Source organism: Mesorhizobium sp. B2-8-3, from assembly GCF_006440815.1.
GTDB lineage: Bacteria > Pseudomonadota > Alphaproteobacteria > Rhizobiales > Rhizobiaceae > Mesorhizobium.
Map to the genome: position 1 here is coordinate 1 of NZ_VFTW01000027.1, position 56,353 is coordinate 56,353.

Genomic DNA, 56,353 nt, shown 5'->3' on the forward strand with positions numbered 1-56,353 from the left:
GCAGGAAATGGCAGTCGCTCCTTCGCTCAACTGCCTCTCCAAAGAATCCTTTCTCAGCCTAAACTCAACCCCAAAAACGCCATATGCGATTCCCCTGCCCTCCGAAGGGGGAAGAGGTGCCGCCGCGAAGCGGCGACGGAGTGGGGGAAGCCCTCCGTGAAACGCGAAGCCGTCGCAAAACCGGCACGATGAAGCGAGCGAGAAAAAGCGGACCAGAAATCCTGATGCCGAATCTCAGGACCGGGCCAGCGAAAAGTGGCGATCGGTTTTCTCACAGGATCATGCTCGGGCAAGAAATCAGGCAATGACCAAGAAACCCGAAAAGCCAGGATCTGCCGGCATTCGCGTCCTCAAGACCAGGATCAAGAAGAAGAGCGGCTTGAAGGAATCTTCGCGCCGCTGGCTCGAGCGCCACATGAACGATCCTTATGTGCAGCGCTCCAAGGCCGATGGCTACCGCTCCCGCGCCGCCTACAAGCTGATCGAGATCGACGACAAGCATCGTCTGCTGAAGCCCGGCATGAAAGTGATCGACCTGGGCGCCGCGCCCGGCGGCTGGTGCCAGGTGGCGGCGGCGCGGACGAAGTCCACGGCGGACAATCCGCATGTCGTCGGCATCGACTATCTCGAAATGGACGCGGTCCCGGGCGCCATCATCCTGCGGATGGATTTCCTCGATCCCGACGCGCCGCAAAAACTTGCCGAGGCCCTGGGCGGCCAGCCGGATGTGGTGCTGTCCGATATGGCGGCACCCACGACCGGGCACCGCCGCACCGATCATCTGCGAACCATGCATCTGTGCGAAGTCGCGGCCGATTTCGCCCTGCACGTGCTCAAGCCCGGCGGGCATTTCCTCGCCAAGACATTTCAAGGCGGCGCCGAGAACGAGCTTTTGTCACTGCTGAAGCAAAATTTCCGCTCGGTCCATCACGTCAAGCCACCGGCCTCGCGGGACGAGTCGGTGGAGCTTTATCTGCTGGCGAAGGAGTTCAAAGGTCCTGGAGCTTCGTCATTCTAGGGCGGAGCGAAGCGTAGACCCTAGAATCCTGTGTGTTGGTTCTGGCATGGATTCCAGGGTCTGCGCGCGTCGCTTCGCTCCTTGCTCCGCCCTGGAATGACGAAGTCACGCAGGGCGGCGCCGTGAGCTACTTCCCCGCTGTCCCCACCGTTTCCAGCGTCTTTGGCGTGGTCAGGTGGCCGTGGCCCGAGACGGCGTTGCCGGCGTCCGGCGCCAGCCGCATGAAGGTGATCGATGCCGCCGCCGAAACGGCCGCCACGATGAAGAAGGCGATGTGGAAGTCGCTGAGCGTCAGCGGCCCGCCATGGATGGACGTCGATACTTCGAGGATGCCGCCCGCAAGCGCAACGCCGAGCGCGATCGACAATTGCTGGAAAACCGCCGTGATCGGCGTCGCCTTGCTGGTGTCGGCGGGCGCGATCTCGGCATAGGAGAGCGCATTGACGCCGGTGAAGAACATCGAGCGGATGAAGCCGCCGACCAGAAGTATCGCCAGCATCAGCGCATAAGGCGTCTGCGGCGTGAACAAGCCGTAGATCGCGATCGAGGCGGCCGCGACAAGCGAGCCCCAGATCAGCACCCGACGGAAGCCGGCGAGGCGGAAAAGCAGTGCCGTGACGAATTTCATGCCGATGGCGCCGATCGCCGAGACGAAAGTGATCATGCCCGACTGGAAGGGCGTGAGCCCGAAGCCAATCTGGAACATCAGCGGCAAAAGGAACGGCACCGCGCCGATGCCGATGCGAAACAGCGAGCCGCCGAGCACGGAGGATCGGAACACCTGGTTGCGGAACAGCTCCAGCGCCAAGAGCGGGTTCCTGGCGCGCCGGGCATGGAGGAGATAGAGCACCCCCGAGACCACGCCGACGGCAACAGTGATGAAGCCCGCCATCGGCGGCAGCGCCGGCAGGCTGACGACGGAAAGGCCGAACACGACGCCGGAAGCCGCAAGCCCCGAGAGCACGAAGCCGGGGAAATCGAGCGGCGGCGTCTGGGCAGGCTCCGTTTCCGGCAGATAGCGCGTGGCGAGCCACATGCCGATCAGGCCGATCGGCACATTGATGAGAAAGATCCAGTGCCAGGTGAAATAGGTGGTGATGAAACCGCCGATCGGTGGGCCGACCAGCGGGCCGACCAGCGCCGGCACGGTCAGCCAGGACATTGCCGCGACGAGCTCGTTCTTCGGCGTGGCGCGCACCAGCACCAGCCGGCCGACCGGCGTCATCATCGCGCCGCCCATGCCTTGCAGGAAGCGCGACACAACGAAAGCCGGCAGCGAATTGGCAAACGCGCAGGCGACCGAGCCGGCGATGAAGACGCCGATCGCGGCGCGAAACACGTTCTTGGCGCCGAACCGGTCCGCCATCCAGCCGCTGATCGGAATGAAGATCGCCAGCGACACCAGATAGGCGGTCAGCGCCAGCTTCAGCGCAATCGGGCTGGTGTGGATGTCGACGGCGATCGCCGGCAGCGACGTCGCGATCACGGTCGAATCCATGTTCTCCATGAAAAGTGCGACCGCCAGGATGAGCGGAATGATGCGGTTCAAGGGAAACGCCCTGATTTGTCTTCGCGATTCTAGGCCCGGCTTGGGGGCGAACCGGTGCGACCGGGCGGTTATCACGCCTCGGCCCCGATGTCGCATTAAATTGCTGTCACTTTTGCGGGATCGCAACCACTGGTAGGGCAATTTTTCGGCGGAATGTCGTTCTACCGGGCGTATTGTCACACTACCGATCTGCATGGAGTGCTGACATGGACGACATCGTCTCCATCGCTGACGTCGAACGCAAACTCTCCTTCATCCTGCGTGGAGCCAGTGAAGGACAGAACTATGTCGTGGTCAGCAATGGGCGGCCTGTGGCGCGGATCGTTCCCGCCGACACGCAGGAACTATAGCTCCACTCGCGCGCAGCGTTGTTGTCGCGGCTCGAGCAACAGCCAGTCGTCGCTGTCGAAAACTGGACACGCGACGATACTTACGAACGCTAGCGATGAACGCTTTGGCTCGAAACGGGTGCCGTCACCTCGCGCAACGATCGGCTTTTCAACCGCGACAGGACGTGTTACCAGCCAGCGCCAATCCTGAAAGGGAAGATGAGAGTCGGCGCTGGCCAATCGGCCCAGCGCCTTTTCCGCATTCAAAAGGACTGGCCATGGCAAAAATCATCGAAACGTCCACCGGCGCGCTGGCGCTGACCTTCGACGACGTGCTCTTGCAGCCCGGCCATTCCGAAGTCATGCCGGGCGAGACCGACATCCGCACCCGTATTGCCGGCGACATCGATCTCAACGTGCCGATCCTGTCGGCGGCGATGGACACCGTCACCGAGGCGCGGCTGGCGATCGCCATGGCGCAGGCCGGCGGCATCGGCGTCATCCACCGCAATTTCTCGCCGGCCGAGCAGGCCGAGCAGGTCAGGCAGGTGAAGAAATTCGAGTCCGGCATGGTGGTGAACCCGGTCACCATCGGCCCCGACGCCACGCTGGCCGACGCGCTGGCGCTGATGCGCACCTATTCGATTTCCGGCATTCCAGTGGTCGAGAATGGCGGCACCGGCGGCCACACGGTCGGCCGGCTCGTCGGCATCCTCACCAACCGCGACGTGCGCTTCGCTTCCGATCCGGCGCAGAAGGTCTACGAGCTGATGACGCGTGAGAACCTGATCACGGTCAAGGAGAATGTCGACCAGGACGAAGCCAAGCGCCTGCTCCACAAACACCGCATCGAGAAGCTGGTGGTGGTCGACAGGAATGGCAATTGCGTCGGCCTGATCACCGTCAAGGACATCGAGAAGTCGCAGCTCAACCCGCACGCCACCAAGGACGCCCAAGGACGCCTGCGCGCGGCGGCCGCCACAAGTGTCGGCGACGACGGCTTTGAGCGCGCCGAACGCCTGATCGGCGCCGGCGTCGACTTGCTCGTCATCGACACCGCGCATGGCCACTCGCAGCGCGTGCTGGACGCGGTGGCGCGGGCGAAGAAGCTCTCCAATTCCGTGCGCATCCTGGCTGGCAATGTCGCCACCGCCGACGGCACGCAGGCGCTGATCGACGCCGGCGCCGACGCGGTCAAGGTCGGCATCGGTCCGGGCTCGATCTGCACGACCAGAATCGTGGCCGGCGTCGGCGTGCCGCAGCTTTCGGCGATCATGTCGGCGGTGGAGACGGCGCATAAGTCTGGCGTGAGCGTCATTGCCGACGGCGGCATCAAATATTCGGGCGATCTGGCCAAGGCGCTTGCCGCGGGCGCAAGCGCAGCAATGATCGGCTCGCTGCTGGCCGGCACCGACGAGAGCCCGGGCGAGGTCTATCTGCACCAGGGCCGCTCCTTCAAGGCTTACCGCGGCATGGGCTCGGTCGGCGCCATGGCGCGCGGCTCGGCCGATCGCTACTTCCAGGCTGAGGTCCGCGATACGCTGAAACTGGTTCCGGAAGGCATTGAAGGGCAGGTTCCCTACAAAGGACCTGTGGCTGGCGTGCTGCACCAGCTTGCAGGCGGCCTGAAAGCCGCTATGGGTTATGTGGGTGGACGTGACCTTGCAGATTTCCGCGAGCGCGCCACTTTTGTGCGCATATCCAATGCCGGACTTCGTGAAAGCCACGCCCATGACGTCACGATCACCCGCGAAAGCCCCAATTACCCGGGCGGACTTTGATCGAGAAGCCGATCGGCCCGACCGCCAGGGGCTGTGGCGCGGCTTGAGCGTGGCGGTGCTGCGGCTGTCGCGGCACGCGCCGGCCCTGTCCATTGCCTCGATCGCGCTTTTCCTCGTCATGACAGCGCTGGAGTTTCTTTATTTCCAGCGCTTGAGCGGCGGCTTGGCCGCGCTCGATATGCGCGTCGCCGGCTTCACGCCCGACGAAGGCATGGCGTGGCTCACAGCACTCGGCCGTCGCGGCGGCGAGATCATCATCGTCTGGCACTATTTGACCTTCGACCTTTTGTTCCCGGCGCTGCTGTCGCTGACACTGGTCAGCCTCATCCTTGCCTTCGGGCGGCGGCTCAGCACCTTCCGCGCCATGCCGGCGCAGCTGCAGTCCCTGTTCGCGCTGGTGCTGGTGCTGCCCTATACGGTCGCCGACTATGCTCAGAATTTTGCCCTGGCGCGGCTGCTCTCCGATTTCCAGCTGGCCAACCCCGATTCGCTGGCCTTCGCCTCTTTGCTGACCGTCACCAAATTCGCGCTGCTGGCCATTCCATTCTTTGTCGTCGCATTCTTCGCGCTGGCCGGGCAGCGGCGGCGCTGACGGGAGAGAGAGGGCGGACAAATGCACCAGACCGCCATCTTCTGGCCGATGCTGGCGCATGTGCTCCTGGTCTACATCGTCTATCTGGTGATGCTGAAGCGGCGCTATCTCGCCGTGAAGTCCGGCGAAGCGAAGGTCGGCCAGTACAAGGTCCGCTCCACCGAGCCGGCCTCGAGCGTCACAGTCGCCAACAATCTGATCAACCAGTTCGAGCTGCCGGTTCTCTTCCACGTGCTCTGCCTGGCGCTGTTCGTCACCAATGGCGTGAACTACCTGACGCTGGCGTTGATGTGGCTGTTCATAGTCACGCGCTATGTGCACGCCTGGGTGCATCTCGACAGAAACTATGTGCTGCACCGCAGCCGCGCCTTCTTCCTTGGCGCGGGTATACTTCTTATCGCCTGGTTCTGGTTCGCGCTGCACCTGCTCGCGGTGGTGTGACGCTAGAGCGTTTCACCGTTTCACGGAAACGGTCTATCTCTTTGTTTTTACGCACTTTTCCTGGAATTGCTCTAAAGGTCGAACACCGCGATGCGGCGCTTGTCGAACTTGATGCCGATCTCGCCGCGCACCAGCCTCAGCGCCTGCTCGCCGAAAACGGCGCGCCGCCAGCCCTGCAGCGCCGCCACGTCGGCTTCGTCGCCCTCGGCGGCTATGCGGTCGATATCGTCGCTGGAGGCAAGCACCTTGGTGGCGACGCCTTCCTTCTCCGCGACGATCCTGAGCAGCACCTTGAGCAGCTCCGACGCCGCGCTCGATCCTTCCTGCGGCTGGACGCTTTTCGGCAGTTTCGGCATCGCATCCTTGGGCAGGGAAAGGGCGGTATTGACCGCGCCAAGCAGCGCGGTTGCCGTCGCGGAGCGCTCCCAGCCTTTCGGCGTGGTGCGCAGCTTGCCGAGCGCCGCCGCGTCGCGCGGCGCCTGCTGCGCGATCTCGTAGATCGCATCATCCTTGAGCACGCGGCCGCGCGGCACGTCGCGCTCGCGCGCCTCCCGCTCGCGCCAGGCGGCCACCGCCTGCACGATCGCCAGCTCCTGCGGCTTGCGAAGCCGCATCTTCAGCCGCTTCCAGGCATCCTCGGGATGCGGATCGTAGGTCTCGCGCGAGGTGAGGACATCCATCTCCTCGTTCAGCCAATGGGCGCGGTCCTCGCGCCTCAGCTCGGCGCTGAGATGCTGGTAGACCTTGATCAGATGGGTGACGTCGGCGAGCGCGTATTCGAGCTGCTTGTCGGAGAGCGGCCGGTGCCGCCAATCGGTGAAGCGCGAGGATTTGTCGAGCCGGGCTCCGGTGACCTTCTGGACAAGCTGGTCATAGGAAACGCTGTCGCCGAAGCCGCAGACCATCGCCGCCACCTGCGTGTCGAACACTGGATGCGGCACCAGATTGCCGAGATGGACGATGATTTCGATGTCCTGCCGCGCCGCGTGGAAGACCTTCAGCACCGCTTCGTTGGCCATGAGCCGGAAAAACGGTTTCAGGTCGATGCCGGGCGACAACGGATCGATAAGCGCCTCAATCCCAGGCGCGGCGATCTGGATCAGGCAGAGGATCGGCCAGAAGGTCGTCTCGCGGATGAATTCGGTATCGACGGTAACGAATTCCGACTTTTCGAACGCCGCGACAACGCTCTCGAGTTCTTCTTGTGTGGTGATGACCTGCATCAAATCGCTTTTGGCACAATATTAGGCCTCTTTCAATTTCAGCCGCGCGCCCTTTCGTCAAGCCGCCGCAGCGTAAGCGGTGGCCCGATCGCCGGGTTCTCCCATGCGAAATCGCGCCGCGTGCCGGCGCGCCAACCCGCGATGTCCCTCAAGCCGTCGCGGTCCGCTCCACGGCGCTTTCAGAATCGGCAGCGTGCCGCCCCAGTGGAGGCTGGCATGCGGGCGACATCCAGCCCTGCATCATGTCGGTTCGGTCACGCTGCGCCAGACGTCGGACAACGGTGCCGCGATCGTGATCGACTTGACGATGGGCGAGCGGTTCATGCCTCGTAGGCCCGCGCCGGTACTCTCTCTCCCGTCGTGTCGGATCCTGTTCCGTCCGTTACGGCGCTCGGCGACGGTCGCCGGCCAAGCGCGCCCGCTGCCGCTAGGCTGAGCACGATGAACGGTATGCCGATGCCATAGGCCGAGCGGATGCCCCAGTGGTCCGAGACGAAGCCGAGCAGCGGCGGACCGAGCAGGAAGGCGACGAAGGAGATCTGCGACAATGCGGCAACGTTGATCGCGGCGGAGCGGTCCGTCATCTGGGCGGCCGCCGAAATCGCCAGCGGAAAGATCGCGCTGCAGCCGATGCCCATGAGCGCGAAGCCCAGCATCGAGACGAAGGGCAAGGGCGAGAAGAAGACGATGAACACGCCGGCAGCCATCGTTGCCAACAACACGCGCGCCACGCCGCTCGGCGAGTGGCGGTCGACGATGCTGTCGGCGAAGAAGCGTGTCGTCGCCTGCGAGAAGGCGAACAGCGCCACGGTGATCCCGGCAACGAAGGGCCCTGAGTCGAACACAGTGCGCATATAGATCGCCGACCAGTCCATGCTGGCGCCTTCCATCAGCATTGCCGACAGCGTCACCGCGACGAGGATGAGGATCGGCAGCGTCGGCCGGGCGAACATCGGCGCTTTGTCGCCTGACGTGACGAAGCGGGCGGGCGCCGGTTGGAAGCCGCCGAGCAACAGCGCCACCGCAACCGCCACCATCGGCACCACCAGCACCAGATGCAGTTGCGGCGACAGGCCGAGATGCGCCAGCGCGCCGCCGAACAGCCCGGCGCCGAAGAAGCCGATGCTCCAGAACGAATGCGCCCGGTTCATGATGCGGCGCTTGAGCAGGAACTCGGTCCTGTCGGCCTCGACATTCAAGATGATCTCGATGCTGCCGATCATCAGTCCGACCGGGAGCAGCATCAGGAACAACGCGGCCGGGCCCGGCGCGTGCACCGCGACGGAATAGGCAAGCGCCAGCAGCGGCACCAGCCACAGCAGCGCGCGGCGAAAGCCGACGCGCTCCAGGATCGGCGTCGCCAGCGTCAGCGCGATCAGCGTGCCGATCGGCGTCCCGATCAGGGCGAGTCCCAGCGTGCCGTCCTCGATCTGCATGGCATGCTTGATGTCGGGCAGGCGCGGAAAGATGTTGCCCATAGCGAAGGAATAGATCGCGAAGCCGGCATAGACGCGGTGCTGCGGAGCGAGTTTCAGGCCAAGGGTCATCACGGGCAATCCAACAAGGAGATTTTGGCGCGCGACCTCTTCGCGGTCCGCCGGCGACTCTGTTTCTTGCATGAACAGGCAAAACATGCAATAACGTGCACAAATAAATAGGATCGTGCATGCTCACCGAAGAACGCCACCAACTCATTCGCGACCGGCTTGCGGCGGACGGAAAGGTGCTGGCCGGAGAGCTCGCCAGCCGCTTCGGCGTGTCGGAAGACACGGTGCGCCGCGATCTCAGGGAATTGGCGAAGGCCGGGCAACTGCGCCGCGTCTATGGCGGCGCGGTCGCTTCCGCGCCCTTTGCCGCCGCGACGCTCAGCCAGCGCAGCCGTCATGCGGTCGAGGAAAAAACGCGGCTCGCCAGGGCGGCGGTCGGGCTGCTGAGCGCGGGGCAGTCGCTGTTCATCGACGGCGGCACGACCAATGAGGCTATCGCCAGGGCGATCCCGCGCGGCATCCAACTGACCGTCGCCACCAATTCGCTGGGCGTCGCCTCGGCTCTGGCGAACCTTCCCCTGGTCGAGCTGATCGTGCTCGGCGGCCGCTATGTGCCCGATCTTGGCACCTGCGTCGGCGCCGACACGCTCGCCGCCGTCGCGCAACTCGGCGCCGATCTGTTCTTTCTGGGCTCCTGCGGGCTGGATGTCGCGCGCGGCGTCACCGCCGTCGATTCGGCCGAAGCCGAGGTGAAGCGCGCCATGGCAAAAAACAGCGCTGGTATCGTCATTGCCGTCACCAACGACAAGCTTGCCACCGCCGCGCCCTATCGCGTGGCGAAGGCGGATGCGATCCGCCATCTCGTGGTGGAAAAGAGCGCGCCTCCCGCCACGCTCGCCGCTTTCCAAAGCCAGGGCGCGCAGATCCACTTTGCTTGAGCGGCTGCGGCAGCGCGCCTGTGTGACCGCTTGCCTTGACAAAGCCGGCCTCTCATGCGCTTTTCGCGCCAATTTTCGAGCCGGGCCGACGCCCGCAATTTCCGGACTTTACCCATGACCACGCATCGTTACCGCAGCCACACTTGTGCCCAGTTGAGAAAGAGCGACGTCGGCAATTCCGTCCGCCTGTCGGGCTGGGTGCATCGCGTGCGCGACCATGGCGGCCTGCTTTTCATCGACCTGCGCGACCATTACGGCCTGACCCAGATCGTCGCCGATCCGGATTCGCCGGCCTTCAAGGTGGCCGAGACACTGCGCGGCGAATGGGTGATCCGCGTCGACGGCGAGGTCAAGGCGCGCATGCCGGAAACCGTCAATCCAAACCTGCCGACCGGCGAGATCGAGATTTTCGCGCGCGAGATCGAAGTGCTGTCGGCCGCCAAGGAGCTGCCGCTGCCGGTGTTCGGCGAACCTGAATATCCCGAAGACATCCGCCTGAAATACCGCTTCCTCGACCTGCGCCGCGAGACGCTGCACCGGAATATCTTGGCGCGCACGAAGATCATCGCCGAGATGCGCAAGCGAATGGGGGAGGTCGGTTTCACCGAATTTTCGACGCCGATCCTCACCGCCTCGTCGCCGGAAGGCGCGCGCGACTTCCTGGTGCCCTCGCGCATCCATCCCGGCACCTTCTACGCGCTGCCGCAGGCGCCGCAGCAGTACAAGCAGCTGATCATGGTCTCCGGCTTTGACCGCTATTTCCAGATCGCGCCCTGCTTCCGCGACGAGGATCCGCGCGCCGACCGACTGCCGGGCGAGTTCTACCAGCTCGACCTCGAAATGAGCTTCGTCGAGCAGGACGACGTCCTCAGCACTATGGAGCCTGTCCTCCGCGCGGTCTTCGAGACGTTCGCCGCCGGCAAGCCGGTGACGCAGAAATTCCGCCGCATTCCCTATGACGAGGCGATGCGCACCTATGGCACCGACAAGCCGGACCTGCGCAATCCGATCGAGATGCAGGCCGTCTCGGATCATTTTCGCGACTCCGGCTTCAAGGTGTTCGCCAACATCCTCGCCAACGATCCGAAGGCCGAGGTGTGGGCCATTCCGGCCAAGACCGGCGGCAGCCGCGCCTTCTGTGACCGCATGAATTCCTGGGCGCAGGGCGAGGGCCAGCCGGGGCTCGGCTACATCTTCTGGCGCAAGGAAGGTGAAAAACTCGAAGGCGCCGGCCCGATCGCCAAGAACATCGGCGAGGAGCGCACCGAGGCGATCCGCCAGCAGCTCGGCCTCGCCGATGGCGATGCCGCTTTCTTCGTCGCCGGCGACCCGAAGAAGTTCGTCACTTTCGCGGGCGCGGCGCGTACGCGCGCCGGCGAGGAGCTGAACCTGGTCGACCGCGAGCGCTTCGAACTTTGCTGGATCGTCGACTTCCCGTTCTTCGAATGGAACGAGGACGAGAAGAAGATCGACTTCGCGCACAATCCGTTCTCCATGCCGCAAGGGGGCATCGACGCGCTGAATGGTGAGCAGCCGCTCGGCATCAAGGCGTTCCAGTACGACATGGTCTGCAACGGCTTCGAGATCGCGTCGGGCGGCATCCGCAACCACCTGCCGGAAACCATGGTCAAGGCTTTCGAGATGGTCGGCCTGGACCGCGCGACGGTGGAGGAGCGCTTCGGCGGCCTCTACCGCGCCTTCCAGTATGGCGCGCCGCCGCATGGCGGCATGGCGGCGGGCGTCGACCGCATCGTCATGCTGCTCGTCGGCGCCAAGAACCTGCGCGAGATCACCATGTTCCCGATGAACCAGCAGGCCTATGACCTGCTGATGAGCGCGCCTTCCGAAGCCACCCCGCAACAGCTGCGCGAGCTGTCGCTGCGCGTCGCGGTGACGAAGAAGGACTGACGGCAGCCTAGCAACTGCCATTTCTCCCCGTCACTATACGGGGAGAAATGTCCGGCAGGACAATGAGGGGCAGCGCGGGTGCTGGCGATTTGCACGCGGTCGTAACAGCTGAGGCCTTCTGACAGGCAGTCGGTTCAGCACCGAATTACATATTCGCAAGCGTCGGCGCTGCCCCTCATCCGCCTGCCGGCACCTTCTCCCCGTATAGTGACGGGGAGAAGGCAGCTAATTCGATCAGTCCTGGTTCGCCTTGACCTTGACGCCCAGCGTCTTCGGCAAGTCGAGCGGGTTGGACATGGCGCCGGCCATGATCAGCGCGAACGGCACCGACGACGGCGGCTCGGCCGAGATTTCCAGGCTCTTCGGGTCGTCGAGGAAGGTGTTGACGGCAGCCGACACCTCGGCCGTCAGCTCGGGATTGTTGAGCTGCGCCATGCCGAACGGCACGATCGCCTTGGCCTGGTTGGCGACGTCCTTGGCCGACATGCCCTGCTGCTTGCCGACATAGTCGAGCACCTTGCCGGTGAGCGAATCGTCCTCGAAGCGCACCGAGGCGCCATTGAAGGAAAGCTGCTGCATCAGGCCGAGCATGGCCATCCCTTGCGCGGAATTGTCGGCGCCTTCCGGCTGGGCGGCGAGCCTCTTCTGCATCTCCTGCATCGACTTGATGAAGTCGACCGTGTAGCCGCCGAGGTCGAAGGTCATGCCGAGCGTGCCGGCATTCTCGACCGAGACGTCATATTTCGACAGCTCCATCTTGCCGTCGCTCGGCTGCCAGGTGCCGGCCATCGCGATGTTGCCCGAGATGTTCTGGTAGCCCAGCGCCTCGATGGCTTCCTTCGACTTCGGATCGTCGACCAACGACAGGTCGGCGGTGAATTTTTCGGTGTTGGCGGTGAAGTCCATCGCCTTGCCGTCGGCCGGCGGGGTGATCTGGACGGCAAGCCCGTCCATCGCGAACGCCGTCTTGTCGCCGACCTTGACCGTCATGTTGGAGAGTTCCGCCGACTTGTACATCATCAGCGAGCCGAGCGGATCGGTGCCGCCTTCGGCGGGAACCTTCATGTCGTGGATGACCACCGGGCTGAGGTTGAGCGTCACGCCATCCTTGCTGTGCTCGAAAGGCGAGGTCGAGACGGTGGCGATCTCATAGCCGCCATTGGCTTCGCTGACCCCTTCCAGCTTCACGTCGCCGATCGGCAGCGCTTCCTTCTCGGCCGCCGGCTTGATGGAAACACCCTGCAGCACGGCGTTCGAATCGTCGCCGGAGACGCCCGTCCAGGAAATGTCGACACCCTGGGCGGCAAGGGCTGCCTTGATGCGCTCGGCCACCGCCGGATCGGCGGCGAAGGCCGCATTGAGCGGCAGCGTCAGCAGAAAGGTCGAAAAAGCCAGTTTCTTGAGCGTTGAGCGTTGGATTGTCATGGCGAGTTCCCTGTCCTGATTGGCTATGTGAAATTGTTTTGAAATCTGCTCCATCACCATTCCGTGACGAACGGGACGGGAAAAAGGCATTTCCGGCCCCATTTGTCGAAAACGGCGATGAAAAGCAAACGCCGGTCGGCAGCCATTGCGCGATGCGGTGAATTTGTCATGAAGACCGCGGCTTTCCTTCGCCAGCGCGTTGCATTGCCAGATAGCGGCCGCATGTAACGGATTGATGTTGGCCGGGGTCGTGTTGCCGACTAAGCCTGTTGCAGATCGGCGGCAAATTGCAGCCGCCGCGGCGCCGCTTCCGTGAAATCCTTCACACCGCCGGCTGCGTGTCCATAGCCGCGGCGAATGCGCCGACGTTCACGCGGCGCTTGCCGCGAATCACCCGCTCGGCTAGTCCAAATCCATGGGAAAAAGGCTTTTGCCGCCTGATGACAATGGCGGCGGCGATAAAATCGAACCGGTCGATCTGAAGGAAGCGCTCGAGCGGCGCTATCTGGCTTACGCGCTGTCGACCATCATGCACCGGGCGCTGCCGGATGTGCGCGACGGTCTGAAGCCGGTCCATCGCCGCATCATGCACGCCATGCGGCTGCTCCGGCTCAATCCCGATCAGGGCTTTGCCAAATGCGCCCGCATCGTCGGCGACGTGATGGGCAAGTTCCATCCGCATGGCGACCAGTCGATCTACGACGCCCTGGTGCGCCTCGCGCAGGATTTCTCGATGCGCTACCCGCTGGTCGACGGGCAGGGCAATTTCGGCAACATCGACGGCGATAACGCCGCCGCCATGCGTTACACCGAAGCGCGCATGACAGAGGTGGCGAGCGAGCTGCTTGCCGGCATCACCGAGGACGCAGTCGATTTCCGGCCGACCTACAATGAAGAGGACGAGGAGCCGTCCGTCCTGCCGGGCGCCTTCCCGAACCTGCTCGCCAACGGTTCCTCCGGCATTGCCGTCGGCATGGCCACCTCGATCCCGCCGCATAACGCCGCTGAGCTTTGCGACGCAGCGCTTCACCTGATCGAGCATCCGGACGCGCCGGTGGCGAAACTGATGGATTTCGTCCAGGGGCCGGATTTCCCGACCGGTGGCATCATCGTCGACAGCCGCGCCTCGATCCTCGAAGCCTATGAAACGGGCCGTGGCGGTTTTCGCGTGCGCTCGAAATGGGGTCAGGAAGACCAGGGCAGAGGCACCTGGAGCATCGTCGTCACCGAAATCCCCTACGGCGTCCAGAAGGCCAGGCTGATCGAGAAGATCGCCGAGCTTTTGATGGCGCGCAAGCTGCCGCTGCTCGAGGACATCCGCGACGAGAGTGCGGAAGACATCCGCGTCGTCCTGGTGCCGAAGAGCCGCACCGTCGATCCCGGCCTCCTGATGGAATCGCTGTTCAAGCTCACCGAGCTCGAAAGCCGCTTCCCGCTCAACATGAACGTTTTGTCGCGCGGCAAGGTGCCGAACGTCCTGTCGCTGAAGGGCGTGCTGAAGGAGTGGCTCGACCACCGCCGCGAGGTTTTGATCCGCCGCTCGAAATACCGGCTCGGCGAGATCGAGAGACGGCTGGAAATCCTTGCCGGCTACCTGATCGCCTATCTCAACATCGACGAGGTGATCAAGATCATCCGCGAGGAGGATGAGCCCAAGCAGGTGATGATGGCCCGCTGGTCGCTCACCGATAATCAGGCCGAAGCCATCCTCAACATGCGATTGCGGGCTCTGCGCAAGCTGGAAGAGATCGAGATCCGCAAGGAATTCGACGGCCTCACCGCCGAGAAGAAGCAGATCGAGGCGCTGCTGGCCTCCGACGCCAAACAGTGGGCGACGATCAAATGGGAAGTCACCAAGGTCCGCGACAAATTCGGCCCGGAGACCGAACTCGGTAGGCGCCGCACCCAGTTCGCTGACGCGCCCGAGCATGACCTGACCGACATCGCGCACGCCATGATCGAGCGCGAGCCGGTCACCGTCGTTGTGTCGGAAAAGGGCTGGCTGCGCGCCATGAAGGGCCACCTGACCGACCATTCGCAGCTCGCCTTCAAGGAAGGCGACAGCCTGAAGCTCGCCTTCCATGCCCAGACCACGGACAAGATCCTGGTCTTCACCACCGGCGGCAAGTTCTACACCATCGGCGCCGACCGGCTGCCGGGCGGACGCGGCCATGGCGAGCCGATCCGCATCATCGTCGACATGGAGAACGATCAGGACATCGTCACCGCCTTTGTCCATGATCCCAAACGCAAGCTGCTGCTCGTCTCCTATGATGCCAACGGTTTCGTCGTTGCGGAGGAAGAGGTCGTCGCCAACACCCGCAAGGGCAAGCAGGTGATGAACGTCAAGGCGCCGGACGAGGCCAAGCGCTGCATCCCGGTGTCGGGCGACCATCTCGCCATTGTCGGCGAGAACCGCAAGATGCTGGTCTTCCCGCTGGCCGAAATCCCGGAAATGGCGCGCGGCAAGGGTGTGCGCCTGCAGAAATACAAGGATGGCGGCGTGCTGGACCTGAAGACCTTCACCCTCGAGACGGGGCTCTCCTGGCAGGATTCGGCCGATCGCACCTTCACCAAGTCGCGCGAGGAGCTTGCCGAGTGGATCGGAGCGCGTGCCGCTGCCGGCCGCATGGTGCCGAAGGGTTTCCCCAGGACGGGCAAGTTCGGGTAGCGAGGCTTCCCTTCTCTCCTTGTGGGGTAAGAAGCGGTCCGCGTTAGCGGACGAAAAGCCAATTGCTTGGCTTTTCGAGCTTCGAACGCCCTGAGCCTGCGAAGGGCCGGGTGGTGGCCGATCCACCCCGGCCGGGTCCCCGCTGCTTCGCAGCGTCCCGGTGTTCGCTGGCCTTTCATCGTGCCACTGGCACGGCTGCTTACCCCACAAGGGGAGAAGGCAAGGACGAACATTTGGACTATCGTCACGATTGCTGCACTATGATGGTGCATAAGCATCCATTGAACCATCGGGCAGGGGAGAAACGCACGCTTGAAGCGGGCTGAGATCCAGAAACCGGGGCAGCGCCTGTTCGGCCTGTCGACGCCGCTCAGGGCGGCCGTCATCCCGCCGCTGTCGGCGGCGCGCTGGCTCCTGGTGCTGATCGCCGCCGCCGGCGTCTATTTCTTCCACGGCTTCCTGTTCCCGGTGCTGGCCGCGCTCGTCATCGCCTTCGCCAGCTGGCCGCTCTACCGCCGGCTGCTCGTCGCCGTCGGCGGCAACCGCACCGTCGGCGCGACCTTGGCCATACTTTTCATCCTCACCTTCCTGGTGGTGCCGATCGCGCTTGCCGGCACCTATGCCATCAACGAGCTGCGCGAGTGGGTGACCTGGGCGATCGAGACCAATCGGCACGGCGCGGTGACGCCGGGTTGGATCGCCACCATGCCGGTCGTCGGCGAGTGGCTGAACGAGCAATGGACGGGCTACCTCGGCCATCCCGGCGGCATCGGCGAATTGATCCAGCTGATCAGCGGCTCCAACATCGGCAGCATCTATCGCGGCGCCTTGGCCGCCGGCGGCAGCGCCTTCGGCCTGTTGCTGACGCTTCTGTTCATGATGATCGCGCTGTTCTTCGCCTATCGCGACGGCGAATCTTTCGCGGCCCAGGTCGATCGCCTCGGCGAACGCATCCTGCCGACGCGCTGGGAGCGTATCTCGCGCGTCGTGCCGGCAACCATTTCCTCGACGGTCACCGGCATGACCATCATCGCCATCGGCGAGGGCCTGGTGCTCGGCATCGCCTATTGGCTCGCCGGCGTGCCGTCGCCGGTGACGCTCGGCGCGCTCACCGGCATCATGGCGCTGATCCCGGGCGGCGCGCCGCTCTCCTTCACCCTGGTGTCGATCTACCTCGCCGCCAGCGGCAAGCTTTTCGCCGGCGCGGCCCTGTTCATCTGGGGCGCGGTGGAGCTCTTCATCGTCGACAAGACCTTGCGGCCCAAGCTCGTCGGCGGCCCGATCAAGCTGCCGTTCCTGCCGACCTTTTTCGGCCTGATCGGCGGCGTCAAGACGATGGGTTTCCTCGGCCTGTTCATCGGCCCGGTGTTGATGGCGCTGCTCGTCGCCATCTGGCGCGAATGGCTGCGCGAGGTCGAGATCATGGACGAGCTTCCGCCTGTCGCCGACGAGGCCGGCGCGCCGCCCCGGATCGAGACGGCCGCCGAGCCAAGGAAGATTCAGGCCGGGTGATGCACCGCGAGGTCCGCACGGCGCTTGCGGCCCTCATGCAATTGCCAGAGCGAATGCGCGACCAGCGTTACGATCATGATGCCGCCGCCGATCAGGCTGTTGCGTGACGGTGTCTCGGCGAAGATCATCCACACCCAGACCGGCGCCAGGATCGTTTCCAAGAGATAGAACATCGCGACTTCCGCGCCCGAGATGTATTTCGGTCCGTTGGCGAGGCAGAAGAACGCGATCGGCATGACGACGCCGCCGTTCAGGATGATCCACCACGGCGCTTCGACTTGAAAGCCGGTTCTGGAGACCATGAACGCCGCCACCCCAAAAGGCAGGATCACGCCGATAAGCGCGGTAAAGCCCATGTCCTTGCCGCTGGCGCGCGAGATGGTGATGGCGCAGGCAATCAGGAAGGCCGAACACAATGCCATCAGGTCGCCGAACAAATATCCCGTGCCGACGGAATCGCCGACGATGATGGCGACGCCGACGATCATCAGCGCCATCGCGGCGAGGGTCAGCGGTCGCGGCCGCTCCTTCAGGAACAGCCACGACAGCAGCGCCGCGAAGACGGTGTTGAAGGCCAGGATGAAGACCAGATCGGCTGTCGATGTATGATAGACGGCTGTCATGAAGGCGACCGCGCCGAGCCCGTAAATCACGGCCACGACCAGCCCCGACCAGCCGGGTATGAGCTGCGGCGCATTCTTGCTGTACAAGCGCCAGACCGCCCACATGATCAGCGCCGCCGCCAAGGTGCAGCTGGTGCGCAGCAAAAGGATGGTCCAAGCTTCGCCATCCGCGAGCCGGATCAGCGGAATATCTATGCTCAGCACCAGACCGCCGATGGCGGTGACGAGGGGCCTTTCTGGTGATCGGTGTGGGAAGACATGTGATCGTTCTCGAAACAAAGCGAGAGCAAGGGCCGGCGCGATTGCACCTCGCGCGCGAGGGCGCGCAAGATCGGCGTCTTCTCCCTTGAAACACAATAAGGGCGGGTTCGGGAAAACTGTTTTAGCGACTGACCGCTTCGTGGTCGTAGCGTTCCCAGCCTTTCGGGCCGAGATGCTCCTGCGGCATGAAGCGCATCTTATAATTCATCTTGCGCGAGCCGTTGACCCAGTAGCCGAGATAGACGTGGGGCAGTCCCATCGCCTTGGCGCGGGCGATGTGATCGAGGATCATGAAGGTGCCGAGCGAGCGGTCCTCGAAGTCAGGATTGAAATAGGAATAGACCATCGACAGGCCATCGGCCATCTTGTCGGTGAGCGCGACCGCGATCAGCTCGCCATGGCCCTTGCCGGTGATGAACGTGTCGGGGCCGCGACGCCGGTATTCGATGATCTTGGTGTCGACATGCGTGTCTTCCACCATCATCGCATAGTCGAGCACGGTCATGTCCGACATGCCGCCACGGCGATGGCGGGCGTCGAGATAGCCGCGGAAGAGCGAGTATTGCTCGGTCGAGGGCTGCGCGTCATGCATGGCGCCGACGAGGTCGGCATTGTGCTGGATGACGCGGCGCATGTTGCGGCTGGGGCTGAATTCCTGTGCCAGGATGCGAACCGAGACACAGGCGCGGCACGACTCGCAGGCCGGACGGTAGGCGATGTTCTGCGAGCGCCGGAAGCCGCCTTGCGTCAGCAGGTCGTTCATCTCCGGCGCCTTGTCGCCGACAAGGTGCGTGAACACCTTGCGCTCGAACTGTCCCTCCAGATAAGGGCACGGCGACGGCGCGGTCAGGAAGAACTGCGGCGACTGGGTCGGATGCTGCGTCATCTAATCTTGGAAACGCTCCTGCGAATCGCTCTACCTTTGGCCCGGTCAGCGAAAAATTCAACAGGATTGTGCGGACGCGACGGGCTTGACCTGTTCATATTTAAGCACAGGAGGCGCGGCGGTCTGATCGACACGGCGGTGGAACGCCGTCAGATATCGGTGCGGGTGACCACCGTGCCGAGCAGCAGGTCGTGCAGCGTGCGCTTGCGGTCGGAGAACAGCGTGACCAGGAGCACCAGCGGCGTCAGGATGACGTTGCCGGCCCAGAACAGCACCGAGTGAACCACGGCCGTCATGCCGTCGATGCGGCTGCCGTCGAGCTTCTCTAGGCGGATGCCCATGATCTTCATGCCGGTCGTCGCCTGGTCGCGGCTGCCCAGCGTGTTCCAGATGTAGAGAATGGCGACCATCGGCACCAGCACCGAAAACAGCGCCCAGCCGAGGCCGAAAGTCAAAAGCCCGAGAATGGCGACCAGGATGGCGAAGGGAATGGTCAGCAGCGCGACGAAGAAATAGTCGAGCAGGAAGGCGAAGATGCGCCTTGTCCGCACCCCGCGATAGGCGCGAGTGTCCTCGAACCTGGTCGTGATGATCTCGCCGTCCAATACGCGTGCGTTCATATCCGTTCCTCAATAGCGGCATCCGCTTGAGGATGCCTGCCGCCCTTTTCAAATGGTGAGGGTGGCCCGGAATTCAAGGAAGGTGCCCGCCGGCGGACCGGCGCGATATCAGAAGATGCCGGGGCAGAGCCTGTAGCGAACCCGCCCGAGATAGTCGCGATATTCCTCGGTGAGCGCCAGGATGCGCTCCTCACGCAGGATACGATGGATCTGGAACAGGGTGATGATCGCGTAGACCGTGAAATTGTAGATAGAGAAGCTCGACAGCAGGAAAAGGATGTGCCCGGCCAGGTAGCCGGCATAGATCGGGTGCCGCACGAAGCGGTAGGCGCCGCCGGTGACGACGCCGCGATTGGCGGGCAGGATGGCGAAGGAGCGGCCAAGCGACATCTTGCCCCAGATCACCAGCCACAGCGCCAGGAATTGCAGCGGCGCCGCGATATAGAGCGGGATGATGGCGATTCCGTCCTGGAGCGATACGAAACCCGAGCCGAAACCGGCCGTCAGCGAGATGAATACCGTGAAAGGGCTCCAGTCGCGGACAATCGGTCGGCGCGCCAGCAGCAGCCAGATGAAAGTCAGCGCATCTGAGATCATGAGCAGCAGGACGTTCAGCCTGCCCGGATCGATAACCATCTGGTACGCGCCGCGATAGACGAAGACCGCGGCGACCGCCAACGCGATGAAACGGAACAGGCCTTCGCGCAGATCGGTAAGAACCGCGCTGCTCTGAAGGCCGTGCCAGAAACCCGTCTCCGCGCCAGGCAACGCATCGCTTTTGGAAATCGTCAACCCTGCCACCCCGGTGGTCCCCTCGACATGGACCATTGCACGCAAGCCTTGCCGTCCAGTTAAGGTTCCGCATGCTTTTGGTTGCATTGGCGGATTCGCCTGCCGAGGGAATGGTGTGTTGCCTGTTGAACATGACATTCTTCCCGGTCTAGCTTGCTGCGGCGCACAAAGGGGACGGGGACATGGACTACGACATGCTGGTCATTGGCAGCGGCCCTTCGGGGCGCCGCGCCGCGGTGCAATCGGCCAAGCTCGGCAAGTCGGTGCTGGTGGTTGACCGGGGCCGGCGCCTGGGCGGCGTCTCGGTGCACACCGGCACCATCCCGTCGAAGACGCTGCGCGAGACGGTGCTCAACCTCTCGGGCTGGCGCGAACGCGGCTTCTACGGGCGTGGCTACCGGGTCAAGCAGGACATTTCGATCTCAGATCTGGTCGACCGGCTGCACAAGACGCTCGACCATGAGGTCGAGGTGCTGCAGCATCAGTTCATGCGCAACACGGTGAAGAGCGCGCGCGCCGCCGTGAAGTTCCTCACGCCGAACAAGGTCAGCCTGACCGCCGACAATGGCGACTACAGCGAAGTTGGCTTCGCCAACGCGCTGATCGCCGTCGGCACCAGGCCGCACCGGCCGGCCGACGTGCCCTTCGACAAAAAGCGCGTCTTCGACAGCGACGAGATGCTGGAACTCCACCATCTGCCGCGCACGCTGACGGTGATCGGCGCCGGCGTCATCGGCGTCGAATACGCCACCATCTTTTCCGCCCTCGACGTGCCGGTGACACTGGTCGAGCCGCGCAACACCATCCTCGACTTCATCGATCGCGAGATCGTCGACGACTTCATTCACCAGATGCGTGACCGCGGCATGACCATCCGCCTCGGCAGCACGGTGAAGGAGATCGCCTCGAAACCCGACCACGCCGAAGTGACGCTGGCCGATGGCCGCACCATCCGCTCCGAGATGGTGCTCTACGCAGCCGGCCGCACCGGCAATGTCGCCAGCCTCGGCCTCGACACGGTCGGCATCGAGGCCGACGCCCGCGGCCGCATCAAGGTCGATCCGCATACCTTCCAGACCACGGTTTCAAACATCTACGCGTCCGGCGACGTCATCGGCTTCCCGAGCCTGGCTTCGACGTCGATGGAGCAGGGCCGGGTGGCGGCTTGCCACGCCTTCGGGGTCCACCTGCCGCCGCCGCCGGAGAGCTTTCCCTATGGCATCTACGCCGTGCCGGAAATTTCCACGGTCGGCCTGTCGGAAGAACAGGTGCGCGACAGCGGCGCAGCCTACGAGGTCGGCCTGGCGCGCTTCCGCGAGACCTCGCGCGGCCACATCATGGGCGTTTCGAGCGGCTTCCTGAAGCTGTTGTTCTCGGTCGAGACGCGCCGCCTGCTCGGCGCCCACATCGTCGGCGAGGGCGCTACCGAGCTCATTCATATCGGCCAGGCGGTGATCAACCTCGGCGGCACGGTCGACTTCTTCGTCAACAACACCTTCAACTATCCGACGCTGGCCGAAGCCTACAAGATCGCCGGCCTGGACGCCTGGAACCGGATGGGGCAGGGCTAAGGAATCGGCCAAGCTGGCCGGTCAGCCTTCCATCTGCGACAGCAGCGAAAGCATGACGTCGGCCGAAGGCATCGGCAGCACCGCCTCGATCTCGGCCGGCCGCACGCCGGCGATGGCGTCTGCATCGCCCGCCACGGTACCGAGCGGCCCGCGGAACCCGTGCTTCGACCAGGCGAGTTGCTGCAGCTTCGGGCTGGTCAGCGCTTCGAGCAGCGGATCGACCGCCGGATCGATGACGATCAGCGGATGCGCCGAATAGACGGTGGGGCGCGGATAGAGAATCTCCGGCTTGGCGCCGGCGCCGGCCTGCACGCGCTGCCAGCGCTCCGGATCGGCAAGCGCCCATTCCACGAGCTGGTTTTCGTAGCCCACCACCATCGGCTCGGCGCCGAGCCCTCCGGCGATATACTGGTCGAACAGCTTGCCCGACGAGGACGATTTCAGGCCCATGCTGCGGAAGATCGACTTCGCCTCCTCGCCATGCCGGGCAAGCAGTTCCTGCGTCGCCACGTCGCCGCTCATCAGGCTGAGCACGAGCCCTGCGAACATGAAGCCGGAATTGGAGCGGTTGGGGTCGGTGGAGACGATGCGTGCGCGGCCATAGAGTTCGGAAATGCCGAGATCCGACCAGTTCTTGCCGGCCAGGATGGCATCGAGCAGCGCCTTGAGATCGAGCTGGTTGTAGCCGCCCTTGGCGGCGACGGTGACCAAGCCGCTCTTCTTCAGGCCTTCGATCACCGGGCCCCAGGTGTAGACGACGATCGGCGAATTGAGCACCACCTGGTCGTTGCGGACGGAAACGCCGCTCTTACGCGCGAGATCGACCATGATCGACGAGGATGGCCACAGGAATTGCGGCTTCTGCGTCAGGAGTGCCGGCTCGCGCACCATCTCGACCGAACCGGCGACACGCGCGTCGAGCTCCAGCCCGTAGCCGCCAAGCGCGCCGATCACATCGGGGTCGGCCAGGAAAGCCTGCTTCTCGCCGCCGACGAAGCCGAACAGATGCGCGCGGTTGCCGAGATAACCGCGGAACTCCGGCCGGTCCTTGAGCGTCAGATAGCCGCCCGTTCCGGCCGCGGCGGCGGCAAGCAGTCCCAGTCCGAAAGCGCGGCGAGAAAGGGCCATCAGCGACCGATATCCTCTTTCAGCGACTCCTGGATGAGTCGAAGGTCAACGTCGAGCGTGCCAAGCTCGGAGTCCGCCTGGCTGTCGGCATAGTGGACGAAGGCGTCCTGCAGCTTGGTGATCACCGCGCCGACAGTGGCAAGCCGCTGCTGGCTTGGCGCGCGGCGATCGGCAAGCGTGGCATAGCCTTCCGCGACTTCCACCGCCTGCGGCACGTAATAGGTCAGGAAGCGCCGCACGGAAGCAGCGCTTGCCGGTTTCGCTTCGACCTTGGAGATGACGTCGGCGGCGATATCGGAAAGGTTCTTCACCTTGGCTTTTATGTCCTTGTCGGCGATAGAGCCGGCCGCGGCCGCCAGCCGGTCGGCCGCCGGCTGCGCCTGCGCCAGCAATTCGCGCGCGAACGCCACCTGGCCGCCGCCGATCGAGCGCAGGTCGAGCCCTTCGAACAGCTGACGTGGCGCCAGCACGAAGATCAATCCGGCAAAGACCAGAACCGAGATCACCGCCGAGACCAGGAAGGGGAAGTGGGTGAACGTGCCGAGACCAATCAGCAGCGCGGCCGACACCAGCCCCGCCGCGATCCAGTTCCAGTCATTGCCGAACAAGCCGCGCATGGTTGGCCTTAGTTGTAGCCGCGCGCCGCGCGGAAGGCACCCGCAAGGTCGCCGCCGCCGTCGAAGACACGCGCCGAGGTCGCCTTGGCGAGACTGTCGAGCTGGCTCTTGTCGGCATCGCCGAAGGTGATCCCGAACACCGGCACCCGCAGCGGCGCCTGGCGCCACTCAGCCAAGAACGGCTCGGCGCTGCCGTCGGTGCGGCCATCCGTCATGATGACGATGGCCGGCAGGTATTTCGGCAGGTCGGGCGTCGTCAGGATCTTCTGCAGCGCCTGCGAGGCGCAGGCATACATGTCGGTACCGCCGCCGGCGCGCTGTTGCGCCACGTCGCCAAGCAGCTGGTTCTGGCCCGCAGGATCACCGGTCGCGTCGAAAATGTCGCGCACTTTGCTGTCGAAAGGCAGCACGAAAATGTGGTCGGACGGCGTCCATTGCACCAGCACTTCGCTCGACTTTTCCGGCGTGAACAGGAACTGCGCGGCCTGCTGCAACTGCGTTTCGCCCTCGTTCTCCATCGAACCCGAGAAGTCGAAGCAGAGCGCCGTCAATGACGGTTTGCGCAGCGCCTGCTGGTAGAGGTCAAGCGCCTTGCGGATCACCGCGGGTTCCGGCATGCGGATCGACGTCACCAGCTTGCCCGGATCGAAATTCCAGTCGGGCTCAGCCGTCGCCTGGACCGAGGCGCCGCCGAGCGGCAGTCGCCGGCCAGTGTCGGCGATGCGCTTGCGCACCGTGTCCGACTGCAGATAGGCGAGCAGGTCGGCGAAGAACTTTTCGACATCGGCGCCGCGCCCGTGATCGATGAAGCCGAGCGGGGAATCGCCGACCGCGACGCCATCGGCCGGATAGACCGCGTAGAGCGGCTCGTCGCCCATTTGCTTCAGCCTGTCGTTGGTCTCTTTCAGCGTCGCCTCGTAATTCCACATCGCGTCATAGAGCGTGCCCTTGCGCGCGGAATCGACATAGAGGTCGGCCAGCCAGCCTGAAGACCCGGAAGAGCGCTCGACGCCCTGCAACAGGGCGCCGACCGTGTCGTGCACGGAGGGATTGTCGAGGTCGCCGGGCTGGATCACTTCCTTGCCGCCGAGCGCGCTGGAGAGCATCGCCAGATAGGCGCTGGCGCCGGAGTTGGACTGCGTGGCCGAAGTCATCAGGAATTTGAGCTTGCCGTCCTTCACCGCGGCAAGGATGTCCTTCATGTAGACTTGCCTGCCGATCCAGCCGAGTTCGGCGGCCTTGGATTTGCGCACGCCGAGGATGACCGGCATCTGCGCGATCGAGGTGAGGTTGCGTACCTTGCGGCCGGTATCGAACAGGTCGACCCAGACGCTCGACGCCGGCCAGACCGCGTCCTGATCGAACCCGCTGGCCTTCTGCAGACCGAGACCGATATCGAGCGAGCCTTGGTAAGAGATGGTGCAGGTCGCGCCCTGCTTGGCGCAGAACTCCTGCACGATCGGCTCCAGCACCGTGTTCTCGGAACCGGAGACGATCGAGAATTTGACATTGCCCGAATTGCAGGCCGCCAGCAGCAGCACGGCCGCCAACGCCAGAACGGACGAAAGCTTCATTGGCATCGAGGCCCCGTCAGCCCTGGGTGAGCGCTTTCTTGAGGTCGGCGGTCATCTTGTCCATCTGCTTTTCGGCGTCGGCCCGCTTTTGCCGGCCTTGCTCCTGGACCTTGAGCACACCTTGCACGGTGTCGATCAGATCGTGGTTGGCCTGCGCCAGCGTCTCGACATCGACGATGCCGCGCTGCGCCTGTTCCTCGATGGAGATGGCCTGATCCTTCATCATCTTCGATGTCTGGCGGATCATCTCGTTGGTGGCGTCGGTTACGGTCTTTTGCAGCTCCAGAGCCGACTTCTGGTTGGTCAGCCCAAGCAGGATGACCATCTTCTGCTTCCAGGCCGGCACGGTCAGCGCCGAAGTCGCCTGCAGGTTCTCGATCAGCGTCTCGTCGCCCGACTGCACGATGCGGATCTGCGGCAATTGCTGGATGCCGAGTTGACGGGCCTGAATGAGATAGAAGATGCGCTTTTCAAGGCGGTCGAGCGCCTGCACGGCGTCCTGGTAGGTTTGCGCCTCCAGGGAGCCGACGGTGTCGGCGCTCTTCGCCTCCGCCGCGGCCTTCAGCTTCGGCAGCTCGTCGGCGCGGTAGTTGTCGACGAATTTCTTGCCGGCCTGCACATAGGCGTCGAGGTTGAGGATGGAGTCCTTGGTCTGCTCATGCAGGTCGTCGAGCACGGCGATATCGCGCCTGAGCGTGTCCTTATGACGGTCGAGCTCAAGGCCGATACGGTCGATCTGACCGGCGACGTCCTCGTACTTTTCCTTGAAGCGCTCGAGCCGTGCCTTGAACGAGGAGAACAAATTGCTCAGGAACCCTTCGTCCTTCAGCGAAGCCGGATCGAGGTTCCTGGCCTTCATGATGATGTCGGTAAGCAATGTGCCGGTTTCGCCGAGATCGCGGTTGCGGATCTGCGACAGAATCTTGTCGGCATAGTCGCTGACCGCTTGCTGGGCGCGGTCGCCGAAGACCGAAATCGCCGCTCGGTCGCGAATATCGATGCCGCCTTCGATCCTGGCGACCTCGCCCGGGCTGGCGGCAATGGCGGGCAACTTCGAAGTGTCGTCGAGCAGAGTGATGCTGTTCTCGTCGGCCATTGAGACCTCCCCCTCGGTGAACAGTATCTCGATAGACAGTGTGTGACAGACATATGACAATGGCCGGGCGTGGCGCTTGGGCCGTGAAATAGATTACATTTCAGGGCCTATGCGGAGGGACCCCTCGCTTCTGCAGCCGGCGCCGCCAGCCATTGTCGCACGATCGCGGCGTCCGCATCGCCGAATTCATGGCCCGAGGCGACGATGCGCGCGTCGACCTCGGCGCGGCGCTCGCTGAACAGCGTCACTAGTGCGAGCGCGAACGGTCCGTAGGTCTGATCGGCGGCGCCGGCGACGATCAGCACCCGTGTGCCGCTAAGATCTGACGTTGGAGGATTGTCGAGCACCGGCATCGCCCTCAACAGCGCCGCCTGCTTGACCAGGCCGGGATGGAGCAGCATCAGGCTGGAGACGACATTGGCGCCGTTCGAATAACCAAGGAAGGTCGCGCGTTGCAGGTGGAGCCCATGTTGCCGCGCGGCTTCCGTCGCGAACTGGGCATAGGCGGCCGTCTCGGCACGGATGGAGGTTTGCTCGAAACTGGTCGGCGTGATTCGCTCGAACCAGCGAAATCCGTCCTCCTGCCGGATGCGGCCGCGCGCCGCGACGATCACCGAACGCGGCGCGATCTGCATCGCCAGCGGCAGCATCGTCGTCTCGTCCACGCCTGACCCGTGCAGCACGAAGAGGCAGTCGCCGCTGGCGTTTGCCGGCTTCAGCAGACGGTAGGGAAATGTCAGATCCTCGCGCAGGATGCTGTTTTCGTCGCTATATTCGAACACGCTCACATCCATTTGATTCCATGAGAGATTCGTTGATTTGCCGGCTTCAAAACGGAATATTTTCGCGCTCCGCGAAAGTTGATTGAACCAGGCGCAATTCAGGCCGTTTTTCCGCCGATACACTCCCCCTGGGAGGAATCGAAGCGGTGCGCCCCGGGGGTCGCATTGCTGGCTATGAACAACCAGCTTTGAGGCCTTTTGTCGATGACCACCCCTGTTTCCAACGATCGCGACAAGCGTATCAACGATCGCGACAAGCGTGTCGTCGAGCGCGATACGCGGATCGACGTGCTGCGCGCGCTCGCGTTGCTCACCATTTTCGTCGACCATGTGCCTGGCACGGTCTTCGAGAATTGGACCTATAAGAATTTCGGTTTTTCCGATGCGGCGGAGGCCTTCGTGCTGATTTCCGGCATCTCGGTGGCGCTGGCCTATGGCACGAAGTTCAAGCCGGGCGGCCGATTGCTCGCGACCTTGAAGATGTGGCGGCGCGCTGGCGTGCTCTACATCTCCCACATCGTCATCACGATGGTGGTGGTCGCGCTGTTTTGCGCCGCCGCGCTGTTCGCGCACCGGCCGGAAATCCTGACGATGATCAACATCGAACCCTTGATGCGCAACACGCCGCAGGTGCTGCTCGGCATCGTCACGCTCGGCCACCAACTCGGCTATAACAACATCCTGCCCGTCTATGCGGCGTTGCTTCTGGCGGCGCCTGCTTTCGTGCTGTTCGTCAGCTATCGGCCCGTGCCGGCGCTGATCGCGTCCGGCCTGCTGTGGCTCGTCGCCGGCATCTGGCAGATCGCGCCGCCGAACTATCCGGAGCCAGGCCTTTGGTTCCTCAACCCGCTGTCTTGGCAGTTCCTGTTCAACATCGGCCTTGCCGCCATGCTGCATGTGAAGCGCGGCGGGCGGATCCCGGTCAATCCGTGGCTGCTTGGTGCCGCCGGCATCTATGTGATCGGAGCGGCGATCTGGGTGCACAGCCCGCTCTGGGGGCAGATCACCTGGTTCGACCTGCCGGTGGTGATCGGCGGCTTCGATAAGACCTTCCTGTCGCTGCCTCGGCTGCTGCACATCCTGTCGGTCAGCTATCTGATCGTGGCGCTGCCGGCTGTCTCGAACCTCTTCCGCGTCCGGCCCGACAATCCGCTGGCGATCCTGGGCAAGCGCTCGCTGCCGGTGTTCATCGCCGGCACGCTGCTTGCCATGGCGGCGCAGGTGCTGAAGCTGATCAATCCGGGCGGCCCGGCCTACGACACGCTTCTGATCGCTGCAGGCATCGCCATGCAACTCGCGCTTGCACTCTACCTCGAATGGCTTGCGAGCCTCGGCCCCTCCCGTGCCAAGCCGGTACGCGAGGAGCCTGCGCGTGCGACGTTCGGCGTGCAGCCACTGCCGGCGCGGGCGGGCGGCTACTGACTCGCAGCGCAAGGAAAGTGCCGGGTGGTGTATCCGCGCGGGAATTACCTGAGCCCGCTCAGGCTTTCGGCGCCGGACCGGTCGAGCCTCTGACAACGAACTCGACGCCCATCGTCTCGCGCCGCACCGCGCCGTCATGGTCGAGGATCATGCGCGCGGCGCGGCGGCCGATCTCGATGATCGGCTGGGCGATCGTCGTCAGCGGCGGCGTGGCCAGCGCGCCGTCCGGCACGCCGTCAAAGCCGACAATGGAGACATCGCCGGGAACATTGAGGCCGCGTGCCCTCAGCCAGTCGATGGCGATCAGGGCCATGCGATCCGACATAGCCAGGATGGCGGTCGGCGGCGGCTCCCCCTTGGCAAAGATCGCCTCGAGGCCGGCCCTGGTGCTTTTTTCTTCGTTCTCGGTCTCATAGACCGGGATTTTCGCCGTATCGATGCCGAAGCGGGAAAGCTCCTCGAAGTAGCCGGCAAGGCGATCGCGCGTTCCGGTGTAGACCGCGCTGCGCACCGCTTCTGGCGTCGCGAAGCCGGTGCGATTGTCGGCAAAGCCGAGCGACAGGACGGCGAAGCGGCGATGGCCAAGCTCGGCGAGATGGCGGGCGGCAAGCTTTGCGCCTGCGACATTGTCGACTCCGATGGCCGACACGGTCTCGTCCTGGAAGCCGAGCTCCAGCGCAACGAAGGGCAGCCTGCGCTCGCGCGTCAGATCGACAAGGCGCGAGCCGCCTTCGATGCAGAACAGCACAAAACCGTCGACAAGCGCGCTCTGGATGTTCCAGGCGAGCTTTTCCTGGTTGGCGGCCGAAACCAGCGCGATGCCCGCGCCGGTGGCGTCGCAGGCTTCGGAAATGCCGGCCATCATGACGCGGGCGAAGGGATCGTCGAAGAAGTAGGAGAGGGGCTCCGTGGTGGCGACGCCGATGGCGTTGACCTTGCCGGCGCGCAGCAGGCGGCCTTTCGGGTCCGGGCCGGCATAGCCCATCTGCTCCGCGACCGCCTTCACCCGTTCCCGCACTTCGGCGCGCACGATCTCGGGGCGGCTGAAAACATTCGAGGCCGTGCCATGCGAGACGCCGGCGGCCTTGGCGATGTCGGCCAACCTGATCGGTCTTGCCTGGCCTTCGAGGAGTGATGCCATGTCGTTCCTCCGAATCCGGTCAACGTGACGAACATGACCGCTGAATTGTCGCCGGTCATCTAACATTTTTGTTGGATCGATTCAATTTCAGTTGACGTCGGGCAAATAAGGCCTATGATTTGAATCGATCCAAATTTCCGCTTCATGGTGGAGCGGATTTCGACAGGAGGGGTGCCATGCATCCGGTGAGCTATTTGTTCGAGGATATCTACCGCAACGATTGGGGCATCGCCTCGGTCATCGTCAGCGAGAAGCGGCGTGGCAGGTCGAGTCCATGGAGGCGCGCCCCGCGCTTTCTCGTGGAGCGCAAGCGCGGCTGAGCCGCAGCGATTTTCAGCGCCGATAGATTGGATCGGTTCAATCCTAAGGAGAAATCGTCATGCATCCGATTGGTCATCTGTTTCAGGATATCTACCGCAACTATTGGGGCATGACGCCCGGAACCGAGCAGCCCGAGCGGCGCCGCGTCGGCGAGCTGCCTGCGCGCCAGCGCAAGCGGCGGATCGGCCGAAAATAGCCGTTGAAAATAGCCTAAGGGCGAGGGCGCCAGAGCGCCGAGACTGCGATCGCCACCCAGCCGGCGATCAGAAGGGTGCCGCCGATGGGCGCCGACATCGGGAACAGCCGCGAGCCGAGAAAGTCGCGGGCGAGCAGATCGCCGCAGAATAGGAGCAGGCCCGCGAGCAGGACGAGGCTGGCAATCCTGAGGCAGCGGTTGCCGCCGGCAAGGCCGATGGCAAGGAACACGGGCGCATGCATCAGCAGGAAATTGGCTGCGGTGCCGGTGAAGGCGCCGCCGCGATGCGCGGCCGCCGCCGACAGCGCCACGCCGGCCGCGCCGACGAGGCCGGCTGCCAGCACGAGGACGCGGCTCCCGCCGCCTGATGCTTGGCCCTTAAGGCTCATCTTGGATGCTCCATGCTGCGCTTGGGCGGTGCGCCGATCAGGATTCGCCAGCTTCAAGCAGCATATGCCGTGCGCGGCGCGACTGGACAATCCAGTTGTAGGCAGCACCCAGCGCCATCAGCACCGATGTGCCCAAAAACACCGAGCGCATGCCGAAATGCCCACCGACGAAACCGCCCGACAGCGGTCCCGCGACCTGGCCGACATATTGCGCCGAGATCGCCAGGCCAAGCACATTGCCGCCGATCCCGTCGGGGATGTTGTGGCGGATGACGCTTGTGATGCAGGGCAACAGGCCGCCCAGCGCCAGGCCCATCAGGAAGCGCAGACCGATCAACTGCCAGCCATTGGTGACGAAGGCCTGCGGAATGAGCAGCAAGGCCGAGACGGCAAGCGCGCCGACCACGACGTTCCAGTGGCCGACGCGATCGGCGAGTTTTCCCAACCAGGATGAGGACAGGATGGTGCCGAGCGCCGCCGCCGACATGACGACGCCAGCGACCATGGTCACCTTGCTCTGGTCTTCGACGAGCTGCTGCACATAGACGGTGATGATCGGCTCGATCGACATGGTGGCGAAGGCGAGCAGCATGCCGGTGGTCAGCATGGCGACGATCGGCCGCTTGTCGGGGATCTGCGACCAGCCGCTTTTCGGCTTCGCCGTCGAGGCGGGCTTAGGCGCCGGCGGATTCTCCTTGATCAGGAAAGTCGTCGCCAGGAACGCCAGGAAGATCACGGCGCCGGAAAGCAGGAAGGTCGCGCGGATGCCGATCAGCGGCGGCAGCAAGCCGCCGAGCAGCGGGCCGACCAGCGAACCGGCGGTGATACCCGCCGCGAGCACACCCAGCGCCCAGCCCGAGCGCTCCTTCGGCGTCTGCATTGCCACCAGGATCGTGGAGCCCGACGAATAACCGCCGGCAAAACCGATCAGCAGCCGAAGCAGCACCAGTTGCCACACACTCTCAACCATCCCGGTCAGCGACATGCAGATCGCCATGCCGAACGAAGCGCGCACCAGCATCAGCTTGCGGCCGTAGCGGTCGCCCAGCCGTCCCCACAAGGGCGCGACCAGCGCGGCCGCGAAGAAGGTCGCGCCATAGGCGATGCCCGACCACTGCACGATCGCCGCGTGGCCTTCGGCGCCGAGCTGCTCGACGTAAAGCGGCAGGAACGGCAGCAGCAGCGTCATGGCGATAAGCGTGCTGAACGAGCCGGCGAAGCAGACGGCGAGGTTGCGTCGCCAATGGATGTTGAAGTCGCTCTGTTCGGATTCGTTGGGCGTCATGTGATGCGTGCCGATGCTGGGGTTGTTACGGATACCAATTTGGGATACCAAGCCGGTATTCGTCATGGACCTGACACTCACCGCTGTCAATGCGGGCGCTGTCGATGCGGCTTTGGAAAGCGAGACGACAATGTCGCAGATGCAAAATGTCGAAAGACAGCTTCGCGAAATGATCCTCGGCCTGGAGATCGGCCCGGGCGAACGTTTGACCGAGCGTTGGATCGAGAGCCGGTTCGGCGCTTCGCGAACGCCGGTGCGGGCGGCGCTGCTGCGCCTGGAAACGGAAGGGCTGATCGGCCGCGACGGCCGCGGCTGGACGGTGGCGCCGATCAACCTGGCGGAACTCGGGCAGATCGCCGTCTACCGCGAGGCGGTCGAGGTCGCCGCGGTTCGCCTGACGGCGGCGCTCGAAGACCGTGGCGGCACCGAGGTGATCGCGGCGATGCTCGATTCCTGCGATACCGAGACGCCGCGCGAGGAATGGCATCGCGTCGGCATGGATTTCCACATTGAGCTGGCCAGGCTTTCCGGCAACGAGTTTCTGCTCAGGGCCGTTCGCGACGCGATGACCAGGCTGTCGCGGGCGCGCTGGCTGGAGGTGCGCGATGAAAGCGCGCTCGGTCGTGCCTGGGCCGAACATCATGCCATCCTCGCCGCCGTCAAGGCCGGCCACGCGGACGAAGCGGCGGGGCTGCTTTCCGCTCACATAGCAGGCAGCCGCGATCGGCTGGTCACCTCATTGCATGACGACCGGCGCGGCCTGCGCGCCAGAGGATTCGCCGTCGTCGCGGCGTAAGGTTCTCGTGTGGCCATTCGCATTAGCAGGCTTGCAACATGGCCGGGAGAATGCTGTAGGAGACGAGGGGGATGAAGGCAGACTACCGTTGACCATCTTGCTGAATTCGCGGACGCATGGCCACACTCTCACGAACCGCCGCAAAGCTGTTCTATTACGCGCGCAATTTCGCGCGTGACCGCGCACCGCAATCCCTGTTCCGCGACCGCCTGGCCAGCCGGCTCGAGCAGGCGAGGCTCTCGGGCAAGACGGTTCGCGAGCGACTGAATTACTACAACAAGCTGGAACACCCGTTCGTGCCAAGTCCCGACGCCGTGGCCGTCGGCAAGCTGCCGTCCGCGTCCAGCATGTATTATTACGATCTCAAGGAATTCGCCCGCTATTTCGATCCTGGCCTGCTGATCGATTTCGAATATGGCGATGTCGTCGGCATTCCGGAGGTGCCGAGGATCGTCAAGGACCGCCCCATTGGCGACGACAACGCCAACGGCGTGCTGATGAAGCTGAACAAGTTCCGCCACTTCTACATGCCGCCCGACAAGCTGTCTTTCGCCGACAAGCGGCCGATGGTGGTCTGGCGGGGGCATCTCAATAATCCGCTTCGCACCCGCTTCGTGGAAAAGGCCGCTGACCTGCCGTTTTGCGACGCGGGTTCCCACAAGCCCGACGCGCCGGACGGATACCGCAAGCCGTTCCTGAACATCGAGCAGCAGCGACAGTATCGCTACATCGTCTCGCTCGAAGGCAATGATGTCGCGACAAACCTGAAATGGATCATGAGCTCCAATTCGCTCTGCCTGATGCCGGAGCCGACCTACGAAACCTGGTTCGCGGAAGCCCAGGTCGAGCCCAATGTCCACTACGTGCCGCTGCGGCAGGATTTTTCCGATCTGGTCGACAAGGTGGCCTATTTCGAAAAACACCCCGCCGAGGCGGGGCGGATAACCGCCGCCGCCAACGCCTATTGCCGCAAATTCGGCAATGAACAGGACGAGCAGGCGATCTCGCTGCTCGTCCTCTACAAATATTTCGTGCTGAGCGGGCAGATAAAGCCCGACGCGGAAGTCTGGCGCTTCATCGCCGGCTGAACGTCCGGCCGCAGCCCTAAGCGTGAGAGCGGTCGAACACCTTATCGGCCGGCCCGAAACGGTCCCTGGCGGTGAACTGCTGGTGCCAGTAGGGATAAAGCACCGGCGGCCGGCTGACGACGTCGAGGCGCTGCCGCTCCTCCTCGGTGAGCGAAAGGCTGGCCGCGGCGAGGTTGTCCTTGAGCTGCGCCTCGTTGCGGGCGCCGATCACCAGCGAACTCACGGCCGGGCGGCCAAGCAGCCAGGCAAGCGCGACCTGCGCCCCTGAGACGCCGCGTGCCTTGCCGATCTCGTTGAGCACGTCGACGATGCGCCACAGGCGGTCCTCGTCGCGGATCGGCGGCTCCGTCCAGCCGCCGACCTGGCGCGCGGTCGGGCTGTCGCGATGGTATTTGCCGGAGAGCAGGCCGCCCGCCAGCGGGCTCCAGACCAGCACGCCCAGGCCCTGGTCGACCGATATCGGCAGCAATTCATATTCGGCCTCGCGCGCTTCCAGCGTGTAGTGGATCTGCTGGGTGACGAAACGGGCCTGATGGCGGCTGTCGCTGACGGCAAGAGCCTTCATCACCTGCCAGCCCGAATAATTGGAGCAGCCGATATAGCGGATCTTGCCCTGGTTGACCAAGGTGTCGAGCGCCGCGATCGTCTCCTCCAGCGGCGTGAGCCCGTCCCACTGGTGGACGAAATAGATGTCGATGACGTCGGTCCTGAGCCGCTTCAGGCTCTTCTCGCATTCGCGGATCAGATGGTGGCGCGACAGGCCTTCGTCATTGGGGCCGGTGCCGATGCGCATGCGCGCCTTCGAGGCGATCAGCACGTCGTTCTTGCGCTTGCCGCCAAGCGCCTCGCCGATGATCTCTTCCGACAATCCGTTGGAATAGACATTGGCGGTATCGATGAGGTTGATGCCGGCATCGATGCAGGTGTCGATGATGCGTTTGGCTTCCGAAAGATCCGAATTGCCGACGGCGGCGAACGGACCGGCGCCGCCGAAGGTCATGGTGCCAAGCGTCAATGTCGAGATTTTCAAGCCCGATCGGCCCAGCGTGCGGTATTCCATGTCAGTCCTCGCAATTTGTTTGAAGAGGCGCCGTGGCGAGCGCCGGGAAGAGGCGAGGGGATTTGTAGGACAATTCCCGCCGCTTGTCGCCCCGCTATCGATACGGACCGATCACATATCTTCGAGGCCTGCTGCCGGGCGATTGCAATAAAACCGTCATTGCGCCTCTGTATCTCAGTCGACTTACGGAGTGTCCACCCGGAGCGGAGCGGATTCCGAAGCGATGATGGCCGACAGGCAGACGGAGCTGCGCGATGAATGAAGTGAAACCGAATTCCGGGGCGAAGGACTGGCTGGAAGCCGAGCTCGAGGATACGCTCGACGAGGACTATGAGCTGGAGCTTTCCGAGCCGGCGCTCTCGCTCGAGATCGCCAAGATCTACAAGAAGTCGCATCCGCCCTCCATGGAGCGCATGACCTATTTCCGCGAGCTGCTCAGGCTGCAGTCGGAATTGATCAAGCTGCAGTCCTGGGTCGCCTACCACAAGAAGAAGCTGGTGGTGGTCTTCGAAGGCCGCGATTCCGCCGGCAAGGGCGGTGTTATCAAGCGCATCACGCAGCGGCTCAACCCGCGCATCGCCCGCGTCGTGGCGCTGCCGGCGCCGACCGAGCGCGAGAAATCGCAATGGTATTTCCAGCGCTACGTGCCGCATCTCCCCGCGGGCGGCGAGATCGTGCTGTTCGACCGCTCCTGGTACAACCGCTCCGGCGTCGAGCGGGTGATGGGCTTTGCCAATGGGGACCAAGTCGAGGAGTTCTTCAACGACGTGCCGGAATTCGAGCGTATGCTGGTCCGTTCCGGCATCACGCTCGTCAAATACTGGTTCTCGATCACCGACGAGGAACAGCAGATGCGCTTCCTGATGCGCATCCACGACCCGATGAAGCAGTGGAAGCTGTCGCCAATGGACCTGCAGTCGCGCGTGCGCTGGGAGCAGTACACCAAGGCCAAGGAAGAGACCTTCGCCCGCACCAACATTCCGGAAGCGCCCTGGTTCATCGTCGAGGGCAACGACAAGAAGCGGGCGCGGCTGAACTGCATCGACCACCTGTTGCAGCAGATGCCGTATGAGGAGGTTCCGCACGAGGACATCTCGCTGCCCGACCGCGTCTTCAACCCGTCCTACGAGCGCCAGGTGCTGCCGCGCGAGCTCTACGTGCCGGAGAAGTATTGAGGCCTTTTCCTTCTCCCCGTTTCACGGGGAGGTGAGGAGTGGTCCGCGCAGCGGGCGAAAAGCCAATTGCTTGGCTTTTCGAACGACGAACGCCCGAAGGGCGGATGAGGGGCAGCGCCGGCGTCGGCGATTGAGCCCCAATTCGCTGCCATTGCGAGCTTGCCGCTAATCTCAAAGGCCGCGCCGCCCTCATTGCCCTGCCGGGCATTTCTCCCCGTATAGTGACGGGAAGAAAGAGCCGTACTTACGCTCGCCCGATCATCACATGCAAAGCGTTCGCCGTTGCCACTTGCTCGGTGCAGCGATAGCCGAGCTTCACCATGTCGAGGCCGGCGAAAAGATGCTCGCCCGAGCCGAGCAGCACCGGCGAAATCGCCAGATGCATCTCGTCGATCAGCCGTTCCTGGAGATATTGCCGGAAAGTCGAAACACCGCCGCCGATCCGCACATCCTTGCTCCCAGCCGCGGCCTTAGCCTGTTCGAGCGCCGAGTGGATGCCGTCGGTGACGAAGTAGAACGTCGTGCCGCCTTCCATCGCGATTGGCGCGCGTTTGTAGCGGGTCAGCACGAAAGTCGGAACATGATAGGGCGGGTTGTCGCCCCACCAGCCTTTCCAGTTGTCGTCCGGCCATTCGCCGCGGATCGGCCCGAACATGTTGCGGCCGAGAATGTAGGCGCCGACATTCTCGAAACTGCGGATGGCGAAGTCGTCGTCGACACCGGTCGCGCCGCCATCCTTGCCAATCACCATCTGGTGGAATGTCCGGGTGGTGACCAACCATTTGTGCAGGGTCTCGCCACCGACACCGAGCGGATGTTCAAGCGTCTGATCGGGACCGGCGCCGTAGCCGTCGAGCGACAGGGTAAAACCGTTGACACGCAGCTTGGACATGATTGCCTCCTAAACCAGTTGTAATTTGCAATCGGTTGTTGAGTAGCCTGGCCGATTGCAAAATGCAAGCGGTATTTTCCGGCAATCGAGTCGGGCAGCGTCGGGATCGTCGCCGGAAAGGCAGCTGCCCGGGATATTGGGGCGAAGCGGGTAAGGGATGCCGTCGCAATTTTTCGTCGAGAAAGCGATTAGCTGGGCAACTCTGGGCCGGCAGCATCAAGAATGCGTTCAATGGCAACGCGTAGCGCCGGCAAATTGTCTGTCACGACAGCCCAGACGATGGCTTCGGAAGTCTTGTGATATTCATGACGCAGGATGTTGCCTATGCCACTTCTGCAACCGTTCGATCACATCGTTCCTGCTCATAGATCCATTCTAATGGATCCCGTCAGAGTTCCAAAATCGCGAGGCAGGTCTAGCTCTTCAGCATCTGCGCCACCACCGGCGCAAAATAGGTCAGCACGCCGTCGCAGCCCGCCCGCTTCAGCGAAAGCAGCGATTCCAGCATCGCCTTCTCGCCGTCGATCCAGCCATTGGCGGCGGCTGCCTTGATCATCGAATATTCGCCCGACACCTGATAGGCGAAGGTCGGCATCTGGAGCTCGTCCTTCAGCCGGCGGATGATGTCGAGATAGGGCAGGCCGGGCTTCACCATCAGCATGTCGGCGCCTTCGGCGAGGTCCTGCTCGGCCTCGCGCACCGCTTCGTCCGAATTGGCGTGGTCGATGTAGTAGGTCTTCTTGTCGCCCTTGAGCAGGCCGGCGGTGCCGACCGCCTCGCGATAGGGCCCGTAGAAGGCCGAGGCGAATTTCGTCGCGTAGGATATGATCGCCACGTCCTGGAAACCGTTGGCGTCGAGCGCGTCGCGGATGGCGCCGATGCGACCGTCCATCATGTCCGACGGCGCGATGATGTCGGCGCCCGCCGCCGCCTGGATGACGGCCGCGGCGGCGACCTGTTCCACCGTCTGGTCATTGACGATGATACCGTCGCGCAGGATGCCGTCATGGCCGTGGCTGGTGAACGGGTCGAGCGCGGCATCCGTGATGATGCCGATTTCCGGCACCGCGTCCTTGATGGCGCGCGTGGCGCGGTTGATGACATTGTCGGGGTCGAGGATATGCGATCCCGTCTGGTCGCGCAGCGCAAGCTCGACATTGGGGAAGGTGGCGATGGCCGGGATGCCGAGCTTGGCGGCGCGCTCGGCCTCCTTCACCGCGAGGTCGATGGACAGGCGGTAGACGTCGGGCATCGCGGCGATGGGCTCGCGCCTGTTCTTGCCGTCGACGACGAAGATCGGCCAGATCAGGTCGTTCACCGAAAGCTGGTTCTCCTGCACCAGCCGGCGCGACCAGTCGGCCTTGCGCATGCGCCGCAGCCGCCGGCTGCCGGTAATCTCGTCGACACTGCGCGCGCCGGCAGGCTTTGCGGGGGTGAATTTGTTCATGGTCAAACTCTCTTTTGCGCCGGCTTTTATCACGCGTCTCCGCCGCTGACCAATGCGACACGATTGTGCCAGGGACGTGGCACACGTTCCTTTCCTCCACTTTGTGGGGGGCGAGGCGCCCCCTAGGGCTGCCCGTTCCCCGACAGGATCTGCGCCGCGCCCCTGATCGCAACGCGGAACGCCTCGTCGAAGCTGACGCCGCGGACCTGCCAGCGGTAGGTCTTGCCGCGATCGGCCAGCCGCCAGTCGGCGATCCAGCCGAGGTCCTTGTCGCTCCACACGATGCTGCCGGCGAGCGCCCGGGCCGCTCCCGCTTTCTTCGCAAGTTTGTCGAGCTTTGCCATATTGGCCGCCGCGACCGCCTTTTCGTCGAGGCCGCCGACCTGCCTGGCCTTTGGAAAGGCAATGCGCATCAGCAGTGGACTTGTGGCGTTGGCGAAGGATTCCCTCATCGTCTTGCCGTGGTCCTCATCCGCCGTCAGCACGAAATGCCGCGAACCCTGCTCAGCGGTCATGAAGACGGCGATAGGCGGCCGCTCGCCGAGCCAGGGCCTGCTGCCGAGCTGCGCCAGGAGCTTGTCGACGACGGCCGGCTTGTAGAGGCAGGTGAGATCATGCGGCCGGTCATGCGTGCCTTGCTCGTCATGGATCGGGATGCCTTCGAGCCGGTCGCGATAGCGGAAGGATTGCACGAAGTCGGCCGCCTTGTCGCGCAGGGCCAGCATCTCTGGCTTCTGCGACAGGCGCTGGTCGCCCGAGACCTTGACCAGCACCTTGTCGAGGCAATCCTTGAAGCCGATCTGCCGGTTTACGTCTCCAGTGCCGGTGACGATGGTCTGAGATTGATAAAGCTCGTTCGCAGTCGCGGCCTCGGCAGGGCAAGACATCCGTAGGATGGCGATCAGGCCGATCGCTGCAGCCGCGAAGCGGGAAAATCCGAGCATGGCTTGCCGTCCGGTTCAAGATGCCCATTTTCTAGCACCGGGTGCGTGCGGTGGCCAAGGCGGATTGCCGGCTAAACGAAGGAGCAAGGCATGACCTTGATCTGGTTCATCTATGCCGCCTGGCTGCTGCTGATTGTTTATCTGACCGTTCAGGCAATCGGCGTGAAACGCGATACCGAGCCGCATTTGCTGCAGAGCTTCGGTTTGATGTTTGCCATGATCGCCGCCTTCCTGCTGCCGCGCCTGCCGTTGTTCGGCTTCGTCAACTTCGCCCCCCGTCAACGCGGCCCTGGGCGGCATCGGCGCGGTGATCGCCGTCGCCGGCATGGCGCTGCTGGTCTGGGCGCGGCAAATTCTCGGCCGCAACTGGAGCCAGACCGTCTCGGCCAAGCAGAACCATAACCTGGTGAGATCCGGCCCATACCGCAGCCTGCGCCATCCCATGTACACGGGCGGCCTGCTGGCATGCCTGGGCTCGGCGATCGTGGTGGGCGGCCCTTTCGTCTTTCTGTTCATCCTGCTCGGGGCGATTTTCATCTGGCGTGTCGGCGCCGAGGACCGGCTTCTGGCACGGCAATTTCCCGGTGAATTCCCCGACTATGCGCGCTGCACGAACGCGCTTATCCCATTCGTATGGTAGCCTGCTTGCCGCGAAAGACGCTGCCTTATCCGTGGCACTCGACAATTGACGTTGGCCCGGTCGCCGCTTAGCACTTCTCCTCCCGCAGGCGCGGGGGAGGATTCTCTCATTATGGATTTTGGCGGAGGCGACGAGATCCGCTTCGAGCGGCTGGGCAAGGCGGGTGTGGTCACCTTGACCCGGCCGAAGGCGCTCAACGCCGTCACGCACGACATGGTCAACGCGCTCGGCAAGGCGCTCGATGCTTGGGAAGAGAACGCCGGCATCAATGTCGTCGTCGTCAAGGCCGAGGGCAGGGCGTTTTCCGCCGGCGGCGATATCCTGCACATCCATGAGGCCGGCCGGGCCGGCAAGCCGCCCGTCGACTTCTTCGCCGACGAATATCGGCTCAACGCCCGCATCGCCCGCTTCAAGAAACCCTATGTCGCGCTGATCGACGGCATCGTCATGGGCGGCGGCGTCGGCATCTCCTTCCACGGCTCGCATCGCGTGCTGACCGAAAACGCGCAGTTCGCCATGCCGGAGGTCGGCATCGGCTTCTTCCCGGATGTCGGCGCCAGCCACCTGCTGCCGGATCTCGGCGGCTCTTTCGGCATGTATCTCGGATTGACCGGAAATCGCATCCGTTACGGCGATGCGCTTTGGTCGGGGCTCGCCACGCACACTATCAAGGCGGAGGACCAGGCGGGCCTGCTCGACGAACTGGCGACGAGCGGCGACGCGAATGCAGAATTGCGCGATTTCTTCGTGCCCGCGAAACGCGAGACGGAGCGGCAGGACCTGGAGTCGATCGCGCGCCATTTTTCGCAGAGCTCGCTCGCCGGCATTATCGACAGCCTGGAACGGGCAGGGGCTGAAGATGCTTTCGCCGCAAAGACGCTTGCGACCTTGAAAACCCGCTCGCCGACCAGCCTCAACATCGCCTGGCGCCAGATCAGCGCCGGCTCGACGCTGTCGATGGACGAATGCATGAGGATGGAGTTCCGCATCCTGAACCGCATGCTTGCCGGCCACGATTTCTATGAAGGCATCCGCGCCGCCATCATCGACAAGGGCTCTACACCCAAGTGGCGGCCGGCGGGGCTGGATGAGGTCGATGCGGCCGAGATCGACGCCTATTTCGCGCCGCTCGGGGATAAGGAACTCGCGCTGTGAGCGAAGTCACCTCCAGGCGCGTGGTGCTGCAGCCCTCGACCACCGAGGTGATCTTCGCCTGGTTCCAGCGCGTGATCGCCGGCTACTGCCTTTTGTTCGGCATCCTCTATTGGATCCGCCTGATCGGCATCTATCCGGGCGAACTGTGGCGCTTCGACCTGATGCCGGTGCACTGGCAGGTGGCGGCGGCCATGCTCGCCGTCTTCTTCCCCTTCGCCGCCGCCGGCCTCTGGATGCTGGCATCGTGGGGACCGGTGATCTGGTTCATCTGCGCGGCGACCGAGACGGTGATGTATGCCGGCTTCCCCGATCTCTTCGGCCATCGGCTGCTGATCGTCGTCTCGCATGCCTGCGTGGCCTTGCTCTACATCGTCTTTCGCGTCACCATATGGCTGCAGAAGCGCCAGCTTCGCCAATGAGCATGATGCCGAAAAGTGTGAAGCGGTTTTCGGATGACATCATGCTCCACCCATAAAGCCGGCCGATGGCCTGCCTCCGCGGGGCGCTTTCTCAGCCCCGTTTCACCCCAAGATCCATTGGCTAAATCTTTAGGTTAATTGTTCTTGCTCGGGTGACCGATCGTTAAGCGTCTTCCGAAACCTCTTACCGGTAAGCTCTTGTTAGCCCTGGCGTTTAAGTCGAATTTTATGAGTATTCGATAGTGTCGCGATCAAGGTGAAAAACAAAAAATCACCAAGGCGACAAACGAGAGGCAAAGACAATGATCAATTCGCGTCCGGCGGCGAAGACCGCAAACGTATCCGACGATCGCCGCGAGGCTATCCGCTCGCTGTACATGGAATCGCTGCAGCTGGTGGAGCGTCTGCACCGCCGCCTGCTTGACGTGATCAAGGACGAGTTCGACCGCAACGGCCGCTCCGACATCAACGCCATCCAGGCGCTGCTGCTCTTCAACATCGGCAATTCGGAGCTGACCGCCGGCGAGCTGCGCTCGCGTGGCTATTATCTCGGCTCGAACGTCTCCTACAATCTGAAGAAGCTGGTCGACCTCGGCTTCATCAACCACCAGCGCTCGCGCATCGACCGCCGTTCGGTCCGCGTCTCGCTGACGCCGAAAGGCAACGAGGTGGCCGACGTCGTCGCCGGCCTCTACGAGCGCCATGTCGGTTCGATCGAGGCGGTCGGCGGCATCAACACCGACGAGTTCAAGCAGATGAACCGCGCCCTGCAGCGGCTGGATCGCTTCTGGAACGATACGATCGCTTATCGGATGTGAGTGCTTCGGAATTGGGACGGGAAAGCCGCGCCGAAGAAGCAGGGCCCCGGGGGGAAAGAATAGGAGGCCGGCGCCGAAGCGCGCCGGTCTTTTTCTTTATTGCGAAGGCGGGCATTTGCGGGAGCTTGACCGTCGCTTCGCGCGCATGAAGGCTCTGCGCCTGAAGGGCAGGGCACAGATTTCATAAGGACGCGCTGGCATCTTGCGATGCAAAAAAGCATCGCCGTCATTTCTTTCATCTGGCCGCCGCATGCAAATCGCGGGCCAAGGCCACGTTGCCGCCATAATCGCGGTTAATGCGAGTGGTGGGTGATGCTGCGGGCCTATGCCTTGCGCTCCTTGGAACCTGCGTTGCGGCAGCGCGTTCTGGCAGCCGATCAACGTCAGGTCATGGTTGGCGAATTGTTAAGTTTGCCGCCCCTAGAGTGTGGACAAAGCCGCCCGGCAAGCGAGTTGAGCGAGAGCGATAAAGCAAGAATGTCTGCCATGAGAACCAGCCGCCGTTTCTTCCTTACCGGAGCCTCCGCGCTCGCCGCCGCCATGGTCGCCGGCCATGCGAGCGCCCAGGACGTGATCGGGGACATCCTGAAATCCTCGACGCGCGGCAATTGGGACGACCAGTTCGACGCGCGCGGCACCGACACCAACAAGGTCGCTTCGACGCTGCCGATCTTCAGCCAGCAGACGGTGGCCTTCACCGAGCAGGCGGTGGCGCAGTATCAGAACATCGTCTCCCAGGGCGGCTGGGAGCAGGTTCCGGCGACCAAGAAATTACAGCTCGGCGTCGACGATCCGGATGTCGTCCCGCTGCGCAAGCGCCTGATGGTGTCGGGCGACCTGCCGCAGAGCGCCGGCATTTCGACGGCATTCGATTCCTATGTCGACTCGGCGGTCAAGCGCTTCCAGCTTCGTCACGGCCTGCCGGCCGACGGCGCCATGGGCAAATACACCTACGCCGCGATGAACGTGTCGGCGCAGGTCCGGCTCGGCCAGTTGCAGACCAACCTGCAGCGCCTGAAGGAAAAGGCCGGCACGCTCGGCGACCGTTACGTGCTGGTCGACATTCCGGGCGCCCAGGTCGAAGCGGTCGAGAACGACCGCGTCGTGCTGCGCCACACGGCGATTGTCGGCAAGATCGACCGCCAGACGCCGATCGTCAATTCGAAGATCAACGAGATCATCGTCAATCCGTACTGGAATGCGCCGGTTTCGATCGTGCGCAAGGACATCATTCCGCTGATGCGGAAGGACCCGAACTACCTCAAGGACAGCCACATCCGCCTGTTCGCGCCGGACGGCAGCGAGGTGGATCCGATGACCATCGACTGGTCGACGGACGATGCCGCGAAATACCGTTTCCGCCAGGATCCCGGCAGCAACAATGCGATGGCCTCGGTCAAGATCAACTTCCCGAGCCCGGACGGCGTCTATATGCACGACACGCCGCAGCAGAGCCTGTTCGGCAAGCTGATGCGCTTCGATTCCTCGGGCTGCGTGCGCGTCCAGAACGTGCGCGACCTCGTCACCTGGATCCTGCGCGACACGCCCGGCTGGGATCGCCAGCATTTCGAGGCGGCGATCAAGACCGGCGAGAACACGCCGATCAATGTGGTCAATCCGGTGCCGGTCCACTTCCTCTATCTCTCGGCATGGTCGACGGCTCCGGGCGTCGTGCAGTTCCGCGACGATATTTACGCGCTTGACGGCGCCACCGAGCTGCAGATCAGCTCCGCGCAGTAAGCATCTGATTCTTAAAAGAAAAAGGCCGCTCTTGCAGCGGCCTTTTTGTTTGTGCGACGCAATGCGCGCCTTACAGCAATTCCAGGAAAAGTGTGTGCGGTTTCCGTCCGGAATTGCGTGAAAGTAAGGAGATAGAGCGGTTCGCCGCTTCCGTGAAACGGAGCTTGGGCGTGGGGGCAGTCGGGGCGCGTCTTCGGCTTTCCGAGCGGTCCGGGAGCCGCCTGCAACAAGACAATCGCGCCAGCATCGCAAGGCCCTTGCGGTACCCGGGCCGTGCGGCGCGGCCTCAGATGGCGCCCCCCGGATATCCGGTGGCTGCTGAACTCGTCCTGCCGATGATCTCCTGACAAGAATAACAAGCCCGCCGCCGCGGCGATGGCCGCGGTCGGCGTTGAATGTCAGCCTAGCTCACAAAAGTCAGTAAACCACTTTACGCAACCGCTTTACTAGCCAAATTTTATGGGATAGCGTTTGGTTCGTTGCTGGCTGGGGCGGACATGAGCACCATCAATGAAGTCGCGATAATGGCGAGGGTGTCGACCACCACCGTGTCGCGCTATCTCAACAATCGCATCGAGCTTCCGGCGGAGACGGCGGCGCGCATCGACGCGGCCATCGTGGCGCTCGACTATCGCCCGAACATCCTCGCCAAGCGCCTGAGCCTTGGCCGCTCCGAGGCGATCGGCATGATGACGCCTGAAATCGCCAACCCGTTCTTTGCCGAACTGGCCGCCGCCGTCGAGGACGAGGCGGAAAAGCACGGCTATTCCGTGCTGATGAGCAGCACCGGCGGCAACCGGGAGCGCGAGCTCGCCAGTCTCAGGCGGCTGAAGGACGGCCATGTCGACGGGCTGATCATGATGACCAACCGGCCGGACGACGGCTCGCTCGCCGCCACGCTTCACCATTACGGCCACATCGTTCTGATCGACGAGGACATTCCGGGCGTCAACGTTCCGAAAATCTTCGTCGAGAACCGCGAAGGCGCTCGCGCCGCGACGCGCCACCTCATCGAGGCCGGGCACCGGCGCATCGCCCATATCGGCGGCCCGGCGAAGCTGTTCAGCGCCATCGAACGACTGGCCGGGTACCGCGACGTCCTGGCCGAGGCGGGGATAGAAGTCGACGACGGCGATATCCGCCAGGGCGAGTATTCGCGCGCGTTCGGCCGCGCAGCCATGCTGGACATACTGGCCGGCGGCCAGCCGCCGACGGCCGTTTTCGCCGGCAGCGATTTCATTGCCATCGGCATCATGGAAGCGGTGCGTTCCAAAGGCCTCAACGTGCCGCAGGACATCTCGCTGGTCGGCTTCGACGACATGCCGTTTGCCGACCTCCTCGCGCCAGGCCTTACCACAATCCGTCAGCCGACCGCCGAACTCGGCCGCATCGGGTTCAGCACGCTCAAGGCGCTGATCGACAAGGCGTCGCCGCCTGAACTCACACGGCTCCCGGTCGCGCTGGTCAAGCGCAACTCGGTAGCGCCGCCACGCTCCTGAGACAGACAGTTCGCAACCAAGAAAGGGGAATGAAACAAATGACAAGATCGATCATGAAATCAATAGCGTACGCCGCTGCTCTCGGGCTTGGCCTGGTGGCCGGACCGACACTCGCCGCCGACTTCAGCGCCGTCTATGTGATGTCGGACAATCTCGGCGACATGGGCTTCAACGACAACGCCGCCACCGGCTTCGCCCGCGCCGAGAAGGAAGGCGTCAAGACGCGCCTGCTGCAGGCATCGCCGACCGATCCGCAGCTCTGGCGCCAGAATCTCGAGGCGGTATCGAATTCGGGCGAATGGAGCGTCGTCTTCACCGGACCGAACATGCACGACAACCTGGCCGACGTCGCGCCGCAGCACCCCGACCAGAAATACGTCTTCTTCGACGACGAGTTGAAGCAGCCGAATGTTCTTTCGGTGAAATACGCGCAAAATGAAGGCTCTTACCTTGCCGGCGCGCTGGCCGCGATCGCGGCGACCGACAAGAAGGATTTTCCGCTCACGTCCGGCGATCCGAAGATCGCGGTGGTCGCCGGCATGGACCTGCCGGTCATCCAGGACTTCATCCTCGGATTCAAGCAGGGCGCCAAGACCGTCGTGCCGGACATCGACGTGCAGGTGATCTTCATCGGCAACTTCAACGACGCGCAGAAGGCTTACGACCTGACCAAGACCGCGATCCAGAACGGCGCCAACGTCGTCTTCAACGTCGCCGGCCCTGCCGGCCTCGGTATCCTCAAGGGCGCGGCGGACTCCAAGAAATACGCCATCGGCGTCGATTCCGACCAGAGCGGCCTGCACCCGGACAATGTGATCGCCTCGATGATCAAGCAGATCGGCAACTCGATCTACGACTCGATCAAGCAGATCCAGGACGGCAAGGCCGAGTTCGGCAAGCTCAAGGTCTACGGCCTCGCCAATGAGGGCGTCGGCCTTGTCTACAACGACAAGCTGGTGCCCGCCGACATCAAGGCCAAAGTCGACGCCGCCAAGGCCAAGGTGGTCAGCGGCGAGATCAAGGTCGACACTGCTTTCAAGTAAGCCCTCCCAGGACCTTGAAACGGGACGCTGCCAAGGCAGCGTCCCGCCATGCCGACCAGGAAGCGTGCCCCAGGAAGCGTGCCGATGAGCGACCCGGATATCATCTTGAGCCTTGCAGGCATCGCCAAGTCGTTTGGCGAGAAGGCCGCGCTCAGTCATGTCGACCTCGATGTCCGGCGCGGCGAGGTGCATGTCATCTGCGGCGAGAACGGCGCCGGCAAGTCGACGCTGATGAACATCCTTGCCGGCATTCACCAGCCGAACGCCGGCTCCATCGTGCTGAACGGCAAGACCGTGACGATCGCGGACCCGATTGCCGCGAGCCGCCTCGGCATCGGCATGGTGCACCAGCACTTCACGCTGGTGCCGTCCATGAGCGTAGCTGAGAACCTGTTTCTCGGCCGCCAGCCGCGCCGGCTGGGTATCTTCTCCGACCGCCGGCAGATGGTCGAGCGCGCCCGCGAACTGATCGCGCGTTACAATTTCCGCCTCGATCCGGAAGCGCCGGTGCGCACGCTTTCGGTCGGCCAGCGCCAGCGCGTCGAGATCCTGAAGGCGCTGGCGTTCGACGCGGATCTCTTGATCCTCGACGAGCCGACCGCCGTGCTGACTCCGCCGGAAGTCGATGAGCTGATCGGTGTGGTCGACGGCTTGCGCGCCAGGGGCCGCACCATTCTTTTCATCACCCACAAGCTGCGCGAGGTGAAAGCCGTTTCCGACCGCGTGACCGTCATTCGCCATGGCCGCAGCATTTCGACGCGCGATACGGCCGACGTCACCGAAGCCGACATCGCCCGCGACATGGTCGGCCGCGACGTGTTCCTGGTCGGCCGCAAGGGCAGTGGGCAGCGCAGCTTCGGCGCCCCGGTCCTGACGCTCGACAGTGTCAGCATGACCAATCATTCAGGCCGACGTCTGCTCGACCGCATCTCTCTCCAGGTGCGCGCCGGCGAGGTTCTGGGCATCGCCGGCGTCGACGGCAACGGCCAGACCGAACTCGCCGAGGCGATCGCCGGGCTGATGCCGGTGCAGGCGGGCAGGATCCGTTTCGGCGACCGGGATTTGACCGACGGTGACCTCTGGAAGCGCCAGCAGGCCGGTCTCGGCTTCGTGCCGGAAGACCGCCTCGACCGTGGCCTGAGCGTCACGATGAGCGTCGCCGAGAACGTCGCGGCGACCAACTACAGCCGCGCCGGATTGCTGTCCGGCGGCCTGATCAATCGGCAGAAGCTGAACAGCTTCGCGGACGAGAAGATCAAGGAGTTCGACGTGCGCGGCGCGCAGCCTGCCACCCAGGCCGGCTGGCTCTCCGGCGGCAACATGCAGAAACTGGTGATTGCCCGCGAGCTGGAGCGCGACCCATCGCTGCTCCTGATCTGCCAGCCGACGCGCGGACTGGACATCGGCGCGTCCGAATTCGTTCACGCGCGCATCCTGCAAGCCGCCGACCGGGGCCGCGCCGTGCTCCTGATTTCGTCCGAGCTCTCGGAGATCTTCGCGCTCTCCGACAGGATCGGCGTCATGTATTCGGGGCGCATGATGCGCGTCCTCGACCGCGCCACGGCCGACGAGGAGACCGTCGGATATCTGATGAACGGCGGATCGAAGGAGGCTGCGTAATGGCGCCGTCGCTGTCCAATTTCCTGCGCGTCATCCGCGCGCCGCTCGCCGCGATCCTGCTCACGCTGGCGCTCGGCTTTATGCTGGTCGCGTCGATCACGGATGAGCCGGTCCGCGCCTATCGCGACCTGTTGCTCGCCAATTTCGATTCGCTCGGCAACTTCGCCCTGTTCCTGAACCGCGCCACGCCGCTCACCCTGATCGCGCTCGGCGTCGTCTTCTCCTTTCGCGCCGGCATCTTCAATGTCGGCGGCGAGGGCCAGCTCTACGCGGGCGCGGTCACCACCACCGTCGTCGCCATCGCCGGCGCTTCGCTGCCGGCCTTTATGCTGATGCCGCTCGCCATCGTCGCCGGTTTTCTTGCCGGCGCGGTGGTCGGCTGGATTCCGGGCGTGCTCAAGGTGCGTCTCGCCGTCGACGAGGTGGTGACGACACTGATGCTCAACATCATCATTCTCCTGGTCACCTCCTGGCTGGCCAACCAGGTGATCCGCGACACCACCGCCTATGGCGCGGTGAGTTGGATGGTGCCGAGCTCGATCTGGCTGCCGCCCTTGCCTTTCGTTCCGCGCGCCACCAGCGGCTTCCTTGTCGCCGCCGTGCTTGCCGTCGTCTCATGGATCGTGCTGTTCCGCACCCGATGGGGCGCGGAGGTTCGCGCGGCCGGCACCAATCTGCGCTTTGCCGAGGCCACCGGCGTGCCGGCGGCGCGGCGGGTGATCTCGGCGATGGTCATCGCCGGTGGATTGGCCGGGCTGGCCGGAGCGCTTTATGTGCTCGGCGTCGGACACCGCTTCGAGCAGAATTTCTCGCCGAGCTACGGGCTTGTCGGCCTGACCTGCGCCCTGCTTGCCCGCGTCCATCCGATCGGTTCGCTGGCGACCGCGCTGTTCTACGCGGCGATGCTGAATGGCGCTGCCTACATGCAGATTTCCACGGATGTGCCGCGCTCGCTGGTCAACCTTTTGACGGGCCTGCTCGTGCTGCTGATGACGGCGCGGCTGCGTCGCGCCGCCCAGGCAGCGTGAGGAGGTAAGGAATGAACCTCGCATCGCTGCTCGCCGCGGTCCTTGAACAGTCGACCCCGATCCTGCTTGCCGCGCTGGCGGCCATGATCACCTTGCGCGCCAACATCCTCAATGTCGCGGTCGAGGGCATGATGCTGGCGGCCGCCTTCGCGGCCATCGCCGTCGGCGACTGGAGCGGCAGCGCCTGGCCGGCCTTCCTATCGGCGCTGGTGGTCGCGGTGGTGCTTTCGCAGCTTCTGGCGCTGCTGACCTTGCGCTTCTTCGCCGACTTCATCGTGGCGGGCCTTGGCATCAACCTGCTCGCCGCAGGCGGCACGCTCTTCATCCTCGAGCGCTACTACAACAGTCCGGGCGGCCTGAGGCCGATAGCCTTTCCCGACATCTGGCATGTTCCGGCCGGATCGCTGTCCTGGCTGCCTGTGCTCGGCCCGGCCTTCGAAGGCCAAAGCATCATCGTGCTGATCGCACTTGTCGCGGTCCCACTCACCTATGTCTTCCTCTACAAGACGCCGCTCGGCGCCAGCCTGCGGGCCGCGGGAGAGGACGAGCACGCAGCGCGTTCCGCCGGCATCCGCATCGCTGCCATGAAGGCCCTGTCCTTGGCGATCAGCGGCTTGCTGGCCGGGCTTGCCGGCGCGCAGCTTGCCATGGACAAGCTGCATTTCTTCCTGCCGAACATGACCAGCGGCCGCGGCTTCATCGGGCTGGCCGCGACGCTGTTCGGCGGCGGCCAACCCTGGATGACGGCTGCGGCGTCCTTCCTGTTCGGCTTCTTCGGCGCGCTGGGCGACCGCCTGCAAGTGTTCGCCATCCCCTCGCAGTTCGTGCTGATGCTGCCCTATCTCGCCGCCATCATCGGCCTGACCTTCGCTCGCTGGCGCATCCTGGTGCGCAACCGCCCGGCCAGAATTCAGGACAATCCCCAATGACGAAGCCGATCGTCCTCGACTGCGATCCGGGCAATGACGATGCCCTGGGCATCCTGGTCGCCGCCGGCCATAAGGCGCTCGACCTGAAGGCGGTGACGACGGGTGCCGGTCATCTCGCCGGGGACCGCACGGCGCGCAACGGCGCCATCGTCCTTGCCGTTGCGGGGCGCGACGACGTTCCGGTTTCGGCCGGCGCCGTGGGGCCGTTGGTGCGCGAAAGGCTGATCGCCGGCATCCTCGATCAGACCGCTGCGCTCGACCCGGAGCGGCCGGATCTCGAAGCGGTCAACCTCGATCCACGCCACTCCAGCGACCTCGTCGCAGAGATGGTCCTTTCAGGCGCCGCCGGCACCGTCGTCACCACCGGTCCGCTGACCAATCTGGCGCTCGCGTTGCGGCGCAACCCCGGCCTGGCGGAGAGGATCGAGCGTATCGTCTCGCTCGGCGGGGCCTGGGGGCTCGGCAACAAGACAGCGGCGGCGGAGTGGAACGTTCTGTGCGATCCGGAGGCAGCCGCCATCGTGTTCGGGGCCGGCATTCCTTTGACGCTTCTTCCGGTCGACGTGGGACCGCAGGCGGTTATCACCGAAGGATTGATCGCGGACGTCGAGGCGATTGGCGGCAAGGTCGGGCTCTTCGCTGCCGAGCTCCTGCGCTCGCTGAATACGACATTCCGCCCGGGTGTGTTCGGGCCCGTCGCAATGCCGCTCAACGATCCCGTGGCATCGCTCGTCACGGCCGAACCCTCCCTGGCCAGGACCGTTCCGGCTCGGGTCGAGGTCGAGCTCGCCGGCAAATTCACCTATGGCCGCACGGTCATCGACTTTGCCGGACGCTCGGGGCCGCCGAACGCCGAAATCGCCGTCGAGCTTGATGGCGAGGGCATCCACGCCGCCTTCATCGCAGCATTGAAGCGGCTGGCCAGCCGGTCTTACAAAACAGGAGAGGAAGTATGACAAAGAGCCGTCGCGTCCTGATCGCGGGCGAATCCTGGACCGTTCATTCGATCCACCAGAAGGGCTTCGATTCCTTCACCACGACGGAGTACGCCGAAGGCGTGCGCTGGCTGCGCGACGCCCTCGAAGGCGGTGGCTGGGACGTTGTCTACCAGCCGGCCCATGTCGCCGCGCGCGACTTCCCCTTCAGCGCCGGCGAGCTGGCGAAGTTCGACTGCATTATGCTGAGCGACATCGGCGCCAACACCCTGTTGCTTCATCCCGACACGTTCGTGCGGTCGAAGATGCTGCCCAATCGCCTCGAAGCGATACGCGACTATGTCCTCGGCGGCGGCGGACTGGTGATGATCGGCGGCTATATGACCTTCCAGGGCATCGACGCCAAGGCGCGCTATCGCGACACCGAAATCGCGGAGGTGCTGGGCGTGGAAATGGAGGCGGGCGATGACCGCGCCGAGCGGCCGCAAGGCGTGAAGCCGAGCGTGGCCGCTGCAAGTCATCCGATCGTCGGCGGGCTGGAAGCGGAGTGGCCGGCGCTGCTCGGCTACAACCGCTTTGCCGCCAGGCAGAAGGCGACGGTGGTCGCGACCGTCGGCAACGATCCCTTGATCGTCGCGGCGGAGTTCGGCAAGGGGCGGTCGGTCGCCTTTGCCTCGGATTGCGGGCCGCATTGGGCGCCGCCCGCTTTTGTCGATTGGCCGGGCTACACGACGCTCTGGCGGCAGATCGTCGGCTGGGCGGCGGGAGCCTGACATGGTGACGCTCAACATCATGCGCTGGGGCGACCGCGGCGCGCCGAAGGCGATGGTGGCGCTGCACGGCATCACCGCCAATGCAGGCGCCATGACCGAGCCGGCGCGGATGCTTGCCGCACGCGGCTGGCAGGTGATCGTTCCCGACATGCGCGGCCACGGCGAAAGCGCGCGAGGCAATGGCGACTTCTCTTTCGACAGCCTGCTCTCCGATTTCGCCGCGAACCTGCCTGCCGCGCCGGATGTGCTGCTTGGCCATTCCTTCGGCGGCACGCTGGCGCAGCTTGGCGTGTTACGCGGCCTGTTCCGGCCGAAGGCGATGCTTCTGGAAGACCCGGTCTCGCATTTTGCCGACAAGGCGACACCGAAGGGCATGCTGGACTGGGACGAAGCAAATCTGCCCCACGACATCGAGGGGCTGCTGAAACTCAATCCCGGCTGGTCGCGGCGGGACGCCGCCTGGAAAGTCGTGTCGCTCGAGCAGATATCGTTCGATGACGCGCGTTCAGCCTTCGCCGGCAACGCGCCCTGGGACCTGCGGGATGAGGCGGCGCGCCTGGCCCGGATGCTGCCGACGGTTTGGGTCCTGCCGGAAATGAGCCGGTTTGTCCCGCCCGACGACACCGCGCGCCTGCGGGCAGAGGTCGGCGAGCGGTCTGTCGTCGTGATGCCCAATGTCGGCCATAGTATCCATCGCGACGCCACGCAGGCATTCGTCGAGATAGTCGAGAAACTGGGAGCCGGCATTTGGTTCGACCGCTGAACGACGGGCACGATTTCGTGTTCCAACTGGGAGGGCATGCGCCGCGGCTTTCCGTCAGGCCCGGCGAGCAATTCACGGTGTTCACCGAGGACTGCTTTTCCGGCAAGCTGACGAGCGTCGACGGCAAGCCGCGCGAGGTGGCGCCCTATCCGAAAGTCAACCCGCTGGTCGGTCCGATCGCCGTCGAAGACATCAGGGCCGGCGATATCATGGCGATCCGCCTGCATCGCCTGGAGCCCGCTCGCGACTGGGGTGTGGCGACGATTTCGCCGAATTTCGGCTTCCTGTCGGGAACCCGCGCCTCGCCCAACTTGCAGCAGGAGCAGGACGAGCGGGTGTGGATATGGCGCCTCTCGCCGGATCGAACGCAGTTGACCACACGGACCTCCTCCGGCCGCACGCTGCGCGCCGGCTACCGGCCTTTCCACGGCACGTTGGGCGTCGCGCCCGCTCATGGCGAGGTTCGCCTCGGCGTCGTTCCCGGCGACTTCGGCGGCAATTTCGACATCCCGGACCTGACGGAAGGCGCGACGCTCTACCTGCGGGCGAATGTCGATGGCGGGCACATCTATATCGGTGACGGCCATTACGCGCAGGGCGATGGCGAGATCGCGGGCACCGCGGTCGAGGGCGCCTTCTTCACTTCCCTGTCCGCCGAGAAGGCGATGCCGGATGAGAGCTTCGACTGGCCGCGCCTGGAGACTGAAAGCCATATCGGCGTCATCGGCTGCGCGCGGCCGCTGGACGACGCCGCCCGCATCGCGGTCGCCGGGCTGGTGCGCTGGGTGGCGCAACGGACAGGCCTGGACACGATGGACGCGCATCAACTGGTCAGCCAGACCTGCAGCCTGCGCATCGGCAATGTCGTGAATCCCGCCTTCACGGCGCTTTGTTCCGTGCCCAAGGCGGTTCTGTCGCCATAGAGCGTTCCATCAAACGCTGAATCGCCCGGGCGGAATGGGACTCCGCCCGCATGATACGCCAGGTGACGTCCGGCCGGCTGGACGCGACGCTGGCAATTGCCCATGGTCGGTCGACCAGCCGGAATCGCGCCATGGACGTCGCCGTCTTCATTCTCGTCGTGCTCGCCTTCGTAACGGTTTCCGGTGCGCTGGTGCGGCTGGTGCGCGTGCCGCTGCCGGTGCTGCAGATCGCGATCGGCGCCGCCCTGGCCTGGCCGGCACGCGGCCTGCATGTCGAGATCGATCCGGAGCTTTTCCTCCTGGTGTTCATTCCGCCGCTTCTGTTCGGCGATGCGTTCTCGGCGCCGAAGCGCGAACTGATCGCGCTGCGCAGCCCGATCCTCGACCTCGCCATCGGGCTCGTCTTCTTCACCATCGTCGGCTTCGGTTACGCCTTGCACTGGCTGGTGCCGAGCATCCCGCTGGTGGTCGCCTTCGCTCTGGCCGCCGTGCTGTCGCCGACCGATGCGGTCGCCGTGTCCTCGATCGTCGACCGCAATGTCGTCCCGGCGCGGCTGATGCACATATTGGAAGGCGAATCCCTGCTCAACGACGCCTCGGGTCTGGTGATGTTCCGCTTCACGGTCGCGGCGGCGCTGACCGGCAGCTTTTCGTTCGCCGCGGCATCCCTGAGCTTCCTCTTGGCTGTGGCGATCGGCATTCTCGCCGGCATCGCGGCGCTGTTCATCGCCGCGAAGTCGTTGCAAGTGCTCAGTCGCATCACCAGCACACCGGCCGAGGCGCAGGTGCTGGTCATGGTGCTGTTGCCCTTCGTCGCCTATCTGATCGCCGAGCATTTGAACGCGTCGGGCGTTCTGGCGGCTGTCACCGCCGGCCTGTTGACCGGATATTCCGGCATCGTCCGCCACATGGCGGTCTCGGCGCGCATCCAGACGATCTCGCTCTGGTCGATGCTGATCTTCATGTTCAACGGCTCGCTGTTCATCCTGCTTGGCCTGCAACTGCCCGACATCATCCGCAAGGTGCCGCCGGAACTGACGGACCGGCATTGGCTGTTCGAGCCGGCATTGACCGTGCTGTTGCTCACGCTCTGCCTGATCGGGCTGCGCTATGTCTGGATCTGGATCGGCGACGTGGGCGCCGTGCTTGCCGCGCGGCTCGGCAAGCGCAAAGCCGAACCCTTTGGCTTTCGCGTCAGGCTTGCCGGTTCGATCGCCGGCGTGCGCGGCGCCGTCACCCTGGCGGGCATCCTGTCCCTGCCGCTTACCTTGCAAGACGGCTCGCCCTTTCCGGCCCGCGACCTCGTGATCTTCCTCGCCGCCGGCGTCATCATATGCTCGCTGGCGATTGCGAGCCTTACCCTGCCTACGGTCGCGCGCGGTCTCGTCGAACCCGGCGAGCATCCAGGTGCGGCCGAAGAGCGCCGGGCCCGCGTCGGCGCCGCCAACGCGGCCATCGCCAGGATCGAAGGCCTCGCCAGCGACGGCAATGAAGGGGAGGCGGCGGACATGAAGCTTGCCATCGCCGAGAGCGTCGCATCCATCTACCGGCGGCGCATCTCGCTCTCCGACGGCGCCGACGAAGCGCGCGCCGAGGCCCGCGAATCCGGGCGGATCGAGTTCGGATTCAGGCTTGCCGGCATCGAGGCCGAGCGGGCCGAACTGCAGGCGATGCTTCGCCGAGGCGACATCAATGACCATACGGCGCGCAAGCTGTTCACCGAGATCACCTTCTCGGAAGCGATCCTCAAGGGCCGCGAACCGCGGGATTAGAACTGGACGGGTTTGTCTTGGCGCAAACCGGCCAGCAAATTTCGCGCCGCAAACGTGGCGGCTCGGAAACAACTGTGTTAATGCGCGGCGACCTCGCAGACCTCCGGCCCCAAGGGAAAGCAAGCCATGTCAAACGCAGCGGCAGCCTCCAGCAAATTCGAATCCTTCTTCGAGACCACGCTTGCCGACGCCGATCCGGAAATCTTCGGCGCCATCCGCAACGAGCTTGGCCGCCAGCGCCACGAGATCGAGCTGATCGCGTCGGAAAACATCGTTTCGCGCGCCGTGCTCGAAGCTCAGGGCTCGATCATGACCAACAAATATGCCGAGGGTTATCCGGGCAAGCGCTACTATGGCGGCTGCCAGTTCGTCGACGTGGCCGAGGAACTGGCCATCGAGCGCGCGAAAAAGCTCTTTGGCTGTAATTTCGCCAACGTTCAGCCGAACTCGGGCAGCCAGATGAACCAGGCCGTGTTCCTGGCGCTGCTGCAGCCCGGCGACACCTTCATGGGCCTCGACCTGAATTCGGGCGGGCATCTCACCCACGGCTCTCCGGTCAACATGAGCGGCAAGTGGTTCAAGGTCGTCTCCTATGGCGTGCGCAAGGAAGACCATTTGCTCGACATGGACGCGATCGAGAAGACCGCGCATGAGACCAAGCCGAAGCTGATCCTGGCCGGCGGCACCGCCTATTCGCGCATCTGGGACTGGAAGCGTTTCCGCGAGATCGCCGATTCGATCGGCGCCTATCTGATGGTCGACATGGCGCATATCGCCGGCCTCGTCGCCGGCGGCGTGCATCCGTCGCCGTTGCCTCATGCCCATGTCGTGACCACGACGACCCACAAATCGCTGCGCGGTCCGCGCGGCGGCATGATCCTGTGCAACGACGAGGACATCGCCAAGAAGATGAATTCGGCGGTGTTTCCGGGCTTGCAGGGCGGCCCGCTGATGCATGTCATCGCCGCCAAGGCGGTGGCGCTCGGCGAGGCGCTGAAGCCGAGCTTCAAGGCCTATGCCGAAAGCATCGTGGCCAATGCCAAGGCGCTGGCGTCCAGCCTGCAGGAGACGGGCCTCGATATCGTCTCCGGCGGTACCGACAACCATTTGATGCTGGTCGACCTTCGGCCGAAGAACGCCACCGGCAAGCGCGCGGAAGCCGCCCTCGGCCGCGCCAACATCACCTGCAACAAGAACGGCATCCCGTTCGATCCGGAAAAGCCGTTCGTGACGTCGGGCGTACGCCTCGGCACGCCGGCCGGCACCACGCGCGGCTTCGGCCAGGCCGAATTCCGCGAGATCGGCAAGCTGATCGC

Annotated in this window: 54 protein-coding genes (1 of these 54 cut by a window edge); 33 read left to right on the top strand and 21 right to left on the bottom strand. The window is 64.1% G+C overall.

Features of this window, described 5'->3' with window-relative positions; genetic code table 11:
• The first annotated feature begins 304 nt into the window (after positions 1-304).
• Complete coding sequence (locus FJ418_RS27025) at positions 305-1,018, top strand: RlmE family RNA methyltransferase (RefSeq protein ID WP_140870918.1); 714 nt, start codon at positions 305-307, stop codon at positions 1,016-1,018.
• A 127-nt stretch (positions 1,019-1,145) separates the two neighbouring features.
• Here FJ418_RS27025 and FJ418_RS27030 read toward each other — a convergent pair whose 3' ends face one another.
• A complete protein-coding gene (locus FJ418_RS27030; RefSeq protein WP_140870920.1) occupies positions 1,146-2,567 on the bottom strand; it encodes an MFS transporter in 1,422 nt (473 codons plus the stop codon).
• Positions 2,568-2,773: 206 nt separating this feature from the next.
• On the opposite strand from FJ418_RS27030, the gene FJ418_RS32460 reads away from it, so the two are divergent.
• The 4 genes from FJ418_RS32460 (at position 2,774) to FJ418_RS27050 (ending at position 5,710) form a co-directional block, all read left to right on the top strand.
• The gene (locus tag FJ418_RS32460; RefSeq protein WP_246683226.1) at positions 2,774-2,917 is read left to right on the top strand and encodes a type II toxin-antitoxin system prevent-host-death family antitoxin; all 144 of its coding nucleotides are present in this window, start codon (positions 2,774-2,776) and stop codon (positions 2,915-2,917) included.
• Between the two features lie 257 nt (positions 2,918-3,174).
• The gene (gene guaB, locus FJ418_RS27040) at positions 3,175-4,677 is read left to right on the top strand and encodes an IMP dehydrogenase (protein WP_140870923.1); all 1,503 of its coding nucleotides are present in this window, start codon (positions 3,175-3,177) and stop codon (positions 4,675-4,677) included.
• Between the two features lie 43 nt (positions 4,678-4,720).
• Positions 4,721-5,269 carry a hypothetical protein gene (locus FJ418_RS27045; RefSeq protein ID WP_246683227.1) on the top strand — a complete coding sequence of 183 codons (549 nt, stop codon included), beginning with the start codon at positions 4,721-4,723 and terminating at the stop codon, positions 5,267-5,269.
• 21 nt (positions 5,270-5,290) lie between these two features.
• Positions 5,291-5,710 (top strand): MAPEG family protein, encoded by a 420-nt coding sequence (locus FJ418_RS27050; protein ID WP_140707423.1) that lies wholly within the window; start codon positions 5,291-5,293, stop codon positions 5,708-5,710.
• A gap of 71 nt (positions 5,711-5,781) precedes the next feature.
• Here FJ418_RS27050 and rnd read toward each other — a convergent pair whose 3' ends face one another.
• Together rnd and FJ418_RS27060 are read right to left on the bottom strand one after the other, a co-directional pair.
• Positions 5,782-6,933, bottom strand: coding sequence for a ribonuclease D (gene rnd / locus FJ418_RS27055; RefSeq protein ID WP_140870926.1), 1,152 nt, complete (start codon positions 6,931-6,933; stop codon positions 5,782-5,784).
• A gap of 320 nt (positions 6,934-7,253) precedes the next feature.
• Positions 7,254-8,480, bottom strand: coding sequence for an MFS transporter (locus FJ418_RS27060; RefSeq protein WP_140659744.1), 1,227 nt, complete (start codon positions 8,478-8,480; stop codon positions 7,254-7,256).
• A 119-nt stretch (positions 8,481-8,599) separates the two neighbouring features.
• Here FJ418_RS27060 and FJ418_RS27065 point away from each other — a divergent pair, with 119 nt between their 5' ends.
• Together FJ418_RS27065 and aspS are read left to right on the top strand one after the other, a co-directional pair.
• Positions 8,600-9,358 (top strand): DeoR/GlpR family DNA-binding transcription regulator, encoded by a 759-nt coding sequence (locus FJ418_RS27065; protein WP_140870929.1) that lies wholly within the window; start codon positions 8,600-8,602, stop codon positions 9,356-9,358.
• A 114-nt stretch (positions 9,359-9,472) separates the two neighbouring features.
• Positions 9,473-11,266, top strand: coding sequence for an aspartate--tRNA ligase (gene aspS, locus FJ418_RS27070; protein WP_140870932.1), 1,794 nt, complete (start codon positions 9,473-9,475; stop codon positions 11,264-11,266).
• Positions 11,267-11,500: 234 nt separating this feature from the next.
• Here aspS and FJ418_RS27075 read toward each other — a convergent pair whose 3' ends face one another.
• A complete protein-coding gene (locus FJ418_RS27075) occupies positions 11,501-12,691 on the bottom strand; it encodes a hypothetical protein (RefSeq protein ID WP_140870935.1) in 1,191 nt (396 codons plus the stop codon).
• A gap of 415 nt (positions 12,692-13,106) precedes the next feature.
• Between FJ418_RS27075 and parC the strand changes: the two genes are divergently transcribed.
• Positions 13,107-15,362, top strand: a complete 2,256-nt coding sequence (gene parC / locus FJ418_RS27080) for a DNA topoisomerase IV subunit A (protein ID WP_140870938.1) — start codon at positions 13,107-13,109, stop codon at positions 15,360-15,362.
• Positions 15,363-15,674: 312 nt separating this feature from the next.
• Entirely contained in the window at positions 15,675-16,874 is a 1,200-nt protein-coding gene (locus tag FJ418_RS27085; RefSeq protein WP_140870941.1) for an AI-2E family transporter, read from the top strand.
• Here the strand turns inward: FJ418_RS27085 and FJ418_RS27090 are convergent.
• From FJ418_RS27090 to FJ418_RS27105, 4 genes are all read right to left on the bottom strand, one after another.
• The gene (locus FJ418_RS27090) at positions 16,862-17,701 is read right to left on the bottom strand and encodes a DMT family transporter (protein WP_246683230.1); all 840 of its coding nucleotides are present in this window, start codon (positions 17,699-17,701) and stop codon (positions 16,862-16,864) included. The genes FJ418_RS27085 and FJ418_RS27090 overlap by 13 nt on opposite strands.
• A gap of 178 nt (positions 17,702-17,879) precedes the next feature.
• Entirely contained in the window at positions 17,880-18,644 is a 765-nt protein-coding gene (locus tag FJ418_RS27095) for an arginyltransferase (protein ID WP_140659119.1), read from the bottom strand.
• A gap of 149 nt (positions 18,645-18,793) precedes the next feature.
• Positions 18,794-19,264 (bottom strand): RDD family protein, encoded by a 471-nt coding sequence (locus tag FJ418_RS27100; RefSeq protein WP_073989170.1) that lies wholly within the window; start codon positions 19,262-19,264, stop codon positions 18,794-18,796.
• A gap of 108 nt (positions 19,265-19,372) precedes the next feature.
• Positions 19,373-20,092: an isoprenylcysteine carboxylmethyltransferase family protein gene (locus FJ418_RS27105; RefSeq protein WP_140871051.1), complete on the bottom strand. Its 720-nt coding sequence runs from the start codon at positions 20,090-20,092 to the stop codon at positions 19,373-19,375.
• Between the two features lie 146 nt (positions 20,093-20,238).
• On the opposite strand from FJ418_RS27105, the gene sthA reads away from it, so the two are divergent.
• Positions 20,239-21,627, top strand: a complete 1,389-nt coding sequence (gene sthA / locus FJ418_RS27110; RefSeq protein ID WP_140541258.1) for a Si-specific NAD(P)(+) transhydrogenase — start codon at positions 20,239-20,241, stop codon at positions 21,625-21,627.
• Positions 21,628-21,648: 21 nt separating this feature from the next.
• Here sthA and FJ418_RS27115 read toward each other — a convergent pair whose 3' ends face one another.
• From FJ418_RS27115 to FJ418_RS27135, 5 genes are all read right to left on the bottom strand, one after another.
• A complete protein-coding gene (locus tag FJ418_RS27115; protein ID WP_140870949.1) occupies positions 21,649-22,755 on the bottom strand; it encodes a substrate-binding domain-containing protein in 1,107 nt (368 codons plus the stop codon).
• On the bottom strand, positions 22,755-23,372 hold the full coding sequence (locus tag FJ418_RS27120; protein ID WP_140870951.1) for a 5-bromo-4-chloroindolyl phosphate hydrolysis family protein: 618 nt from the start codon (positions 23,370-23,372) through the stop codon (positions 22,755-22,757). The genes FJ418_RS27115 and FJ418_RS27120 overlap by 1 nt, the downstream gene beginning before the upstream one ends.
• 8 nt (positions 23,373-23,380) lie before the next feature.
• Positions 23,381-24,952, bottom strand: a complete 1,572-nt coding sequence (locus tag FJ418_RS27125) for a substrate-binding domain-containing protein (RefSeq protein ID WP_140870953.1) — start codon at positions 24,950-24,952, stop codon at positions 23,381-23,383.
• Between the two features lie 10 nt (positions 24,953-24,962).
• A complete protein-coding gene (locus FJ418_RS27130; protein ID WP_140870955.1) occupies positions 24,963-26,042 on the bottom strand; it encodes a toxic anion resistance protein in 1,080 nt (359 codons plus the stop codon).
• A gap of 107 nt (positions 26,043-26,149) precedes the next feature.
• The gene (locus FJ418_RS27135) at positions 26,150-26,836 is read right to left on the bottom strand and encodes an alpha/beta hydrolase (RefSeq protein ID WP_140871054.1); all 687 of its coding nucleotides are present in this window, start codon (positions 26,834-26,836) and stop codon (positions 26,150-26,152) included.
• 192 nt (positions 26,837-27,028) lie between these two features.
• Between FJ418_RS27135 and opgC the strand changes: the two genes are divergently transcribed.
• A complete protein-coding gene (gene opgC / locus FJ418_RS27140) occupies positions 27,029-28,246 on the top strand; it encodes an OpgC domain-containing protein (RefSeq protein ID WP_140870957.1) in 1,218 nt (405 codons plus the stop codon).
• A 58-nt stretch (positions 28,247-28,304) separates the two neighbouring features.
• Here the strand turns inward: opgC and FJ418_RS27145 are convergent, their stop codons facing one another.
• Positions 28,305-29,387, bottom strand: coding sequence for a LacI family DNA-binding transcriptional regulator (locus FJ418_RS27145; RefSeq protein ID WP_140870959.1), 1,083 nt, complete (start codon positions 29,385-29,387; stop codon positions 28,305-28,307).
• Between the two features lie 176 nt (positions 29,388-29,563).
• On the opposite strand from FJ418_RS27145, the gene FJ418_RS32085 reads away from it, so the two are divergent.
• Together FJ418_RS32085 and FJ418_RS32090 are read left to right on the top strand one after the other, a co-directional pair.
• Positions 29,564-29,707: a hypothetical protein gene (locus tag FJ418_RS32085; protein ID WP_181167102.1), complete on the top strand. Its 144-nt coding sequence runs from the start codon at positions 29,564-29,566 to the stop codon at positions 29,705-29,707.
• 59 nt (positions 29,708-29,766) lie between these two features.
• Positions 29,767-29,904 carry a hypothetical protein gene (locus tag FJ418_RS32090; RefSeq protein ID WP_181167103.1) on the top strand — a complete coding sequence of 46 codons (138 nt, stop codon included), beginning with the start codon at positions 29,767-29,769 and terminating at the stop codon, positions 29,902-29,904.
• 14 nt (positions 29,905-29,918) lie between these two features.
• Here the strand turns inward: FJ418_RS32090 and FJ418_RS27150 are convergent, their stop codons facing one another.
• Together FJ418_RS27150 and FJ418_RS27155 are read right to left on the bottom strand one after the other, a co-directional pair.
• On the bottom strand, positions 29,919-30,293 hold the full coding sequence (locus FJ418_RS27150) for a DUF423 domain-containing protein (protein ID WP_140870961.1): 375 nt from the start codon (positions 30,291-30,293) through the stop codon (positions 29,919-29,921).
• 37 nt (positions 30,294-30,330) lie between these two features.
• Positions 30,331-31,578, bottom strand: coding sequence for an MFS transporter (locus tag FJ418_RS27155; protein ID WP_140659109.1), 1,248 nt, complete (start codon positions 31,576-31,578; stop codon positions 30,331-30,333).
• A 130-nt stretch (positions 31,579-31,708) separates the two neighbouring features.
• Here FJ418_RS27155 and FJ418_RS27160 point away from each other — a divergent pair, with 130 nt between their 5' ends.
• Positions 31,709-32,374 (top strand): GntR family transcriptional regulator, encoded by a 666-nt coding sequence (locus tag FJ418_RS27160; protein ID WP_140659127.1) that lies wholly within the window; start codon positions 31,709-31,711, stop codon positions 32,372-32,374.
• 116 nt (positions 32,375-32,490) lie between these two features.
• Entirely contained in the window at positions 32,491-33,462 is a 972-nt protein-coding gene (locus FJ418_RS27165) for a glycosyl transferase family 90 (protein ID WP_140707463.1), read from the top strand.
• A gap of 16 nt (positions 33,463-33,478) precedes the next feature.
• Here the strand turns inward: FJ418_RS27165 and FJ418_RS27170 are convergent, their stop codons facing one another.
• Positions 33,479-34,522 carry an aldo/keto reductase gene (locus FJ418_RS27170; RefSeq protein ID WP_140707465.1) on the bottom strand — a complete coding sequence of 348 codons (1,044 nt, stop codon included), beginning with the start codon at positions 34,520-34,522 and terminating at the stop codon, positions 33,479-33,481.
• Between the two features lie 254 nt (positions 34,523-34,776).
• Here FJ418_RS27170 and ppk2 point away from each other — a divergent pair, with 254 nt between their 5' ends.
• Positions 34,777-35,697: a polyphosphate kinase 2 gene (ppk2, locus tag FJ418_RS27175; RefSeq protein WP_140659106.1), complete on the top strand. Its 921-nt coding sequence runs from the start codon at positions 34,777-34,779 to the stop codon at positions 35,695-35,697.
• A 244-nt stretch (positions 35,698-35,941) separates the two neighbouring features.
• Here the strand turns inward: ppk2 and FJ418_RS27180 are convergent, their stop codons facing one another.
• The 4 genes from FJ418_RS27180 to FJ418_RS27195 form a co-directional block, all read right to left on the bottom strand.
• Positions 35,942-36,589 (bottom strand): dihydrofolate reductase family protein, encoded by a 648-nt coding sequence (locus tag FJ418_RS27180; RefSeq protein WP_140641383.1) that lies wholly within the window; start codon positions 36,587-36,589, stop codon positions 35,942-35,944.
• Positions 36,590-36,777: 188 nt separating this feature from the next.
• Positions 36,778-36,915 carry a HepT-like ribonuclease domain-containing protein gene (locus FJ418_RS27185; protein ID WP_140659126.1) on the bottom strand — a complete coding sequence of 46 codons (138 nt, stop codon included), beginning with the start codon at positions 36,913-36,915 and terminating at the stop codon, positions 36,778-36,780.
• An 89-nt stretch (positions 36,916-37,004) separates the two neighbouring features.
• A complete protein-coding gene (hemB, locus tag FJ418_RS27190; protein WP_140870964.1) occupies positions 37,005-38,036 on the bottom strand; it encodes a porphobilinogen synthase in 1,032 nt (343 codons plus the stop codon).
• 122 nt (positions 38,037-38,158) lie between these two features.
• Entirely contained in the window at positions 38,159-38,980 is an 822-nt protein-coding gene (locus FJ418_RS27195; protein ID WP_140870967.1) for a DUF2066 domain-containing protein, read from the bottom strand.
• A gap of 90 nt (positions 38,981-39,070) precedes the next feature.
• Between FJ418_RS27195 and FJ418_RS27200 the strand changes: the two genes are divergently transcribed.
• From FJ418_RS27200 to glyA, 17 genes are all read left to right on the top strand, one after another.
• The gene (locus tag FJ418_RS27200) at positions 39,071-39,382 is read left to right on the top strand and encodes a hypothetical protein (protein WP_140870969.1); all 312 of its coding nucleotides are present in this window, start codon (positions 39,071-39,073) and stop codon (positions 39,380-39,382) included.
• A complete protein-coding gene (locus FJ418_RS27205; RefSeq protein ID WP_140870972.1) occupies positions 39,306-39,620 on the top strand; it encodes an isoprenylcysteine carboxylmethyltransferase family protein in 315 nt (104 codons plus the stop codon). The genes FJ418_RS27200 and FJ418_RS27205 overlap by 77 nt, the downstream gene beginning before the upstream one ends.
• 111 nt (positions 39,621-39,731) lie before the next feature.
• On the top strand, positions 39,732-40,775 hold the full coding sequence (locus FJ418_RS27210; protein WP_140870974.1) for an enoyl-CoA hydratase/isomerase family protein: 1,044 nt from the start codon (positions 39,732-39,734) through the stop codon (positions 40,773-40,775).
• Positions 40,772-41,194, top strand: a complete 423-nt coding sequence (locus FJ418_RS27215; RefSeq protein WP_140641396.1) for a DUF6163 family protein — start codon at positions 40,772-40,774, stop codon at positions 41,192-41,194. The genes FJ418_RS27210 and FJ418_RS27215 overlap by 4 nt, the downstream gene beginning before the upstream one ends.
• Before the next feature lie 302 nt (positions 41,195-41,496).
• Entirely contained in the window at positions 41,497-42,012 is a 516-nt protein-coding gene (locus tag FJ418_RS27220; RefSeq protein ID WP_040983294.1) for a MarR family winged helix-turn-helix transcriptional regulator, read from the top strand.
• A gap of 486 nt (positions 42,013-42,498) precedes the next feature.
• The gene (locus FJ418_RS27225; protein ID WP_140785249.1) at positions 42,499-43,752 is read left to right on the top strand and encodes a L,D-transpeptidase family protein; all 1,254 of its coding nucleotides are present in this window, start codon (positions 42,499-42,501) and stop codon (positions 43,750-43,752) included.
• A gap of 497 nt (positions 43,753-44,249) precedes the next feature.
• Positions 44,250-45,251 carry a LacI family DNA-binding transcriptional regulator gene (locus FJ418_RS27230; protein WP_140870977.1) on the top strand — a complete coding sequence of 334 codons (1,002 nt, stop codon included), beginning with the start codon at positions 44,250-44,252 and terminating at the stop codon, positions 45,249-45,251.
• Positions 45,252-45,304: 53 nt separating this feature from the next.
• On the top strand, positions 45,305-46,294 hold the full coding sequence (locus FJ418_RS27235) for a BMP family ABC transporter substrate-binding protein (protein ID WP_181167104.1): 990 nt from the start codon (positions 45,305-45,307) through the stop codon (positions 46,292-46,294).
• Between the two features lie 84 nt (positions 46,295-46,378).
• Positions 46,379-47,914: an ABC transporter ATP-binding protein gene (locus FJ418_RS27240; protein ID WP_181167105.1), complete on the top strand. Its 1,536-nt coding sequence runs from the start codon at positions 46,379-46,381 to the stop codon at positions 47,912-47,914.
• On the top strand, positions 47,914-48,942 hold the full coding sequence (locus tag FJ418_RS27245; RefSeq protein WP_140870983.1) for an ABC transporter permease: 1,029 nt from the start codon (positions 47,914-47,916) through the stop codon (positions 48,940-48,942). Before FJ418_RS27240 ends, FJ418_RS27245 begins: the two co-directional genes overlap by 1 nt.
• Before the next feature lie 11 nt (positions 48,943-48,953).
• Positions 48,954-49,871: an ABC transporter permease gene (locus tag FJ418_RS27250; protein ID WP_140870985.1), complete on the top strand. Its 918-nt coding sequence runs from the start codon at positions 48,954-48,956 to the stop codon at positions 49,869-49,871.
• A complete protein-coding gene (locus FJ418_RS27255; protein ID WP_140870988.1) occupies positions 49,868-50,827 on the top strand; it encodes a nucleoside hydrolase in 960 nt (319 codons plus the stop codon). The genes FJ418_RS27250 and FJ418_RS27255 overlap by 4 nt, the downstream gene beginning before the upstream one ends.
• A complete protein-coding gene (locus tag FJ418_RS27260; RefSeq protein WP_140870991.1) occupies positions 50,824-51,579 on the top strand; it encodes a glutamine amidotransferase in 756 nt (251 codons plus the stop codon). Before FJ418_RS27255 ends, FJ418_RS27260 begins: the two co-directional genes overlap by 4 nt.
• A gap of 1 nt (position 51,580) precedes the next feature.
• Positions 51,581-52,342 carry an alpha/beta fold hydrolase gene (locus FJ418_RS27265; RefSeq protein ID WP_140870994.1) on the top strand — a complete coding sequence of 254 codons (762 nt, stop codon included), beginning with the start codon at positions 51,581-51,583 and terminating at the stop codon, positions 52,340-52,342.
• Positions 52,327-53,265 carry an acetamidase/formamidase family protein gene (locus tag FJ418_RS27270; protein ID WP_140870997.1) on the top strand — a complete coding sequence of 313 codons (939 nt, stop codon included), beginning with the start codon at positions 52,327-52,329 and terminating at the stop codon, positions 53,263-53,265. The genes FJ418_RS27265 and FJ418_RS27270 overlap by 16 nt, the downstream gene beginning before the upstream one ends.
• A gap of 131 nt (positions 53,266-53,396) precedes the next feature.
• Positions 53,397-55,037, top strand: coding sequence for a Na+/H+ antiporter (locus FJ418_RS27275; RefSeq protein ID WP_140871000.1), 1,641 nt, complete (start codon positions 53,397-53,399; stop codon positions 55,035-55,037).
• A gap of 126 nt (positions 55,038-55,163) precedes the next feature.
• Positions 55,164-56,353 carry the 5' portion of a serine hydroxymethyltransferase gene (gene glyA / locus FJ418_RS27280; RefSeq protein WP_140659091.1) on the top strand. 124 nt of this gene lie beyond the right edge of the window, so 1,190 of the gene's 1,314 nt are visible here — the first part of the coding sequence; it begins with the start codon at positions 55,164-55,166; its stop codon lies off the right edge, out of view.

Coding starts and splice junctions, on each gene's coding strand:
- FJ418_RS27025 (WP_140870918.1), top strand. CDS start 305: ATGACCAAGAAACCCGAAAAGCCAGGATCTGCCGGCATTCGCGTCCTC.
- FJ418_RS32460 (WP_246683226.1), top strand. CDS start 2,774: ATGGACGACATCGTCTCCATCGCTGACGTCGAACGCAAACTCTCCTTC.
- guaB (WP_140870923.1), top strand. CDS start 3,175: ATGGCAAAAATCATCGAAACGTCCACCGGCGCGCTGGCGCTGACCTTC.
- FJ418_RS27050 (WP_140707423.1), top strand. CDS start 5,291: ATGCACCAGACCGCCATCTTCTGGCCGATGCTGGCGCATGTGCTCCTG.
- rnd (WP_140870926.1), bottom strand. CDS start 6,933: ATGCAGGTCATCACCACACAAGAAGAACTCGAGAGCGTTGTCGCGGCG.
- FJ418_RS27060 (WP_140659744.1), bottom strand. CDS start 8,480: ATGACCCTTGGCCTGAAACTCGCTCCGCAGCACCGCGTCTATGCCGGC.
- FJ418_RS27065 (WP_140870929.1), top strand. CDS start 8,600: ATGCTCACCGAAGAACGCCACCAACTCATTCGCGACCGGCTTGCGGCG.
- aspS (WP_140870932.1), top strand. CDS start 9,473: ATGACCACGCATCGTTACCGCAGCCACACTTGTGCCCAGTTGAGAAAG.
- FJ418_RS27075 (WP_140870935.1), bottom strand. CDS start 12,691: ATGACAATCCAACGCTCAACGCTCAAGAAACTGGCTTTTTCGACCTTT.
- parC (WP_140870938.1), top strand. CDS start 13,107: ATGGGAAAAAGGCTTTTGCCGCCTGATGACAATGGCGGCGGCGATAAA.
- FJ418_RS27095 (WP_140659119.1), bottom strand. CDS start 18,644: ATGACGCAGCATCCGACCCAGTCGCCGCAGTTCTTCCTGACCGCGCCG.
- FJ418_RS27100 (WP_073989170.1), bottom strand. CDS start 19,264: ATGAACGCACGCGTATTGGACGGCGAGATCATCACGACCAGGTTCGAG.
- FJ418_RS27105 (WP_140871051.1), bottom strand. CDS start 20,092: ATGGTCCATGTCGAGGGGACCACCGGGGTGGCAGGGTTGACGATTTCC.
- sthA (WP_140541258.1), top strand. CDS start 20,239: ATGGACTACGACATGCTGGTCATTGGCAGCGGCCCTTCGGGGCGCCGC.
- FJ418_RS27115 (WP_140870949.1), bottom strand. CDS start 22,755: ATGGCCCTTTCTCGCCGCGCTTTCGGACTGGGACTGCTTGCCGCCGCC.
- FJ418_RS27120 (WP_140870951.1), bottom strand. CDS start 23,372: ATGCGCGGCTTGTTCGGCAATGACTGGAACTGGATCGCGGCGGGGCTG.
- FJ418_RS27125 (WP_140870953.1), bottom strand. CDS start 24,952: ATGCCAATGAAGCTTTCGTCCGTTCTGGCGTTGGCGGCCGTGCTGCTG.
- FJ418_RS27130 (WP_140870955.1), bottom strand. CDS start 26,042: ATGGCCGACGAGAACAGCATCACTCTGCTCGACGACACTTCGAAGTTG.
- FJ418_RS27135 (WP_140871054.1), bottom strand. CDS start 26,836: ATGGATGTGAGCGTGTTCGAATATAGCGACGAAAACAGCATCCTGCGC.
- opgC (WP_140870957.1), top strand. CDS start 27,029: ATGACCACCCCTGTTTCCAACGATCGCGACAAGCGTATCAACGATCGC.
- FJ418_RS27145 (WP_140870959.1), bottom strand. CDS start 29,387: ATGGCATCACTCCTCGAAGGCCAGGCAAGACCGATCAGGTTGGCCGAC.
- FJ418_RS32085 (WP_181167102.1), top strand. CDS start 29,564: ATGCATCCGGTGAGCTATTTGTTCGAGGATATCTACCGCAACGATTGG.
- FJ418_RS32090 (WP_181167103.1), top strand. CDS start 29,767: ATGCATCCGATTGGTCATCTGTTTCAGGATATCTACCGCAACTATTGG.
- FJ418_RS27150 (WP_140870961.1), bottom strand. CDS start 30,293: ATGAGCCTTAAGGGCCAAGCATCAGGCGGCGGGAGCCGCGTCCTCGTG.
- FJ418_RS27155 (WP_140659109.1), bottom strand. CDS start 31,578: ATGACGCCCAACGAATCCGAACAGAGCGACTTCAACATCCATTGGCGA.
- FJ418_RS27160 (WP_140659127.1), top strand. CDS start 31,709: ATGTCGCAGATGCAAAATGTCGAAAGACAGCTTCGCGAAATGATCCTC.
- FJ418_RS27165 (WP_140707463.1), top strand. CDS start 32,491: ATGGCCACACTCTCACGAACCGCCGCAAAGCTGTTCTATTACGCGCGC.
- FJ418_RS27170 (WP_140707465.1), bottom strand. CDS start 34,522: ATGGAATACCGCACGCTGGGCCGATCGGGCTTGAAAATCTCGACATTG.
- ppk2 (WP_140659106.1), top strand. CDS start 34,777: ATGAATGAAGTGAAACCGAATTCCGGGGCGAAGGACTGGCTGGAAGCC.
- FJ418_RS27180 (WP_140641383.1), bottom strand. CDS start 36,589: ATGTCCAAGCTGCGTGTCAACGGTTTTACCCTGTCGCTCGACGGCTAC.
- hemB (WP_140870964.1), bottom strand. CDS start 38,036: ATGAACAAATTCACCCCCGCAAAGCCTGCCGGCGCGCGCAGTGTCGAC.
- FJ418_RS27195 (WP_140870967.1), bottom strand. CDS start 38,980: ATGCTCGGATTTTCCCGCTTCGCGGCTGCAGCGATCGGCCTGATCGCC.
- FJ418_RS27200 (WP_140870969.1), top strand. CDS start 39,071: ATGACCTTGATCTGGTTCATCTATGCCGCCTGGCTGCTGCTGATTGTT.
- FJ418_RS27205 (WP_140870972.1), top strand. CDS start 39,306: ATGGCGCTGCTGGTCTGGGCGCGGCAAATTCTCGGCCGCAACTGGAGC.
- FJ418_RS27210 (WP_140870974.1), top strand. CDS start 39,732: ATGGATTTTGGCGGAGGCGACGAGATCCGCTTCGAGCGGCTGGGCAAG.
- FJ418_RS27220 (WP_040983294.1), top strand. CDS start 41,497: ATGATCAATTCGCGTCCGGCGGCGAAGACCGCAAACGTATCCGACGAT.
- FJ418_RS27225 (WP_140785249.1), top strand. CDS start 42,499: ATGAGAACCAGCCGCCGTTTCTTCCTTACCGGAGCCTCCGCGCTCGCC.
- FJ418_RS27230 (WP_140870977.1), top strand. CDS start 44,250: ATGAGCACCATCAATGAAGTCGCGATAATGGCGAGGGTGTCGACCACC.
- FJ418_RS27235 (WP_181167104.1), top strand. CDS start 45,305: ATGAAATCAATAGCGTACGCCGCTGCTCTCGGGCTTGGCCTGGTGGCC.
- FJ418_RS27240 (WP_181167105.1), top strand. CDS start 46,379: ATGAGCGACCCGGATATCATCTTGAGCCTTGCAGGCATCGCCAAGTCG.
- FJ418_RS27245 (WP_140870983.1), top strand. CDS start 47,914: ATGGCGCCGTCGCTGTCCAATTTCCTGCGCGTCATCCGCGCGCCGCTC.
- FJ418_RS27250 (WP_140870985.1), top strand. CDS start 48,954: ATGAACCTCGCATCGCTGCTCGCCGCGGTCCTTGAACAGTCGACCCCG.
- FJ418_RS27255 (WP_140870988.1), top strand. CDS start 49,868: ATGACGAAGCCGATCGTCCTCGACTGCGATCCGGGCAATGACGATGCC.
- FJ418_RS27260 (WP_140870991.1), top strand. CDS start 50,824: ATGACAAAGAGCCGTCGCGTCCTGATCGCGGGCGAATCCTGGACCGTT.
- FJ418_RS27265 (WP_140870994.1), top strand. CDS start 51,581: ATGGTGACGCTCAACATCATGCGCTGGGGCGACCGCGGCGCGCCGAAG.
- FJ418_RS27275 (WP_140871000.1), top strand. CDS start 53,397: ATGGACGTCGCCGTCTTCATTCTCGTCGTGCTCGCCTTCGTAACGGTT.